Genomic DNA, 50,998 nt, shown 5'->3' on the forward strand with positions numbered 1-50,998 from the left:
GGGGGGGTGGAGCTGAGCGGGGGGGGGCGTAGGGGTGAAGGGTTTGGGGTTCCGGGTGGGGCGGTGGGAGCGGAGGCGGGGCCGGCATAGGGGCTCCCCCGCGGTCCCGGCCGCGGCCGGGACCGCAGGGGCCTCAGACGATCTCGGCGACCTGCTCGGGCGCCGCCTCGCGCGGGCGCTCCGGCGGGCGCCGCAGCCGCGCCACGAGCCGGCACAGCAGGTAGATCGTGAACGACACCGTCGTCACGTAGGGGCTGATGGGGATCGAGGAACCCAGCGCCAGCAGGGTCCCGCCGACCATCGCCACGAGCGCGAAGGCCACCGACAGCAGCGGGACGACGAAGGGGGAGTGGCTCACCCGCACGGCCGCGGCCGCGGGGGTGACGAGCAGCGCCAGCACCAGCAGGGCACCGACGATCTGCACGCTCATCGCCACCGCCAGGCCCAGCACGAGCATGAACACCGGCGACAGCAGCCGCACCGGGACCCCGCGGGCCGCGGCCAGCTCGGGGTCCAGGCTGGCGAACAGCAGCGGCCGCCACAGCACGAGCATCGTGGTGACGACGACGGCGGAGATCACCGCCAGCGACACCAGCTGCGGGTCGTCGACGGCGACGATCTGCCCGGTGAGCAGGCCGAACTTGTTCGCGGCCCGCCCCTGGTACAGCGACAGGAACAGCACCCCGAGGCCGAGGCCGAACGGCATGAGGACGCCGATCGCGGAGTTGTGGTCGCGGGCGCGCGCGCCGAGCACGCCGAACAGCACGGCCGCGAGCACCGAGCCGACCAGGGAACCCGCGACGACGTTCGCGCCCAGCAGCAGCGCGGCCGCCCCGCCCGCGAAGCTCAGCTCGCTCGTGCCGTGCACGGCGAAGGGCAAGTCGCGGGCGACGACGAAGACGCCGACGAGCCCGCCGACCAGGCCCAGCAGCGCCCCGGCGTACAGGGAGTTGTGGACCAGCTCCAGCAGGGCGCCGTAGTCGGAGAAGTCGAAGATGCGGTTCACGAGGCCCTCTCGTGCTGGTGCGCGTGCTGGTGGTCGTCGACGCCGCCGCCGGCCACCAGCAGCCGCCCGCCGGACTCCAGCACCTCCACCGGTGCGCCGTACAGCTCCGAGAGCGTCGCGGAGTTCATCACCTGCTCGGGGGTGCCGATGCGGAAGCGCCCGCCGGCCAGGTAGAGCACCCGGTCGGTGTAGGGCAGCACCGGGTTGACGTCGTGGGTGACGAACAGGACCGCGGCGCCGGTGCGGGTGCGGCACTGGTCGACCAGCGCCGAGACGGCCCCGGCGTGGTGCAGGTCCAGCGACAGCAGCGGCTCGTCGGCCAGCAGCAGCCGCGGTTCGCCCACGATGCTCTGCGCCACCCGCAGCCGCTGCTGCTCCCCGCCGGACAGCCGTCCGACGGGGACGTCGGCGTAGGAGGTGGCGCCGACGGCCTCCAGCACGGCGTCGACCTTCGCCCTCGCCGAGCGCGAGGGCAGCAGCGGCCCCCAGCGGTGCCCGTCCAGGCCCAGGCGCACGAAGTCGCGGGCCCGCAGCGGGGTGCTCGGCTCCAGGCCCTTCTGCTGCGGGACGTAGCCGATGTTCCGGTCCCCGCGCCGGGCGGGCCGGCCGGCGACCTCCACCCGGCCGGCCTGCAGCGGCTGCTGGCCGAGGACCACCCTGAGCAGGCTGGACTTGCCCGCGCCGTTCGCGCCGAGGACGGCGACGAACTCGCCGGGTGCCACGTCGAGGTCCAGGCCGGACCACAGGCGCCGGCTGCCGTAGGCCAGCGAGGCCTCCCGCAGCCGCAGCGCGGGCACCGGCCCGGGGCCGCCCGGGGCCGGCTCGGGGACCGTGCCGGCGCTCACGCGCCCAGCGCCGCCGCGATCGCGTCGACGTTCTCGGTCATCCACGTCGTGTAGTCCTCGCCCTCGGGCAGCGTCTCGGTGACCGGCACCACCGCGATGCCGTTGTCCTGCGCGGCCCGCAGGACCTGCTCGGTCTGCGGGCCCGTGGTCTGCTCGTTGTGGACCAGTGCCCGCACCTGCTTGCCGGTGAACAGGGACAGTGTCTCCTGCAGGACGGCGACGGGGACGTCGCTCTCCTCCTCGATCGCCTCGGAGAACTCCTCCGGGGTCCGGTCCTCGGCGCCGAGCGCGTCGAGCAGGTAGCCGGGGACGGGCTCGGTGACGGCGACCGGCTGGCCCTGCGTGCGCGCGGCCTCCTCCTCGATGCGCTGCTGCAGCCCGTCGAGGGCGCCCTGGAACGTCGCCAGGTTCGCCTCGAACGCGGCGGCGTCGTCGGGGGAGGCCTTCGCGAGCTCGGCCTCGATGCGCTCGGCGAGGGTGCGGACGGTGGCGACGTCGTACCAGACGTGCTCGTTGAGCTCCCCGTCGGCGGGCGCCTGCTTGCCCGAGACCTCCACGGCGTTCAGCACCACGGCCTGCGAGCCGGCCGCGCTGAGCATCTGCTCCATGAAGTCGTCGTAGCCGCCGCCGTTCTCGATGACGAGGTCGGCGCGCGAGAGCTCCAGCTGGGTGCGGGTGCTCGCCTCGTAGCTGTGCGGGTCGGCGGAGGGGTCGCTGATGATCGAGGTGACGCTCGCGGCGTCGCCGGCGATCGCGGAGGCGATCGAGCCGTAGACGTTCGTGGAGGCCACGACGCTGAGCCCGTCGGCGGCCGGGGAGCTCGCCGCCGGCGCGGAGCCGGCGGTGTCCTCCCCGCCGCCGCAGGCGGTCAGGGCGAGGGTGCCGGCGAGGGTGGCGGCGAGGGCGAGCGAGCGGCGGCGCGACGGCATGCGACGTCTTCCTGACGATGGGAACGGTTGTCGATTACTGTAAGGCCGTCCGGTGCCGCCCGACGCTCAGGGCCTGCGGGCGGCGCCGGCGTCCAGCGTCCGCGTGCACGCCGCGATGATCAGCGGCACCGCGAGCATGGCCCCCACCGCCGGCACGGCCGCGCCGGAGTCGTTGACGGCGAAGCCGATGACGAGCAGCACCAGCAGGCAGGTCAGCCCGGCCTCCAGCACCGGGTGCGCCTCGTAGGCGCGTGCCAGCAGCGAGACCCCGAGCACCTTCGGGCGCACCAGCACGAAGGCGATGAAGGCGGCCGCGACCGCCAGCACGAGGCTGAGGATCCAGTTGCTGTAGAGGATCCGCAGGTTCTGCGCCGCCTTGCGCTCGACGACCTGCCAGGCCCCGCCGTCCAGGAGGGTCTGCACGAAGCGGCCCAGGTGCGTCTGGTCGTCCACGGGGCGCAGCCAGTCGGCGACCGAGATCGCGGCCAGCACCAGGAGCGTGGCGACCGCGATGGCGAGCACCCGCCGCCAGGTGATCCGCACCCCCGCCACGAACAGCGCCAGCAGGCCGAAGGCGGGCAGGATCGCGGGCGGGCCGCCGAAGTCGCTGCCGAGCACGCCGTCGACGAACGTCGTCACCAGGCCCAGGACGGCCACCGCGACGACCGCCCAGCGGCGCCGCCCCCCGCGCACCAGGCGGTCGGCCAGCGCCGTGGTGAACAGCAGCGCACCCGTGGCGAACAGCGCGAACTGCTGGTTGCCCAGCCCGTAGAAGCGGCCGGCCACGACCGGCTGCAGGCCGTTGAGGCTGGAGGTGATCAGCCGCGAGCCGGTCGCGCAGTCCACCGCCAGGACCCCGGCCGTCACCAGCCCCACGAAGCCCAGCGGGCCCAGCGCCGCCCGCCGCCACGGGCCCAGCAGCGCCAGGGCCGTGATGAGCGCCACGTACAGGGCCACCGCGCCCGAGACGGCGAGCAGGTGGTCGCCGGTGCTCTCGCCGTGGCGCCACCACGGGATCGTGTTGGCCAGGAACGTCGAGGCGCACACCGCGGCGAAGGCGACCGTGAGCACGCGCAGCCCGCCCAGCACCCGGCGCCGCCCGCGCGAGCCGCCCCACGCCCTGCGCAGCGCGAGCGTGGCCACCGCGTACAGCACCAGCTGCGAGGCGCCCCAGGCGGTGAAGAAGGGCCCGACGAGCGGCTGCACCGCCTGCGCGGCCTGGTCCAGGTCGCGGACCTTGCGCTCGCGCTCGGCGGCGGAGGTGCCCGGGTCGGTGGAGGTGACCGGGGCGCCGACCAGGCCCGGCGTGCCGTGGTCGGAGCCGAGCGCCAGCGCCAGCACGGTCGGGGTCAGGTCGGTCGTCTGCACGATGGCCGTCTGCCGCGTCGAGCGCGATCCCAGGTAGCCGTCGTAGGTGCCGCCGCCGGGCGCCGGGCCCGTGGCGGCGCCGAACTGCAGGTGGGCGGTCCGGCCTGCGTCGGCCAGCGACACGGCCAGCAGCGTCGTCGCGTCCGCGCCGGTGGAGGCCTCGACGGCCCGCTGCACGGCGGCCACCCTCGCGTCGACGGCCGCGACCTGCTCGGCGCGCGAGGCCGCGGGCGCCTCCTCCTGCGCCGGCAGGTCCTCGGGGTCGCGCACGACGCCGGCGTCGACGACGACGACCTGCGCGCCGGACTCCAGGGCGTCCTGCACGTACCCGCCGACGGCCTGCGGGGTGCCGGCCTCGGCGGCGCCGACGTACCCGGGGACGGTGCCGTCCTCGGCCGCCAGCGCGATGCCGGCGCCCGGGCCGATCGCCAGCGCGCGGGTGCCGGCCCCGGCCAGCGCCTGCCCCAGGGTGCCCGGCACGGCGCTGAAGGTGTCCTCCTCGGCGATCGCCCGGTAGCGCGCCAGGTCGGGCTGGACGCCGTCGACGACCTCGGCGACCGGCGCGCAGGCGGCGGCGGCGTGCTCGGCGGAGGTGCCGTCGAAGTCGGTGGCGCGCCGGCCGGCGGACAGGCCCAGCCAGCCGTCGGCGGGGCAGGCGGCGGTGAAGACGCTGCGCACGGCCACGGTGCCGATCGCGCCGCTGCTCATCGACGCCAGCGCCGGGGTGGACCGCTCGGACACGTCCGACCAGCGCACGCCGGAGAAGCCGACGAGGACGAGCGGGGCCCGCCCGGCCGCCACCTCGTCGGCGGCCCTCTCGGTGACCCCGTCGGCGGCGCGTGCGGGAGCGGCTGCGAGCAGCGCCCCCAGCAGCACCGCCGTCGCCGCGATCACCGCCACCAGCGCGGGCAGGGCGTGCGGACGGGAGGTGGCGGAGCGGGGCACCGCTCCAGGCTAGGGCGGGCGGTGGTCGGGACCCGTGCGCCGCTGGGGGAGGATCGGGGAGTGATCGAGGAGGGGACGGCTCGGGTGCCGCGCGCTGCGCCGGCGGGTGCGTGGCGGCTGGCGGGGGTGGTGCTGCTGCTGCTCGCCGTCGCGCCGATCGTGCACCGCTACCTCGTGGCCTACCCCGAGGACCAGTGGCAGGTGGACCTGGAGGTCTACCGCGAGGCCGGCCGCAGCCTGCTGCTGGGCCGGCCGGTGTACGCCTTCGAGACGGAGGTGCCGCAGCTGCTGCCGTTCACCTACCCGACGTTCTCGGCGCTGCTGTCGGTGCCGCTGGCGCTGCTGCCGTGGGGCGCGGCGGGCTGGGTGTGGACCGCGCTGCAGCTGGCGCTGCTGTGGCTGGTGGTCGGGCTGGCCTTCCGGCCGCTGCTGGAGCGCGCCGGTGCCCGCGCCGGGCTGCTGCACGGGATCGTCGCCGCGCTGTGCGTCTGGATCTCCCCGGTCGGCGAGAACATCCGCTTCGGCCAGGTCAACGTCGTCCTCGTCTCGCTGTGCCTGCTGGACCTGGTGCGCGGGCGCGAGGGGGTGCGCATCGGGCGCTGGACCCTGCGCTGGCCGCGGGGCGCCCTCGTCGGCCTGGCGGTGGCGATCAAGCTGACCCCGGGCGTCTTCCTCGTGCACTTCGCGATCACCCGGCAGTGGCGCGAGCTGCGCAACGCCGTCGCCGCGGCGGCGGGGGTGACGGTCGCGACCTTCCTCGTCGCGCCGGAGGCGTCGCTGGAGTTCTGGACCTCCGCGCTGCTGAACTCCGACCGGCTGGGGCCGAACGCGGGCTCGTCCAACCAGTCGCTGCGCGGCTTCGTGCTGCGGCTGTACCTGTCCGAGGGCGCGACGACGCTGGTGTGGGGCCTGCTGGCCGCGCTCGCGGCGGTGGCGGGGTTCGCGCTGGCCCGGGCGCTGCACCGGCGCGGCTCGCTCGTGGGGGAGGTCGCCGCGTGCGGGATGGTCGCGGTGCTCGTCTCGCCCGTCTCCTGGCTGCACCACCTGCTGTGGGGCGTCGTCGTGCTCGGGGCCGTCGTCGGCGACGGGCGGACCCGTCGCCGGCTGGTGGTGGGCGTGGTCGGCCTGCTGCTGCTGTGGGTGGCGTGGCCGTGGTGGGGGGCGAACCTGCTGGCCTCGCGCAGCGTGCCGACGGTGCTGGCCCGCGCGGTGCAGAACGGCGACCTGTGGTGGGCCTGCCTGTCGCTGCTCGCGATGTGGTGGCTGCTCGTCCGGCGCACCGAGAGCCGATCACGGGCCGTGATCAATTCGTCGCTCAGCGTTTAGGGTTCCGTGCCCTGGGGGAAGACGCCATCCAGCGAGAGCGTCACCTGACCCGAGGGGGGACCCGTGAGCGAGACCAGCCGAGCCCTGCGCCCGACCGTCGAGGCGTGGGAGTGGCAGCTGCGGGGTGCGTGCCGCGAGGCCGACCCCGAGCTGTTCTTCCACCCCGAGCTCGAGCGCGGCGCAGCCCGCCAGCACCGCGACGCCGCGGCCCTGGCCATCTGCGCCGAGTGCCCCGTGCTGCGCCAGTGCCGCCAGCACGTGCTCTCGCACCGCGAGAGCTACGGGGTCTGGGGGGGCCTGACCGAGGAGCAGCGCGAGGCCGTCTGGAGCGGGCGCACCGAGCGCCGCAGGCTGCGCCGCGCCGGCTGAGGCGACCGGCCGCCGGGCGGGGCGGGCGCGGGCGCTCGGCTACTGTCTCGACCGTGCTGCGCTACGCGTTCTTCGGTCCCGTCGGCACCTTCTCCGAGGCCGCCCTGCGGACCGTGGTGGGGGACGCGCCCGCCGTGGCGACCTCGAGCGTCGACGCGACGATCGAGGCGGTGCGCAGCGGCGCGGCCGACGTCGGCTGCGTGCCGATCGAGAACTCCGTCGAGGGCGGTGTGCCCGCCACCCTGGACGGGCTGGCCGTCGGCGACCCCCTCGTCGTCGTCGCCGAGGTGGTCATCCCCGTCTCCTTCGTCCTGGCCGTGCGGCCCGGGACGGCGCTGGCCGACGTGCGGCGCGTCAGCACCCACTCCCACGCCCACGCGCAGGTGCGGCGGTGGCTGCACGCCGCGCTGCCCGAGGCCGGCTACGTGCCCGCCACCTCCACCGCCGCCGCCGCGCAGGCCCTGGCCGCCGAGCTCGCCGGCGGTGAGCCCGCCGGCTTCGAGGCCGCCATCTGCGCGCCCTTCGCCGCCGAGCGCTTCGGCCTGGAGGTCCTCGCCGAGCGCATCGAGGACCGCGCCGGCGCCCAGACCCGCTTCGTGCTGCTCTCGCGCCCCGGCCCGGGCGCCGTCCCCGCCCCCACCGGCGACGACAAGACCTCCCTCGTCGTCTTCCTGCGCGAGGAGCGCCCCGGCGCCCTCGTGGAGGCGCTGGAGCAGTTCGTCACCCGCGGCATCAACCTCACCCGCATCGAGTCCCGGCCCTCCGGCGACGCCCTGGGCCGCTACTGCTTCTCCATCGACTGCGACGGCCACGTCGCCGACGCCCGCGTCGGCGAGGCCCTCATGGGGCTGCACCGCGTGTGCGAGCGGGTCCGCTTCGTCGGCAGCTACCCGCGCGCCGACGGCGGGCACGCCGTCACCGGCGACGGCCCGCCCGAGGAGGCGTTCACCGCCGCGCAGGGCTGGCTGGACCGGGTGCGCGCCGGCACCGCCTCCTGACCCGGCCCGCGGCTGCCCGCCCGCCTCAGCCGGCCCCGAGCACCTGCACGGACAGCTCGTGCGGGCCCTCGCGCCCGTCCGCGGCGTAGCCGACGTCGAGCTTGCGCCCGCCCAGCGCGAGCCCGTTGCGCTCGCCCCAGGCCAGGACCTCGCCGAAGCCGTCGCCGATCCGGGAGACCGGCCCCTCGAAGAGCAGCCGCGCCCACCGCCCGGCCGGCAGCAGGGCCAGCGCGCACTCGTCCGGGACGTCGGCCGCGGCCTCCAGCAGGACCCCGACGACCTCCAGGTAGCGCCCGCCGCCCAGGCCCGCGCTGGCCTCCGCGTACCGGCCGCCGGCCGGCGCGGGCAGGTCGCTGCGCGCCAGCAGCCGCCGCCAGGCGGCCGGCACCAGCTCGCCCAGCTCGCCGAAGGCCCCCACGGCCGGTTCACCGGCGACCACCAGCGCCGGCCGCCGCACCAGCTCCACCCGCCCGGGCGCCGGGTCCGTCGCCCCCACCGCTCCCGCCACCTCCCCATCGTGATCTCGCACGGTGCACCGCGCAAGATCACCGGTGAGGGGTGCGGGTCGCGGTGATCGCTCACCCGGTCGGCGCATGCAGCGCGCACCGGCGCGCCCCGACATCTAGAAGGTGTTCAGCCAGCAGCCCCGGCGGCCGCTCGACCCCTGCGACCGCGGCCCCGGCCGGCGCGTCGCCGGGCACCTGCTCACCGGTCTCGCCGGCGCCCTCGTGCCCGTCCTCGCCGGGCGCGCGCTGCTGCGCCCGGCCGCCGCTCCCGGGCCGCCCGCCGCCGCCTCCGAGGCCGACGCCTTCGACGCCGACGCGCTGCGCCTGCACGCCGAGCTGCCCGCCGCCGTCGAGGCCGGCCAGCTGCGCGTGCACTACCAGCCGCTCGTCGCCGCCGGCACCGGCCGCACCGTCGGCGTGGAGGCCCTCGTGCGCTGGCAGCACCCCGAGCGCGGCCTGCTGGGACCCGGCGCGTTCGTCCCGCTCGCCGAGCGCAGCCGGGCCGTCGTCGGGCTCACCCGCTGGGTGCTGCGCACCGCCGCCGCCCAGTGCGCCGCCTGGCGCGCGGCCGGCCACGACATCGGCGTCTCGGTCAACGTCTCGCCCGTCGTGCTCGCCGACCCCTCGCTGCTGGAGGAGGTGCGCCGGGCCATCGCCGACAACGGCCTCGGGCGCAGCGTGCTGACCCTGGAGGTCACCGAGACCGCGCTGCTGGCCGACCCCGAGGGCGCCTCCGCCGTCCTGGCGAGCCTGCGCGCGGCCGGCGCCCGGGTCTCGCTGGACGACTTCGGCACCGGCTACACCTCGCTGACGATGCTGCGCCAGCTCGAGGCCGACGAGCTGAAGATCGACCGCACGTTCGTGGCCGCCGCCCCGCAGGCCCCCGCCGACGCCGCCATCGTGCGCTCGCTGGTCGACCTCGCCCACCGGCTGTCCATGGAGGTCGTCGCCGAGGGCGTCGAGGACGCCCGCACCGGCGACCTCGTCACCAGCCTGGGCGCCGACGTCCTGCAGGGCTACCACTACGCCCGCCCGGTGCCGGCCGAGGAGGTCTTCGCCGCTCCCGCGCCGCTGCCCGGGCCCGGGACCGCCGCCGGCGGGCGCGCACCCCTGCGCGCCCCGCGCCCCGGCGACGAGGCCGAGCGCGCGCGCACCGCCGAGGCCGTCCTGGCCACCGCGAGCAGCGCGCAGGGGCTGCTGCGCCGGGTCACCGCCCTGGCCGCCGCCGTCTGCGGCGCCGAGTTCGCCAGCCTGAACGTCGTCACCGACGAGCACGTCCACCTGCTCGCCGCGCACGGCCACCCGGTGACCCTCGTGCCCCGCGACGGCAGCCCCTGCGCGTGGACGGTCCTGCAGCACGACGTCGTCGTCCTCGAGGACGCCCAGGAGGACCCGCGCTTCGTCGGCGGCGAGGTCGTCGCCGCGGGCGTGCGCCACTACGTCGGCGTGCCCGTCGTCGACGCCCGCGGCCGCACGCTGGCGGTGCTGTGCGCCTACGGCCGCGCACCCCTGGAGCTGACGGAGAGCCGGCGCGAGCAGTTCCGCGCCCTCGCCGGCGTCGTCGCCGACAGCCTCGAGGGCGTCGACGCCGCCGGGCTGCTGGAGCGCGTGCACGCCCTGCTGCAGGCCGTGCCGGAGCTGGAGCGCGCCGGCGGGCGCGGCGACGTCGTGCGGCTGCTCGCCGACGCTGCCCACGACCTGCTGCGCCCCGACCTCACCCTCGTCCTGCGCCCCGGCGCGGCCGCCGCCGGGCGCTGGGAGCTGCTGCACCACGTCGGGCACGCCGAGGAGGGCGCCCTGTCCCCGATCGCCCTCGACGCCGCCGGGCGCAGCGCGCTCGCGCGCGCCGTGGCCACCGAGCGCCCCGTCTGGGTGCCCGACGCGCGCACCAGCTCCGTCGTCGACCCCGCGCTCGCGGCCCGCCTGGGGGCCTCGTCGGTGCTGACGGTGCCCGTCGTCACCGCCGGCGGCGCCCAGTGCGTGCTGTCGGCGGTGTGGCGCGAGAGCCGGCACGAGCTGCACCCGGTGCTGCGCGACGCCGCCACCGCGCTCGCCGCCCGCGCCGCGCGCCGCCTGGGGGCCGACCACGCCCCCGCGGACGTGCCCGAGGACGTGCCCGAGGACGTGCCCGCGGACGTGCCCGCGGACGTGCCCGCCTGAGCCGCCGGCTCAGGTCCCGGGCGGGCGCAGCGGGGGGCAGCGCACCAGCAGCACCCCCGGCTCGACGGTCAGCCGGATGCGGCGGGCCGCGCCGATCGGGTCGCCGTCCAGCTCGACCTGCTGCGGCTCGGCGCAGGTGACCTCGAACGTGCGCCCGCGCAGGTGGCGCACCCGCCGCTGCGCGCGCCGGTCGCGGGTCGCGATGGCCCACGCCACCTCGCCCCAGCCGATCCCGCCGCGCGGGGAGAGCACCACCGCGTCGAGGAAGCCGTCGTCGATGCGCGCGTCCGGCATGAGCACCAGCTGCTTGGTCAGCTTGCCGCAGTTGCCGACGATGACCGCCCGGGTGCGCACCGGCGCCTCCTCCTCGTCGTCGACGCTGACGCGCACCTTGGCCTGCGGCCCCCACAGCGCCCGCGCCCCGGAGACGACGTACGCGCCGTAGCCGATCCGCCGCTTCAGCCGGTCCTCGACCCCGGCCATCATCGCCGCGTCGAAGCCCAGCCCCGCCATGACGAGGAACAGGTAGCTCTCCGGAGCGGCGTCGGAGCCGGTGCGGTCGACCTCCAGCCGGCCCACGTCGACGCGCTGGTCGCCGGCGGAGAACACCAGGTCCAGCGCCGCCGCGAGGTCGGTGTGCGGGATGTCGAGGTTGCGCGCCAGCAGGTTCCCGGTGCCCGCCGGCAGCACCGCCATCGGCACCCCGGTCCCGGTGAGGCCGGCCGCGACGGCCCGCACGGTGCCGTCGCCGCCGGCCGCCACCACGACGTCGGCGCCGTCGGCGACCGCCTGCCGCGCCTGGTCGTCGCCGTGCGAGTCCGGCGTGGTCAGCAGCCACCGCGGGTCCGCCCAGCCGTGGGAGCGGAACACCGCCGCCACGTAGGCCTGCCGGCGGCGCACGGCCTGCTCGTCGAGGTCGTCGAACTTCGTGGGGTTCACCACGATCGCGGCCCGCGGCTGCGGCGTGCGCACCTCCTGCGGCGGCGGTGCGCTCGCCGCGAGGACCTGCTCGGAGCGCAGCGAGCGGACCTCGCGGCGCTCGCGGGCGAGCAGCGTGGAGGCCACGACGAGCAGGACGGCGAGGAGGACGGCGAGCGCACCCGTGCTGAAGAGGTCCTGCGCGCCCATCCGGGCACGCTACCGGGCGCCCCCCGGCGCCCTCCGCCGGCGCGGCGCTCTCGGTTAGGGTCGTCGTGTGATCGACCTGCGACTGCTGAGGGACGACCCGGAGGCCGTGCGCGCCAGCCAGCGGGCCCGCGGCGAGGACGGCGCCGTCGTCGACCGCGTCCTGGACCTGGACACCCGCCGCCGCGCCGCCATCGCCGAGTTCGAGCGGCTGCGCGCGGAGCAGAAGTCCCGCGGCAAGGAGGTCGCCGCCGCCAAGGGCGAGGAGAAGCAGCGGCTGCTCGCCGACGTCAAGGAGCTGTCCGAGCGGGTCAAGGCCGCCGAGGCGGGCTCGACCGCGCTGGCCGCGGAGTTCGAGGCGGCGCTGCGCAGCATCCCCAACGTCGTCGAGGACGGCGTCCCGCCCGGCGGCGAGGACGACTACGTCGTGCTCGAGGAGGTCGGCGCCCACCCGCGGCTGCCCGAGGGCCTGGACGCCTGGCGCGACCACCTGGAGCTGGGCGAGGCGCTGGGCGCCATCGACACCGCCCGCGGCGCGAAGGTGTCGGGCTCGCGCTTCTACTTCCTCACCGGGGTCGGCGCCCGCCTGGAGCTGGCGCTGCTCAACCTGGCGGTCTCCCAGGCCGTCGCGGCGGGCTTCACCCCGATGATCACCCCGACGCTGGTCAAGCCCGAGGTCATGGCGGGCACCGGCTTCCTCGGCGCGCACGCCGCGGAGGTCTACAAGCTGGAGGAGGACGACCTCTACCTCACCGGCACCTCCGAGGTCGCCCTCGCCGGCTACCACGCCGACGAGATCCTGGACCTGTCGGCGGGGCCGCGGCGCTACGCGGGCTGGTCGGCCTGCTACCGCCGCGAGGCCGGCTCGTACGGCAAGGACACCCGCGGCATCATCCGCGTCCACCAGTTCCACAAGGTGGAGATGTTCTCCTTCTGCCGCCCCGAGGACGCCGCGGCCGAGCACCAGCGGCTGCTGGGCTTCGAGAAGGACATGCTCGGCGCGGTCGAGGTCCCGTACCGCGTCATCGACACCGCCGCGGGCGACCTGGGTTCCTCGGCGGCGCGCAAGTTCGACTGCGAGGCGTGGGTGCCCTCCCAGGGCGCCTACCGCGAGCTGACGTCCACCTCGAACTGCACGACCTTCCAGGCCCGCCGGCTGGGCATCCGCGAGCGCCTGGAGGACGGCGCGGGCACCCGCCCGGTCGCCACCCTCAACGGCACGCTGGCGACGACCCGCTGGCTGGTGGCGATCCTGGAGAACCACCAGCAGGCCGACGGCTCGGTGCGGGTGCCGGCGGCGCTGCAGCCGTTCCTGGGCCTGGAGGTCCTGCAGCCGGTCGGCTGAACCCCGCACGCCCACCGGGCCGCCCTGCGCCCCGTTGACTAGGGTGCTGGGGTGAGCGGGGGGCTTGAGGGCGTGCTGGTCGCGCTCGACATCGACGGGACCGTCGTCGACCTGGACGAGGCGCTGTCCGACCGCGTCCGCACGGCGGTGCAGCAGGTGGCGGCGGCGGGGGCGCACGTGGTCGTGGCCACGGGGCGCTCGCTGCACGGGGCGCTGCCGGTGCTGCAGCGCCTGGGCCTGAGCACCGGGTACGCGGTCTGCTCCAACGGCGCGGTGACGGTGCGGCTGGAACCGGACGCCGAGGAGGGCTACGCGGTCGTCTCGCTGCACACCTTCGACCCCTCCGGGGTGGCGGAGGCGCTGCGCGAGCACCTGCCGAGCGGGTTGTTCGCCGTGGAGGTCCTGGGCCGCGGGTTCAAGCTGACGGCGCCCTTCCCGGACGGCGAGCTGACCGGCGAGATCGAGGTCGTGCCCTTCGAGGAGCTGTTCGCCGAGCCGGTGATGCGCGTCGTCGTGCGCAGCCCCGAGCACACCTCCGCCGAGCTCAGCCACCTCGTCGAGCAGGTCGGCCTGCACGGGGTGGCCTACTCGGTGGGCTGGACCGCCTGGCTGGACCTGGCTCCCGACGGGGTGACGAAGGCCAGCGCGCTGGAGGAGGTGCGCGTGCGCCTGGAGGTCGAGCGCTCCGCGACGCTGGCGGTGGGCGACGGCCGCAACGACGTCGAGATGCTGCGGTGGGCCGGGCGCGGGGTGGCCATGGGCAACGCCCCCGCCGAGGTGCAGGCCGTCGCCGACGAGGTCACCGCGAGCGTCGACGACGACGGCCTGGCGCTGGTGCTGGAGGAGCTGCTGGCCCGGCGGACCGCCCGCACCGCCTGAGGTCCCCGGCCCCGCCTCCCCGTCCCCCGCGGTGATCTTGCACGGTGTCACGTGCAAGATCACCGCGGGGGACGGGGGACCGCGGGGATCGCGGGGGGCCGGGGCTCAGAGGCCGAGGGGTGCGGTGATGCGCTCCAGCGGCACGAGGCGGAAGCCGGTGCTGACGCGGTCCTCGTCACCGGGGCGGGTGGACTCGCCGTCGTGGGTGACGAACAGCCCGTGCGGGAACAGCGGACCCAGCGCCGCCGTCGTCACCGCCGAGCCGTCGGAGTGCTGCACGCCGTCGATCCCCTCCGCGGAGTCGGCGACGGTGAACCCGCCCGCGTAGCGCCCGGCGGGCCCGGGACCGCCGAGGGCGTAGACGGCGAAGGTGCTGTCGCCCTGGCTGGAGGCGAACAGCCACCGCCGGTGCCCGTCGCGGGCGATCGCCAGCCCCTCGGCGTCCGCGGTGAGCCGGGTGCCGCCCACGCCCGGGTCCCGCCCGTCGGCGCGGCACGTCTGCGAGGCCTCGTCCCACGTCGCCGGCACGCCGAAGTCGCGCACCCGGTCCAGCAGCCAGCGGCTGCCGGTGTCCCCGGAGACCCGCCAGATCCCCACGTCCTCCTGGGCGACGTACCAGTCGCCGGTGGCTGCGTCGAAGACCGAGCCCTCGGCCTGCGGCTCCTCGCCGGGCTCCTCGCACGGCGTCCAGGTGCCACCGGGCACGGCGAACTCCGTCGGCAGCGCGGCGCGGGTGCGCTCGCGGTAGCCGACCGTGCCGCCCGGACCGGCGACGAGGTCGAGGACGGCGAACTCGGCGGTGTGCCGGCGGGTGGTCAGCACCTGCGCGGACCCGTCGGCGCGCAGCCCGGCGGCCAGGCCGTAGGCGGTGCGCTGCTCGTCGACCTCCGCCTCGTCCGCGCTGAAGACCGGGCCCGCGGCCGGGTCGGTGACCTCCCGCAGGACCGCGTCGCCGGCGGCGGCGCCGCGCGGGTCGATCGCGAAGACCCGCAGCCGGTCGCGGCCGCGGTCGCTGACGACCGCCAGGTCCAGCACGCGGGCGCCGATCCGCGCGCCCTGCACGACGTCGACGTTGTTGTAGCGGCCGGCCTCCTCGGCGCCCTCCGGCGCCGGCGGGGCATCGAGGTGCTGCAGCAGCGAGCCGTCGAGCGCGTGCACGTCGAGGCCGCCGTTCTTCAGCGCCCCCAGGACGACGGACTGCTCCGGCGCCGTCGGCGAGGTCCAGATCGCCGGGTCGTCGGCGTCGGCCTGCCCACCGGCTTCGTCGTCGTGGACGGAGGGGGTGGCGGCGCTCGCCGTGACCGTCGCCCAGCGCGGGGCGGGCTGGGCGGCCGGTGCCGCGGCGCCGGCGGCCGGCGCGAGGGCCAGCAGCAGGGCGACGGCGAGACCGGTGGTGCCGCTGCGCCGCAGCGCCTTCCGCCGGCGGCTCGGGGTGGTGGTCACGGGTGCTCCGTCCGGAGGGGGCGTGTGGTCGCGCCGAGGCTCGCGGAGCCGCGCGACCGGCGGGTGGCCCCCGGGTGATCGCGCGGCGACGCGCGGGTGATCGCCGCACGGGCCACCCCCGCCTCAAGGCGGGCGCGGCCCCTGCCGACGAGACACCCGTGACCGTGCGTGACTGCTTCGCCCCGGCGGGGACCGCGCCCGGGGCAGCGGCGCGCGCGGCCGTGTTCGACGCGATGAGCGACGCGGTCCTGGTCGCCGACCTCGACGCCGTCGTCCTGGACTGCAACGCGGCCGCCGAGCGCCTCTTCGGGCGCCCGCGCGAGGTCCTCGTCGGCTCCCGGCCGGGTGAGGACTCCTCCGGGCGGGTGGACGTGCGCCGCGCCGCGGCCATCCAGGCGGCCGTCCTCTCCCGCGGGACGTGGAGCGGTGACGTGCCCTTCCGCACCGGCGACGGCCGGCGGCGCACGGCGGCCACCACCGTGACCCCCCTGCTGGGCGACGGCGGCGAGGTCGTGGGCACCATCAGCATCCACCGCGACGTCACCGACGAGCGGCGCACGGCCGCGGCCCTGTCCGAGGCGGAGGAGCGCTGGCGGCTGACGCTGGACGGCGCCGCCGGCGGCATCGCGCTCGTGGCGCTCGACGGCACCTACCTGCGGGTCAACGACGCGCTGTGCCGGATCCTCGGCCACCCCGCCGAGCGGCTCACCGCGATGACGTTCCAGGAGCTCACCCACCCCGACGACCTCGCCGACGACCTGGAGGCCCTCGCGGGGCTGGTCACCGGCGAGCTGGAGCGCGACCGGCGCGACAAGCGCTACCTGCACGCCGACGGCAGCACCGTGTGGACCTCGCGGTGGGCATCGCTCGTCAGCGACCCGCACACGCTGGAACCCCTGCACTTCGTCGTGCAGGTGGAGGACATCACCGCCCGCCGGCAGGCCGTCGAGCGGCTCGGCTCCATCATCGCCACCGCCAACGACGCCTTCGTGGCCATCGACGCCCGCGGCCTGGTCACCGAGTGGAACCAGGCGGCCGAGCACCTGTTCGGCTTCTCGCGCGCGGAGAGCGTCGGCGTCCCGCTGACCTCGCTCATCGTGCCTCCGGAGGCCGCCGCGGCGCACCGCGACGGGGTCGCCCGGGTCGGCGCCGGCGGCGCCCCCCACCTGCTCGGCAGCACCGTGCGGCTCACCGCGCGGCACCGCGACGGCCGGCCGCTGCCGGTGGAGCTGACGGTCTGGCGCCCGGGCACGGGCACCGGCGAGTGCTACGCCTTCGTGCGCGACATCGGCGTCCGGCTCGAGCTCGACGGGCTGCTGCAGGCCCGCCACGAGCGCCAGGAGGCGCTCATCGCGGCGCAGCTGGCCATCGCCGCCGTCGAGCTGTCCCCGCAGGAGGTGATGGACGCCATCTGCGCGCACGCCCTCGGGATCGCGGGCGCCGACGGCGCGATGATCGAGGTGCTCGAGGGCACCGAGATGGTCTACCGCGCCGTCGCCGGCACCGCCGCGCCCTTCCGCGGGATGCGCCTGCCGGTCGACGGCAGCATCTCCGGCTCCGCGCTGCGCGAGCAGCGCGCCCTCGTGGCCGCCGACACCTCCACGGACCCGCGCGTCGACCGGGAGGCCTGCCGGCGCACCGGCGCCGCCTCGCTGCTCGTCGTGCCGCTGCGGCACGGCGGGGAGGTGATCGGCGTCCTCAAGGCCGTCTCCGGCGAGCGGGACCGCTTCGGCACCGAGCAGCTGGACGACCTGCACCTGCTCGCCGCGCCCTTCGGGGCCGCCCTCGGCAACGCGCGCACCCTCGAGCGGGTCCACCGGCACGCCTCCACCGACGCGGTGACCGGGCTGGCCAACCGCTCGCACGCGCTGAAGGAGCTGGAGCGGGCCCTGGAGCGCCAGGGGCGGCGGGGTGGGCTCACCGCGGTCGTCTTCTGCGACCTCGACCGGTTCAAGGCCGTCAACGACACCCGCGGCCACGCCGTGGGCGACGAGCTGCTGGCGGCCGTCGCCGAGCGGCTGCGCGGTTCGGTGCGGCTCACCGACACCCCCGCCCGCTTCGGCGGCGACGAGTTCCTCGTCGTCTGCGACGGGCTGGCCGCGCCCGACGACGTCGAGGTCCTGGCCCGGCGGCTGCTGGAGGCCGTGCCCGCCCCGTACCGGCTGCCCTCGCTGCCCGGCGAGGAGGTGGCGGTCGGCGTGAGCGTCGGGGTGTCCGTCGCCCTCGGCCCGTGCCCGGCCGCCGAGCTGCTGCAGGCCGCCGACGAGGCGATGTACGAGGCCAAGCGCGCCGGTGGTGCCGCGTTCCGGGTGCGCCACCTGCCGGCGCGCCCGCCCGCCCCGCCCCCCGCCTGAGGTCGTCCTCCCCGGGGTGCACGCCCGCGGCCGCGGGATCAGCGCCCGGGTGGACGCGGGCGCCGCCCGCCCTCCGGCAGGCTCGCCGTCGTGCACGGTCCCGCCACGACGCCCCCCGCGTCCCGCCCCGCCCGCTCCCGCCCGCTGCCCCCGCCGGTGCCGGCGGCGGGCGCCGGCCTGCTCGTGGGGGCCGCCACCTCCGGGGCGCAGACGCTGCTCGGCGGCACCGCCCTGGCCGGGCTGGCCAACGCCGTGAGCCCGTGGCTGCTGGCGCCGTTCCTCGTGGGCTCGCGGGCGCGCTCACCGCGCTCGGCCGCGCTGGCGGGGGTGGCCGCCTGCACCGCGCAGGTGCTCGGGTACTACCTCGTCGCCGCGCTGCGGGGCTTCGCCGTGAACCCGCCGGTGGTCGGGGTCTGGCTCGTCGCCGGGGTGGCCGGCGGGGTGGTGTTCGGCCTGGCCGGTCGCGGCTGGCGCTCGGCGCGCGGGTGGGGCCGCGGGCTGGGTGCGGCCCTGCTCGTGGCGGTGTGGCTGTGCGAGGCGCTGCGGTACGCGCTGGTGCTGCGCTACCCCGAGGACGCCGTCGTCTTCGCCGTGGTCGCCGCCGCCCTGTGGCTGCTGCTGGGCCGCCGCGGTGCCCAGCACCGCCGCACCCTGGCGTGGCTGCTGCCGTGCGCGCTCGCGGGCGCCGCCGGGCAGCTCGTGCTCGACGCGGTGCTGTGAGGCGGGGCCGCTGCCGGAGGGGGCGTCCTCAGGCGGTGCTCGTGCCGAACAGCAGCCCCAGCCCGTAGGTGACGGCGGCGGCCGCGTACCCGATGGCGAGCTGGCGCAGGCCGCGGCGCAGCGGCGGGCCCCCCGACAGCAGGCCCACCACCGCACCCGTCGCCAGCAGGCTCAGCCCGACGAGCACGACCGCGCTGACGAGGGCGCTCGTGCCGCGCAGGCCGAGCAGGTGCGGCAGCACGGGCACCAGCGCCCCGGAGGCGAAGAAGCAGAAGCTGGAGGCGGCCGCCCCCAGGCCGGTGCCGACGGCCTCGTGCGCGTCGACGTCCCCGCCCACGTCCCCGCGCGCGTCCCCGCCCGAGTTCCCGCCCGGGTTCCCGGCGTCCTCGCCCGCGTCCCCGGCGGCGGGCGCGGCGAGGCGGTGCTCGCGCAGCACCTCCGCGGCGTGGGCCGCGGCGTCGGCCTCGCTCATGCCCCGGGCGCGGTAGACCAGCGTCAGCTCGTTGGCGTCCACGTCCAGGTGCGGCACGGCGCGCCGGGCCTGCGGGTCGGGCGTGGAGGCCTCCAGCAGCTCGCGCTGGGAGCGCACCGAGACGAACTCGCCCGCCCCCATCGACAGCGCCCCCGCGAGCAGGCCGGCCACCCCGGTCAGCAGCACGGTGCGGTTCGAGACGCCGCTGGCGCTGATCCCCAGCACCAGCGACAGGTTGCTGACGAGGCCGTCGTTGGCGCCGAACACCGCCGCGCGGAAGGTCCCCGACAGCCGGTTGCGGCCGCGGGTGGCCAGCCCCCGCACGACCTCGCCGTGGATGCGCTCGTCGGCGGCCATCGCGGCGGTGGCGTCGGCGTCGGTCTCGTACGGCGAGCGGGCCTCGGCGCGCTGGACGAGCGCGAGGACGAACACCGAGCCGAAGTGGCGGGCCAGGAACGCCAGGACCCGGGTGCGCAGGTCCACCCGGCGCGGGCGGCCCACGTCCTCGCCCAGCAGCGCCTCCCAGTGGGCGGCGTGCCGGTCCTCGGCCTCGGCCAGCGCGAGCAGGATCTCCCGCTCCTCGCCGCCGCGGCGGGCGGCCAGGTCGCGGTAGACGGCGGCCTCGGCGCGCTCGTCGGCCAGGTGCTGCCGCCAGCGGCGCAGGTCCGCGCCGCTGGCGGGGCGCTCGCGGGGAGGGACGCTCACCGGGCCATCATCGCGGCCGCCGAGGAGGTCCTGCGGCCGGCGGCGCAGCCGAGCCGACCGGCGCCGCCGGCCCGGGTCACCGGCCTAGGACGACGCGCCGCAGGGCCGGGTCGCGCAGCAGCAGCCCCGCCCACAGCGCCACGCACACGTAGACGCTGAACAGCAGCGAGGAGAACAGCGGCGCGTCCACCCGCAGCTGGCTCGCGAAGACCCCGCCCAGGTAGGCGGTCAGCAGCAGCGCGCCGACGACCCGGGTGGGCCGGGCCACCAGCAGCACGAGGAAGGCGAGCACCACGACCCCGCTGGCCCGGCTCGCCGCCGCGGGGAACCCGGCGTCGGTGAACGTCGCGACCACCTGCGGCGGGGACCACACGTGGATGACGGCGTCCTGGGCGAAGAACAGCACCACCAGGGCGAGCAGGACCGTCCCCGCGCGCCGGGAGGAGCGGTGCGGGGTCGTGGCGGTGCGGCCGGTGACGGCGGTGCGGTCGGTGACGGCGGTCATGGTGGGCTCCCCGGGGTGGGCCGCCCCTGCGGCGGCGCTGACGGGTGGACCGTCGGCGCCGCACGGACTCATCGGTGCCCGCGCCGCAGGCCGCGGCCGGGCCCCGCGGCGCCCGCGAAGCGGCGGGACAGCGCCGCGCACGCGGCCACCAGCTCGGCGGGGCCGACGACCTCGAAGTCCGCGTCGAACGCGCCGACCGCCGCGGCCAGCGCCGGCCACGACCACGAGCCCAGCACGAGCCGGCAGCGCTCCGGCCCGAGGTCCTCGACGACCCCGTCCCCGGCGTGCGGGGCCACGGCGGCGGCGGGCAGGGCCAGCAGCACCTCACCGCGGCACGGCCAGTCGCCGGGACCACCGGCACCCCTGAACAGGCCGGCGACGAAGGCGCCCGCGTCGCCGCCGGGGACCTCGCGCGGGACGAACCGCGGGCCGGTGGGGGAGCGCGGGGTGATCCGGTCGGCGCGGAAGGTGCGCCAGTCCCCGCGGTCGAGGTCCCAGCCGAGCAGGTACCAGCGCCCGTCCCGGAAGAGCACGTGGTGCGGTTGCACCCGGCGCGGTGCGGCGTCCCCGGGAGAGGGTCCGCTCCCCGGCCCGGGGGCGTGGTCGAAGCGCAGCACCTCGCGGGCGCGGACGGCGGCGCCGAGCGCCAGGAGCACCTGCGGGTCGACCGCCGCCGCGGGCCCGGAGCCGGGCGGCAGGGCGGTGACTTCCAGGCCGTCGACGCGGTGGCGCAGGCGGGCGGGCAGCACCTGGCGCACGCCCGCCAGCGCGCGCGCCGCGGCCTCCGCGGTGCCGGTCCCGGTGGCCGCGGCCGTGCGCAGCGCCAGGACGAGCGCCACGGCCTGCTCGTCGTCGAACAGCAGCGGCGGCAGCTGCGCACCGGGGCCGAGCCGGTAGCCGCCCTCCGGCCCCCTGGTGGCGGCGACCGGGTAGCCCAGCTCGCGCAGGCGCTCCACGTCGCGGCGCACGGTCCGCGGGCTGACCCGCAGCCGCTCGGCCAGCAGCGCCCCCGGCCAGTCGCGGCGCGCCTGCAGCAGCGAGAGCAGCGCCAGCAGCCGCGCGGAGGTCGCGTTCACGGGACCGATGCTGCCGCAGGATGCGGACAGTACCTGACCGCATCCTGCGCGAGCGTCGTCCTCGGCCGGACAGCAGCCGGACGACCCCAGCAGGCGAGGAGCCCGTCGTGATCACCACCACCACCCACCTGAACTTCCGCGGTGACGCCCGCGCGGCGCTGGAGCTCTACGGCTCCGTCGTCGGCGGCCGGGTCAGCGTCGTCACCTACGACGACGCGCACGCCGTGCAGGACCCCGCCGACGCGGGCCGCGTCCTGTGGGGCGAGGTCGTGGGCGCGAACGGCTTCCACGTCATGGCCTACGACGTCCCCGTCCGCACGCCCTTCGAGCGGGGCGTGAACTCCACGTTCGTCTCCGTGCGCAGCACCTCCGCCGAGGAGGTCACCGCCTGCTGGGCGGGGCTGGCCGAGGGCGGCCGGGTCGTGCAGGACCTCGCCCCCTCCGGCTGGTCCCCGCTCTACGGGATGCTCGAGGACCGGTTCGGGATCGTCTGGGTCCTCGACGTCGTCCCCGGCGAGCCGCCGGCCCGCTGATCCGCCCGCCGGCGCGCCCGCCGATCCCGCCCCGCCGCGGGGCGGGATCGACGGACGGAGCCCCACCGCGGGTGGGGCAGGATGGCCCCGTGAGCCCGGACCTCCCTGCCACCCTCGACGACGCGGAGCAGGCGGAAGCGCAGTTCGCCCGCGGCTGGCGCCTGGTCGCCACCGACCTCGACGGGACGGTGATCCCGCGCGAGCGCCCGATGAGCCGCCGCACCCTGGACGCGTTCGCGGCCTGCCAGCGCGAGGGCATCCCCGTGGTGCCCGTCACCGGCCGCCCGCCGCGGTGGGTGACGCCGCTGGCCGGCGAGGCGGGGCTGCGCGGGCAGGTGGTCTGCGCGAACGGCGCCGTCGTCTTCGACCTCGACAGCGGGCAGGTCGTGCGCCAGCACAGCATGCCGGTGGAGGTGCTGCGGGAGGTCTCGCAGCGGCTGCGGGCCGCGCTGCCGGGCATCGGGTTCGCGCTGGAGTCGATCGTCGGCTTCCGCCGCGAGGAGGCCTACGCCACCCGCTTCGACGGCGGGCTGGAGCAGCGGGTGGGGGACTTCGAGGACCTGCTCGTGGACGTCCCGCCGGTGGTCAAGATCCTCGCCAAGCGCCCGGGGACGCCCAGCGACGAGATGCTCGCCACGGCCCTGGAGACCGTCGGGGACCTGGTCAACGCCACGCACTCCAACGCCGCGGACTCGCTCATCGAGATCATGCGGCTCGGGGTGAGCAAGGCCTCGACGCTCGCGGAGGTCGCCGCCGAGCGCGGTGCGCCGCAGGAGGCGGTCGTCGCCTTCGGGGACATGCCCAACGACCTGGAGATGCTGCGCTGGGCCGGGCGCTCCTACGCGATGGCCGACGGGCACCCGGACGCGGTCGCGGCCGCGGACGCCACGGCCCCGGCGTGCGACGACGACGGCGTGGCGCAGGTGCTGGAGCGGCTGCTCAGCCACCGTCCGGGCTGACGCCCGGACCGGCGCCGCTCGGGGTGGCGCCGCTCGGGGTGATGCGCCCGACGACGGCCACCCGGACGCCGACGCCGTCCACGGCGTCGGGCAGGTCCGGGTAGTCGTCGCCGTCGACCACGTTGACCTTCACGGCCCAGTCACCGCTGCTGCGGGTCAGGCCGATCCCGTTGACGCGGGGGTCGCCCGCGACGAGCTGGCTGATCTGCGTCTTCGCCGCGCGAGCGGCGGAGGCGTCGGGCCGTGCGCCCGAACCGGGGAAGGGCTCGCTCACACCACCAGTGTCGCACCGAGGCGTTCGAGCACAAGGCCGATCGGGTTGCAGAACGTCAGCCCGCTGCCGTCCGCCCCGCCGCGCTCGCTGCCGGCGAACAGCAGCCCGACGGCCTCGCGGGTGTCCGGGCGGTAGACCAGCGAGCCGGAGTCGCCGCCCGCGGAGAACGCCCCCCGCGCACCGGTGACCTCGACCTGCCCGTCGAAGCTGACGACGCCGACGGGGTACTCCACGGCCACGTCGTCCAGCTCGATGGCGCTGATGCGGCCCTTCGTCCAGCCCGTCGTGCGGCCGACCTTCTCCACGGCGACCTCGTCGTCGGGTTCGGCCCAGCCGGTCAGCCGCCCCACCGGGTAGGTGGGGTCCACGTCCGCCACGTCCGCGACGTCCTCCAGCAGCGCGAGCGCGGCGTCCACGCCGTTGCCGCCGCCGGCCTCCAGGGGGACCGCGCGCGCCAGCCGGCCCACCCGGTCACCGGGGGTGCCGCCGTCGTGGGGGCCGGGCTGGAGCACCGGGTCGTCGAGGGCGGCCTGGTCGGAGGCGGCCAGGACGTGGTTGTTGGACAGCGCGAAGACGCCGTCGGAGCCGGCGACGGTGACGAAGCCGCCCAGGGTGCCGGCCGTGACGTCCCGGTGGGCGATCGAGAGCCCGGGGTGCAGCGGCCGGACCCGCTGCTGCAGCGCCTGCGGCGTCCAGGTCAGCCCCTCGGCGGGCGCGGTGAGCGCCTGGACCCGCCCGACGTCGCGGATGTCGACCTCCGTGCCGGCGCTGGTGCCGGCGAGCTCGCGGGCGCTGGCCAGCAGCGCCTCGCCGCGGCCGCCGGAGTAGCGGACCGCCAGGCCGTAGCGGGGGCCCTGCGGACCCCGCCCGAGCACGCTGATGCCGACGCTGGCCACCCCCGCGGGGGCGGCGACGGCCGCCGCCCGGACCGATCCGGCCAGCAGCCGCGCCTTCAGCTCGCGAGCGTTGTCGATGTGCACGAGAGGTCCCCCTGTCGATCGCCGATCACGGTGCGCTCACTGTGGCACCACGCTCCGACACCCACCCGCTCACCGCGCGCCCCTGCGCGGGGCGGGGGCGCAGGGGGTCAGCGCAGGCCGGCGAGCTGCTCGGCCTTGACGAGGGCCCGCTCCACGGCGGCCAGCTGCTCGGGGTCGGCGGCACCAGCGACGCGCACCATCGCGGCCGCCTCGGCGACCTGCGCGCAGGCCGTCGCGGTGCGGGTGATGCGCCGGTGCACCTCGGGGTGCAGGCCCTCGGGCCCGCGGGGGACGCTCATCGACTCCGAGGGCGCCTCCTGCTGGGCCTGCAGGCAGCGGGCGCGCACGGCGCGGGCGACGAGGTCGACGCGGGGCAGGACCTGTTCGAGGGCCTCGCGCGCCGGGCCGGGCGGGGTGCCGTCGACGACCTGCTCGACGCGGCGCACCGCCCGGTCCACCGAGTGCTCGGCGCGCTGCCAGACGCCCGTCCCCAGCGGGTCGGGCGCCCGGCGCCAGAACGCGAGCCTCAGAGGTACTGCCCCGTGCCGCCGGGCTGCACGCGCGGCATCCCACCCCCGCCGCCGCCGGGGCGGCCGGGCTGCGGGACGCCGCCGGGCAGCGCGCGGCGCATCTCCTGCAGCTGGGCCTGCGCGGCCATCTGCTGGGCGACGAGCGCGGTCTGGATGCCGTGGAAGAGGCCTTCGAGCCAGCCGACGAGCTGGGCCTGCGCGATGCGCAGCTCGCTCTCGGAGGGCGCCGAGCCCTCGGCGAAGGGCAGCGCGATGCGGCGCAGCTCCTCGACGAGCTCGGGGGCCAGGCCGTCCTCCAGCTCCGACAGCGAGCGCTCGTGGATCTCCGCGAGGCGGGTGCGGCCCGCCTCGTCCAGCGGCGAGGAGCGGACCTCCTCCAGCAGCTGCTTGACCATGCTGCCGATCCGCATGACCTTCGCGGGCTGGGAGACCATGTCGGCGGGGCCGGGTTCGCCCTCCTCGGGCGGCTCGGCGATGGCCATGCCCTGCGGGGTCACGACGACGACCCGGGGGTCGGGACCGTCCGCGCTCTCGCGCGGTGCGTCGGGCGGGGTCGGGTCTTCGGGGCCGGAGGCGAAGTCGGGCATGCCCCCATCCTGCCCTCAGCGCCCCGGCCGCACCTCCCGCGGGACGGCGCGGGTGCCGAGCAGCACGGTCAGGCCCGCCACGGCGCCCGCCGCCAGGGCCGCAGCCGGGGTGGAGGCGCCCAGCAGGTAGACCGCGGCCAGCACCGCGGCGCAGGCCGCCGGCACCAGCACGGCCAGCGCCGCGACGGCGCCGCGGCGGCGCGCGCCGCGGGTGGGCAGCCCGAGGACGCAGCACAGGACGATCGAGCAGACGAGCGCGGAGGCCAGCACGTCGCTGACGCGGTGCCAGCCCTCGAGGACGACGAAGGCGCCCATGGCGGTGGCGGCCGCGGCGCCCACGAGGGCCAGCGGGGCGCGCAGCAGGCGCGGGGCGGCCACGCAGGCGCCCAGCGCCAGGCCCAGCACCGCGGAGGTGTGCCCGCTGGGCAGGCTGTTGGCCATCTCGCCGTAGCGCTCGCTGAGGTCGGGGCGCTCCAGCAGCCGCAGCTTGAGCACCTCGGTCATCCCCAGGGAGACGGCGGCGACGGCGGTGCCCGCCAGCGCGCGGCCGGGCCGGCCGCGCAGCAGCCCGAGGGTGCCCACGGCGACGACCCCGAGGACCAGGTGCGGCGGTTCGAGGCGGTCGACCAGGGCCAGGACGCGCCCCAGCAGGCCGCCGACGCCGCCGCGCTCGGCGAGCGCCTGCTCGTGCAGGGCGTTCTCGGCGTCCTGGCCGGCGACCGTGCGCACGCACGCGACGTACAGGACGCCGAGCACCACGAGCTGCCACCAGGCGGCGGCGAACGCCGCGACGGACCAGGTCCGGCGCGAGGCCCGGCCGGCGCGGGCGCCGGACGGGTGCGTCGTTCCGGCGGGTGCGGAGGTAGCCACCCCTCCACTGTGCGGCACGTCCGCGCAGGACGCGTCCGCGCGGGGTGCAGAGGCGGTGAGCTTCTCGTGCGGAGGTCCTGCGGGAGGTCCTGCGGAGGTCCCGCGGGAGGGGCGGCGGGCGGCTCAGCGGGAGGCGCGCTCCAGGGCCGCCTGCTCCTCGTCGGTGAGCTCCAGCTCGAGCGCGGTCAGCAGCGGCGGCAGCTGCCCGGTGGTGCGGGCGCTGGCGATGGGGGCCAGGACGGTCGGCTGGTGGCGCAGCCAGGCCAGCGCCACCGCCGCGACGTCGACGCCGCGGGCGGCGGCGACCTCGTCGAGCGCGGCCAGCACCCGCGGGCCGCGCTCGTCCTCCAGGTACTTGGCCGCGCCCGCCTGCCGCTGGGACTCGGCCAGCTGCCCGGGGCGGTACTTGCCGGTGAGGAAGCCGGAGGCCAGCGCGGAGTAGGGGACCATCGCCAGCCCGTCGGCGGCGACGACGTCGGCGGCGTCGGACTCGTACTCGGAGCGCTCGACGAGGTTGTAGTGGTTCTGCAGCGCCGCGTAGGAGGCCAGCCCCTCGCGCCGGGAGGTCTCCAGCGCCTCCTGCAGGCGGCGGCCGGTGAAGTTGGAGGCCCCGAGGGCGCGCACCTTGCCGGCGGTGACGAGCTCGTCGAAGGCGCCGAGGACCTCGGCCTGCGGGACGGCCTCGTCGTCGGCGTGCGCCCAGTACAGGTCGACGCGGTCGGTCTGCAGCCGCTGCAGGGAGGCGTCGACGGCCGTGCGGATGGTCTGCGGGGCCAGCCCCTCCAGCCCGGGCGCCTTGCCGACCTTGGTGGCGAGCACGACCCGGTCGCGCTTGCCGCTCCTGGCGAACCAGTTGCCGATGATCGTCTCGGAGATGCCGGCGCCGCCCTGCGACCAGGCCGAGTACACGTCGGCGGTGTCGAGGAAGTCGCCGCCGGCGTCGACGAAGGCGTCGAGGACCCGGTGGCTCTCCGCCTCGTCGGAGGTCCAGCCGAAGGTGTTGGTGCCGAGGCAGAGGGGGCGGACGTCGAGCTCCGAGGTGCCGATGCGCGTCATGCGCCCAGGCAAGCACCGGTGGCCGCCGCGCGCACGGCGGCCGCGGGGAAGCGCCGGTGCGGGCGCCGGTGCGGTGGGAACGGGGGGTGCCCACGCTCCCCGAAGGCGCCAACGCCCCCCTCGACGGCGAGGCGGTGCGCGCGCTCGTCAGCGGGCCGGTCGACCTCACCGCGCTCGTCCTCGGCGTCTCCGGCAGCACGATCGGCCTGTACCGGCGCGGGGTGTTCACCCGCGCCGTGGAGCGGGTGGCGACGGTCGCCGCGCAGGTCGACGACGGCGCGGGGATGCAGGCGTGGGCGGTGGGCTCGCACGCCGGTGTTCTGGCGGTCCATCGACCTGGGCCGGGCGGACTACGGGGTCCTGGAGCGGCTGGACACCCTGCCCGGGCGCCCGCACGACGACACCGGCTCCTTCGCCCTCGACGACCTCGACGCGGTCGGCGACGAGGAGCTGTACGAGCGGATCCCCGCGGAGTTCCCCTCGTGGGTGCGCGGCTACCACCCGCCGGGCAGCCCAGCGCTGCAGGGCCTGCGCTGAGGCCCGCTCAGCCGCGGGCGACCTCGCGCAGGCACGCGCACGTGGCGCGGTAGACGTCGACGAGGGCCGCGTCCTCACCGGCCTCGCGGCGCGAGGCCCACTCGTCGAGGGCCGCGCGCAACCCGGCGCTGACGGTCTCGGCCACGACGCGGGTGCGCAGGTCGACCCCGGGGCTGCCGGTGGCGGCGGCGACGCGCTCGAGGAAGCGCCGGGCGTGCTCGGCGTCCATCCGCACGAGCGCACCGCGCAGCGCGGCGTCGGCCATGACCAGGCAGCGCACGCGCAGCATCCGCTCGGCGCAGCCGGGTTCCTCGACGGCGAGCTCGGCGAGGACGTCGGCGACGGCGGCCTCGACGTCGGCGAGCCCGGCCGCCGCGGCGGAGGACTCGACGCGCTGCTCCAGGCGCGCGGCCAGGGCGAGGTCGAAGGCGCGGTTGCCGCCGAGGGCTGCCGCCTCCTTGGTGGGGAAGTAGCGGAAGAAGGTGCGCGGCGAGACGCCGGCGGCCGCGGCGATGTCGTCGACCGTGGTGCCCTCGCAGCCGCGCTCCTCGAACAGCGCGAGGGCGGCGCTCTCGATCTCGGCCTGCGTGGCGAGCCGGCGGCGCTCGCGCAGGTCGGGGACGGTGGTCACGCCCTCAGGATAATCGCTGTCGAGTTGGCAGTCACTGCCACTAAGGTAGTCGCTGCCACCACGTCGAGGAGCTCCACCATGCCCACCAACGAGGACGCGACCCTGCCCGCACCCTCGCCCGTCCCCGCCCCCGAGACCACCGCGAAGACCCCTGCGAAGACCACCGCGAAGACCCCTGCGAAGACCACCGCGAAGACCCCTGCGAAGACCACCGCGGAGACCCCTGCGAAGACCACCGCGGAGGCCGCTGCCGAGGCCACCGCCGCCGCGAGCACGCCCGAGGCCCCGCTCGCGGCCCCGGCCGGCGTCCCGCCCGCCGCCCCGGCCGCGCACGACCGGCTCGCGCCCGGCGACGCCACCGTCATCGGCCTGCTGCTCGTCTCCGCCTTCGTCGTCATCCTCAACGAGACGATCATGGGCGTGGCGCTGCCGCGCCTCATGGCCGACCTCGGCATCACCGCGGCCACCGGTCAGTGGCTCACGACCGGGTTCATGCTCACCATGGCCGTGGTCATCCCCGCCACCGGTTTCATCATGACCCGCTTCCGGCTGCGGCAGGTCTTCGCCGCGGCGATGGGCCTGTTCAGCCTCGGCACCGCCGTCGCCGCGGCCGCGCCCGGCTTCGAGGTCCTGCTGCTCGGGCGCATCGTCCAGGCCGGCGGCACCGCCGTGATGATGCCGCTGCTCATGACCACCGCCATGACGCTCGTCCCGCCGGCCGCCCGCGGGCGCACGATGGGCACGATCTCGATCGTCATCTCCGTCGCCCCGGCGATCGGCCCGACGCTGTCGGGGCTCATCCTGTCCGCGCTCAGCTGGCGGTGGATGTTCATCCTCGTCCTGCCGATCGCCCTGCTGGCCCTGGGCCTGGGGCTGTGGAAGGTGCGCGACGTCACCACCCCGCGCGAGGCGCGCCTGGACGTGCCCTCGCTGGCGCTGTCGGCGGTCGGCTTCGGCGGCCTCATCTACGGCCTCGCCAGCACCGGCGAGGCCGCGGGCGGGCACGCGCCGGTGGCGCCGTGGATCCCCGTGGCCGTCGGCGTCCTGGCCCTCGCGGCCTTCGTGGCGCGCCAGTCGCGGCTGCAGCGCGGTTCCACCCACGGCCCGCTGATGGACCTGCGGGTGTTCGCCGACCGCTCGTTCACGATCTCCTCGCTGGTGCTCGTCATCAGCTTCATGGGGCTGTTCGGCACCCTCATCGTGCTGCCGATCTTCCTGCAGACCGTCCTGCGGCTGGGCTCCCTGGAGACCGGCCTGCTGCTGCTGCCGGGCGGGGCGCTCATGGGTGTCCTGTCGCCGGTGGTGGGCCGGCTGTTCGACCGCTACGGCCCGCGCCCGCTCGTCGTGCCCGGCGCCGTCGTCGTCAGCGCCGGCCTGTGGCTGCTGGCGACGCTGCACCCGGGCACCCCGGCCGGGATGGTCGTCCTCGCCCACGGCCTGGTCAGCCTGGGGCTGGCGTTCATGTTCACGCCGCTGTTCACCTCGGCGCTGGGCTCGCTGCGCGCGGAGCTGTACGCGCACGGCAGCGCCGTCGTCGGCACCGTGCAGCAGCTCGCCGGGGCGGCCGGCACCGCGCTGTTCGTCACGGTGCTCTCGACGACCTCGGCGGACCGGCTGGCCGAGGGCGCGAGCGCGCTCGACGCGGTCGCCGACGGCGTGCGCAGCGCGTTCGTGTGGGGCGGGGTCATCTCGCTCGTCGCGCTGGCCGCCTCCCTGCTCGTGCGGCGGCCGCCGCTGGTCCTGGGTCCGCGCACCCCCGTGCACTGAACCCCCACCCGCACCGCGGACGGCCGGTCCCCTCGGGGGCCGGCCGTTCGTGTTTCCTGCACTTGACGCAAGAAGTGCACTGAGTGCACGATTGATGGGTGACGACGTCCCCGACCCTGCGCGACCGCCGTCGGCAGGAGACCACCGCCCTCATCACCGCCGCCGCCCTCGACCTCGCGGTCGAGCTCGGCTGGGACGCGGTGACGGCCGACGCGATCGCCGCCCGCGCCGGGGTCTCCCGGCGCACGTTCTTCAACTACTTCGCCACCAAGGACGAGGCCCTCCTGCACGGCGCGATGAGCTGGGACGAGGAGCTGCTGGAGACCTTCCGCACCTCCTCCGGCCCGCTGCTGGCCGCCCTGGAGCAGCTCGTCCTCGCCCAGACCGCCGGGCACGACCACGACCGCGACCGCGCCGTCCAGGTCTTCCGCCTCGTCGAGGCCTCCCCGGAGCTGCTGCCCCGGCTGCTGGCCGAGATCGCCCGGCACGAGGACGTCCTGGCCGCGGCCATCGCCCAGCGCGAGGGCGTGGACCCGCTGACGGCCGCCGTCCACGCCGGTGTCGTCGGCACCGTGCTGCGCATCGGCGGTCAGCGCTGGCTCGCGGGGGACGCCCCGGACCCGGTGACCTCCCTGCGCGCGGCCTGGGCCGCGCTGCGCCACCTCGCCTGAAACCCGCCCGACCCCGCCCGCCCCCGCTCGAACCCCTCCGGAACCCCCGGACCACCCGCCCGCACCGCAGGAGCTCCCGCATGCCCACCCCCGGCGCGCCCACCGCCGCGCTCCAGAAGCCCCGCATCGGCTGGATCTTCACCAGCCTGCTGCTCGTCATGCTGCTGGCCTCGCTGGACCAGACGATCGTGGGCACCGCGCTGCCCACGATCGTCGGCGAGCTCGACGGCCTGGAGCACATGAGCTGGACGATCACCGCCTACACGCTGGCGCTGACGATCGCCATGCCCGTCTACGGCAAGCTCGGCGACCTCGTCGGGCGCAAGCGGCTGTTCCTCGTCGCGATCTCGCTGTTCCTGCTCGGCTCGGCGCTGTGCGGGTTCGCGCAGGGCATGGTCGAGCTCGTCCTCTTCCGCGGGCTGCAGGGCCTCGGCGGCGCAGGTCTGATGATCATGTCCCAGACGATCATCGCCGACGTCGTCCCCGCCAAGGACCGCGCCAGGTTCATGGCCCCCATGGGCGCCGTCTTCGGCGTCTCCGCCGTCGCCGGCCCGCTCATCGGCGGCTGGCTCACCGACTCCGTCGACTGGCGCTGGGTGTTCTGGATCAACCTGCCGCTGGGGGCGGTGGCCCTGGCCGTCGCGGCGCTGACGATCCACCTGCCGCAGCGGCGCAACACCGCGCGCATCGACTACGCCGGCATGGTGACGCTCGCGCTGGCCCTGACCGGCACCGTCCTCGTCGCCAGCTGGGGTGGCACCCGGTACGCCTGGGGTTCGGCCACGATCCTCGCCCTGAGCGCCGCCTCGCTCGTGCTCGCCGTCGTCTTCGTGCTCGTCGAGCGCCGCGCCGCCGAGCCGGTGATCCCGATGCGGCTGTTCCGCAACCGCACGTTCGTCGTCACCACGCTGCTCGGCCTCGTCGTCGGCGCCGGGATGATGGGCGCGCTGGCCTACCTGCCGACGTACCTGCAGATGTCCTACGGCGTCGACGCCACCGAGTCCGGCCTGCTGCTGCTGCCGATGGTCGGCGCGCTGCTCGTCACGAGCATCGGCTCCGGCGCCGTGGTCACCAGGACCGGCCGCTACAAGGCGCTGCCGGTCGTCGGCACCGTCGTCGCCGCCGCCGCCATGCTCGGCATGTCGACGATGGACCCCGGCACCCCGCTGTGGCTGCTGTGCGTCTACGTCGGCGTCCTCGGCGCGGGCCTGGGCCTGTTCATGCAGATCATCGTGCTGGCCGTCCAGAACGCCGTGGACCCCCGCGAGATCGGCACCGCGACCAGTTCCAACAACCTCTTCCGCGAGCTGGGCGTCACCATCGGCGTCGCGGTGCTCGGCACGGTCTTCGCCGGCCGGCTCACCGACCGCCTCGGCGCCGCCCTGCCCGGCGGCGCCGTCGCCGGCGGGCACGGCACGTCCTCGCTGACGCCGGAACTCGTGCGCTCGCTGCCGGCCGACGTCGCCGGCGGCGTCGTCGACGCCTACGCGGACTCGCTGACGCCGATCTTCCTGTGGCTGGTCCCGATGTTCCTCGTCGGCACCGTCATCGCGCTCTTCCTGCCCGAGGTGCCGTTGGCCAGCACCACGCCGATGAGCGAGGCCGAGGCCGACGCCACCCAGCACGAGGCGACCGGGGAGACCGGGGACGCCGGGGGAGCCGCGCAGACCGGTTCCGGCCAGGTCCCCGCCCAGGGGCAGCACCGCACCGCCGGGCCGCTGCCGCCCGCCCCCACCCGCGACTGACCCCGCGGGGACCCCGCCCCGGTTCCCCGGTTCAGAGCAGGCGGCGGGCGGCGGCCCAGCGGGTGAGCTCGCCGCGGTTGGACAGCTGCAGCTTGCGGAGCACCGCGGAGACGTGGGTCTCCACGGTCTTCACCGAGATGAACAGCTCCTTGGCGACCTCCTTGTAGGCGTAGCCGCGGGCGATGAGCCGCATCACCTCCCGCTCGCGCGCCGACAGCCGGTCCAGCTCGTCGTCGGCGGCGGCCACCTCGCCGCCGACCGCCCCGAAGGCGTCGAGGACGAAACCCGCCAGCCGCGGGGAGAACACCGCGTCGCCCTCGGCGACCCGGCGCACCGCGGCGGCCAGCTCCTCGCCGCCGATCGTCTTCGTCACGTACCCGCGCGCACCGCGCCGGATGACGGCGATGACGTCGTCGGCGGCGTCGGAGACCGACAGCGCCAGGAACCGCACCGGCGGGTCCGCGCCCAGCAGCGGGGCGCACTGCGCGAGCACCTGCGCCCCGCCGGAACCGGCGCCCGGCGCGGGGTTCTCGCCCTCGCCGGCCGGCAGGTGCACGTCGAGCAGCACCACGTCGGGGCGCACCCGCTGCACCGCGGCGACCGCGGAGGCCACGTCGGCGGCCTCGCCGACGACCTCGAGGTCGTCGGCCGAGGACAGCTCCGCCTTCACCCCGGAGCGGACCATCCGGTGGTCGTCGACGATGAGGACGCGGATCACGCCGCACCCCCCGGCAGCCGCAGCGCGACCTCGGTGCCGCCGTCGGCGGGCCGGCGCACGGTGGCCGAGCCCCCGGCGCGCTGCATGCGCCCGAGGATCGACTCGCGCACCCCCAGCCGGTCGTGCGGGACGGCGTCCAGGTCGAAACCCGGGCCGCGGTCGCGCACGAACACCTCCAGGTCCCCGCCGACCGCCTCCGCGTACAGCGAGACCGTGCCGCCGGCGTGCCGGCCCGCGTTGAGCAGCGCCTCCCGCGCCGCCTGCGCGAGCGCCGCACCGGGCTTGTCCAGCGGGCGGGAGTCCAGGTCGCCGACGAGGACGACCTCGACGGTGGCGCCGCTGGCGTCCTCCACCTCGGCGGCCGCGGTGCGCAGCGCGGCGCCCAGCGTCCCGGCCGCGGTGCCGTGGTCGCCGTACAGCCAGCGGCGCAGGTCGCGCTCCTGCATGCGGGCCAGCCGGGCCACCTCGCCGGCGTCGGCGGAACGCTTCTGGATGAGCGCCAGCGTCTGCAGCACCGAGTCGTGCACGTGCGCGGCCAGCTCGGCGCGCTCCTGCTCGCGGGCCAGCGCCGCGCGCTCGGCGCCCAGGTCCTGCCACAACCGGATCGCCCACGGCGCCAGCACGATCCCCACGCCGGCCAGCACCGCCAGCCCCGCCAGCGACGACTGCCAGAACCCCGTGACGTCCCCGCCGACGGCCAGGAACAGCACGACGCCGACGACGACGAGGGAGACGCCCGCGCCGACGCGGGCCGCCGCGCCGCGACCGCCGCCGGTCTCCTCCAGCAGCCGCCGCCGGCGGGTGGCGTCCAGCTGGCTCCAGGCCAGCACCAGCCCCGCGCCGACGACGAGCAGCGGCACCGCCAGCCGGGAGGAGCCGTCGAGCCAGTGCGCCGCCGGGACCAGCCCGACCCCGACGACGAGCGCGACCCCCACGAGCGCGTCGCGGTGGGCCAGCACCCACGCCGACGGGTCCGAGCGCACCGTCCCGTCCGCCGGGCGGCCCTCCTCGGGCACGAGGAACCACCACACCACGTACAGGGCCACGCCCAGACCGGCGAGCAGCGCGGCGGCGACGAGCACCGTGCGGACCCGCTGCACCGGGATGCCGGTGTGCGCGGCCAGCCCGGCCGCGACCCCGCCCAGGCGCCGGCCCCGCACGGGCCGCACCAGCGCGGGCCGTGCGGCGGCGGGCGGGGGAAGCGTGGCGGTCGGCGTGCTCACGCCGTCGATCGTGGCACGCGCGGGCCGCGCCCGGGTCCTCCCGAGGGCGGAGCCGGGGTCGTCCGGGCGGGGTTTCAGGGTTCGCTCAGGGGAAGCCCCGATGCCCCGGGGGCGCGCCGGCGAGCAGGCTCGGGGCATGACCTCGAACACCTCCTCCAGCACCTCCGGCACCTCCTCCGACGGCTTCGGCACCTCGACCTCCGACGGTGGCGGCTACGCGGTCCAGCCGCCCACCACCTCCGCCGAGCGCTTCTTCGCCGCGGTGCGCCGCTGGGGCGCCGTGCGCGGCCAGGAACGCTGGGTCGGCGGCGTGGCGGGCGCCATCGCCGCCCGCCACGGCCTCAAGCCGCTGGCCGTGCGCGTCGGCTTCATCGCCCTGGCGCTGTTCGGCGGCGTCGGCATCGCCCTCTACGGCGTGCTGTGGGCGCTGCTGCCCGACGTGACCGGCCGCATCGAGGCGCAGGCCGCGCAGCGCGGCGACGTCTCCGCGGTGCTCGTCGCCAGCGTCTGCCTCGTCGTCATCGACCTGCTGCTGGGCCACGGGCTGCTGGGCCTCAGCTGGGTCTTCTGACCCCTTCCCCCACCGACCACCCCGACGGGAGAGTCGAGCCGTGAGCACGAGCACCCCACCCCCACCCCCACCGGACGCGCCGCCGGCGCCCGCGCCGGACGCCCCGGAGCAGAGCGGGGCGAAGGTGTTCACCGCGATCCGCTCGCTCGGCGTCGTGCGCGGCGAGGACCGCTGGTTCGCCGGCGTCTGCGGCGGCGTCGCCCAGCGCCTGGGCGTCGACCCCCTGCTCGTGCGCGGCGCCCTCATCGCCCTCACCGTCGTCGGCGGGCTCGGCCTGGCGGTCTACGGGACCTGCTGGGCGCTGCTGCCGGACGGGCGCGCCGAGCGCCGCGGGCGCATCGAGGCCGAGGCCGCCGTCCGCGGCGACGTCTCGGGCGCGCTGGGACTGGCGGTCGCGCTCGTCGTCGCCGACCTCGTGCTCTCCCGCGGCGTCGTCGTCGTCGGCCCCTGGGACCCGGGCGGCGGTCCCGGCTGGGGGCTGCTCGTCACCTCCCTGTTCGCCGCCCTCGTGTGGTGGCTGCTGCACGACCACCCCGCGCTCGTGGACCGCTGCGCGCGGCCCGCTGCCGACGCCGCGACCGGGACCGCGCCGCAGACCGCGCCGCAGACCCAGGCCCCCGCCGCGTCCGACGCCGCGACCACCCGCATCTCGCTCGTCAAGGAACCCCCCGCGCCGGTCCCCGCCCCGCAGGCCCCGCAGGTGCCGGTGGCGGCGGCGGTGCCCGCCGCTCCCGCGGCCGGTTTCGGCTCCCCGGCCGAGCGCCGCGCCGCCGCCCGCGAGCGGGCGCGGCTGGCCGCCGAGCGCGCGCGGGCGCGCCGCCGCCCGGGCTCGCCGCTGCTGACGACCGCCGTGCTGGGCCTGGCGCTGCTGGCCGCCGGGGCCGTCGTCGCGGTGGGCCTGCTGACCACCGCCGAGCTGGACGTGCTGCCGCTGGCGCTGGCCGCGGCCGTGGCCGTCATGGGCCTCGGCGCGGTGCTGGCCGGGGTGCGCGGCCGGCGCACCGCCCTCGTCGGGCTGGCCTGGCCGCCGGCGCTGCTCGCCCTGGCCGCCGCGGTCGTGCCGCCGGCGAGCGGGTGGACCTGGCAGGTGGACCGCACCTGGCAGCCCGCCGCGGGCGGCGGCGCCAGTTCCGTCGTCGGCTGGTTGCGCGTCGACCCGGCCGACCTCGGCGCGGGGGAGCCCGCGACCGCCACGATCGCCGCCGGGCGCCTGGACGTCCTCGTCCCCGAGGAGGCGACGGTGCTGCTGGACGTGCAGGTCCTCGCCGGCACGGTGCGCTGGGAGGGTTCCGCGCAGGTCGTCGAGCTGGTCGCCGACGGCGAGGGCGGGGTGCGCGGGCGGGCCGGCGCCGGCGGGACGCGCGACGGCGACGTGCCGGGGTCGCGCATCGACGGCGGCCTCGACCGCACCCGCGTCTTCGCGGTCGGCCCGGACGCCGCCGCGCTGGCCGAGGACGTGGAGGTCCGCGGCGGGGACCTGGAGGACTGGACGGTCCCCGCGGGGACACCGGAACTGCGAGCGGTCGCCTGGACCGGTGAGGTCCGCGTCGGCGCCGCCGGTGGAACGCTCCTGGAGGCGTCGTGAACGAGCAGCGGTGGGACGAGCAGCGGCGGGACGAGCAGCGGCGGGACGAGCAGCGGCGGGACGAGCAGCGGTGGGACGAGCAGCGGTGGGACGAGCAGCGCGTCGAGCGGGAGGTCGCGCGGCGGCTCGAGCAGGAGCTCGGGCAGCGGCTCGGGCAGCGGCCGGGGCAGGGGCCGGAGCGGGCTCCGGAGCCGGTGCGGGTGCACGGCCCCGACCTCGCCGCCGTCGTCGGCGGCCTGGTCCTGCTGGCCCTCGCGGTGGCCGTCGGGGCGCACGAGCTGCTGGGGCGCAGCTGGGACTGGAAGTGGTACGCGGCCGGGGTGCTCGTCGCCGCCGGGCTGGCGGCCGCGGCGGGGGCGGCGCTGGCGGGGCTGCGACAGCGGGCCGCCTCCGCGGGGCGCCGGTAGCGTCGTGCCCGTGGACCTCGATCGCGGCGTGTCGGTGGAGCAGGACTGGGGTCGCCTGGAGGACGGCACCCCCGTCGGGCGCTGGACCCTGGACGACGGGACGGTGCGCGTCGGGCTCGTCGAGCACGGCGCGCGCGTGCAGTCGGCGCTGGTGCCCGGCCGCGACGGCGAGCGCGCCGACGTCGTCCTCGGCTTCGCCGACCTGGCCCCGTACGCGGCCAAGGGGCGCTCCTTCGGCGCCAGCGTCGGGCGGTTCGCCAACCGCATCGGCGGGGGCCGCTTCACCCTCGACGGGCAGGCGTACGCGGTCCCCGTCACCGACCGCGGCAACGCGATGCACGGGGGCCTGCGCCCGTTCTCGGAGCTGCTGTGGAGCGCGCACCCGGTCGAGGGGCGCTGCGGCGTCCGGTTCTCGCTGCTGAGCCCCGACGGGGACAACGGCTTCCCCGGGGCGCTGTCGGTGCACGTCACCTACGTCCTGCACGAGGGCGCGCTGACCGTGGAGTCGCTGGCCACCACGGACGCGCCGACGGTGCTGAACCTCACCAACCACTCCTACTTCAACCTCGCCGGCGACGGCTCCGGCACGATCGACGCGCACCTGGTGCAGGTGCTCGCCGACCGGTTCCTGCCCGTCGACGGCACGGGCCTGCCGACGGGGGAGCTGCGTCCCGTGGAGGGCACCCCCTTCGACCTGCGCGAGCCGGTGGCCGTCGGCCACCGGGTCGAGGCCGACGACGAGCAGCTGGTGCGCGGCAAGGGGTTCGACCACTGCTACGTGCTCTCCGACGCACCCGGCGGCACCCGCGAGCAGAGCCTGGCCGCGCGGGTGGAGGAACCCGTCTCCGGCCGCGTGCTGGAGGTGTGGACCGACCAGCCGGGCCTGCAGCTCTTCACCGGCGGCTCGCTGGCCGGCACGCTCGTCGGCAAGGCCGGCGCCGCCTACGGGCCGCGCGCGGGCCTGGCGCTGGAGGCGCAGGGCCTGCCCGACGCCCCCAACCACCCGGAGTTCCCCAGCACGGTGCTGCGCCCGGGCGAGGAGTTCCGCAGCGTCACGGAGTTCCGGTTCCGGACCGCCGGCTGACCAGGGCCGCCGCCAGCGCGGTCGTCGCCGGGACGGTGAGCGCGAGCGCCGCCCCGCCGACGGCGGTGCGCACGAGCTCGGTGGCGATCGCGGAACCGGTCACCAGCTGCCCCAGCGGCTGGGAGTACAGCCGGACCAGCAGCAGCGTCGGCAGCGCGGCGCCGGCGTAGGCGAAGGCGACGGTGTAGACGGTCGAGGCCAGGTGGTCGCGCCCGACGCGCATGCCGGCCGCGAACAGCGTGCGGAACCCGGCGGACGGGTCCGCGGCGCGCAGCTCCCACACGGCCGCGGCCTGGGTGATCGTCACGTCGTTGAGCAGCCCCAGCGCGGCCACGAGCGTCCCGGCCAGGACGACCCCGCGCAGGTCGATCGCCCCGGTGAGCACGGTGACGGTGTAGGAGCTCTCGTCGTCCAGGCCCTGCAGGTGCGCGGCGTCCACGGCGAGCACGGCGACCGCGGCCGTCAGCAGCAGCCCCGCCACCGTCCCCAGGAACGCGACGGTGGTGCGGGCGGAGATGCCGTGGGTCAGGTAGAGCACGACACCCATGACGGCCGTCGCCGAGCTGAGGCCCACGACGACGGCGTCCTCCTGCGCCAGCAGCGCCGGCAGCACGTGGTACGCGATGGCGGCGCCGCCGAGCCCGAGGCCCACGAGGGCGGCCAGGCCGCGGCGGCGCCCCACCGCGATCGTGAGCAGCACGAAGACGGCCACGGCGACCGCCAGCGGCACCCGCCGGTCGACGTCCTCCCACGCGTACGTGGCCGCGCCGCCGCCCTCGCCCGGGTAGCGGGTGAGGACCACCCGGTCCCCGCGCGCCAGGCCGCCGTGGACGACCGCGGCCGGCACCGGCACGGTCGTGGAGCCGCCGTCGTCGAGGGCGATCGTCGCGTCCGGGCACTCGAGGGTCTGCGGCAGCGTGCCGTCGGGCAGCCGCTCCTCGGCGATCTCGCCGCGGCAGGTGCGCATCGTGGTGGAGCTGACCTCCCCGCGCACCGACTGCGCGCCGACGTAGCCGGTGTCGGCGCTGGGGACCTCGCGGGGCCAGGTCGCGACGATGCCGGCGGCCGCGGTGAGCAGGACCGCGACGACGACGACGAGCAGCGTGCGGCGCACGCGCGCGGGGAGCGGGGCGGGCGGCGGGTCGCCGGGGCCGGGGTGCCCGTGGGAGTGGGGGTGCACCCGCCCAGTCCAGCAGGCCCCCGCTCCGGTGGGCCCGGTGACGTGTGGTGGGCGGGCCGGGCGGGTACGGGGCGGCCATGAGCGACCTGCAGGACCTGCACCGGCGGCTGCACGCCGTCCAGGACGGCTACCAGGGCGACGAGGAGCGCCCCCTCGGCGGCTTCCTCACCCTCATGGGGGTCTACGCCGGCGCCGTCGGCGGGGCGGGGCTGCTGGCCCGCGCGCGCGGGAGGTCGCTGCCGGAGCGCTGGAGCGCCGGGGACGTCGCCCTGCTGGCGGTGGCCACCCACAAGGCCACGCGCATCCTGGCCAAGGACGCCGTCGCCTCCCCCTTCCGCGCGCCTGTCACCCGCTTCGTCGGCAACGCCGGGGAGGGGGAGGTGATGGAGGAGGTGCGCGGCAGCGGGCTGCGCCACTCGGTGGGGGAGCTGGTGACCTGCCCGTTCTGCCTGGCGGTGTGGGTCTCCACCGGCTTCGTCGCCGGCGGCGTGCTCGCGCCGCGGCTGACCCGCAGCGTGGCCGCGATGCTCACCGCGGTCTTCGGCTCCGACGTGCTGCACCTGCTCTACGACAGCGCCAAGCACCTGCCCGAGCGCGCCCAGCAGGGCTGAGCCCCGACTCGCCGCCCGGCGCCGGTGCTGCCAGGGTCGGGGCATGGGTCGGGCAGCGCACCGGGGAGTCGCCGTCGTCACGGGTGGATCGGCGGGGTTGGGGCGCGCGGTCGTGCGCGAGCTCGCCGGCCGCGGCTGGGACGTGGCGGTGCTCGCCCGCGGTGCCGACGGGCTCGCCGGGGCGGTCGCCGACGTGGAGGCCGCGGGCCGGCGCGCGCTCGCGCTGCCGTGCGACGTGGGCGACGCCGAGGCCGTCGACTCCGCCGCCTCCCGCGTGGAGGCGACGCTGGGGCCGATCGAGCTGTGGGTGAACAACGCGATGGCCAGCGTCTTCGCGCCGTTCTGGGAGGTCTCCCCGGCCGACTACGACCGCGCCACCCGCACCACCTACTACGGCTACGTCAACGGCACCCGGGCCGCGCTGGCCCGGATGCGCCCGCGCGACCGCGGCGCGGTGATCCAGGTCGGCTCGGCGCTGGCCTTCCGCGGCATCCCGCTGCAGGCGGCGTACTGCGGGGCCAAGCACGCCATCCAGGGGTTCACCGAGAGCGTGGTCACCGACCTGCTGCACGAGGGCAGCGCGGTGACGGTCTCGCTGGTCCACATGCCCGGCATGAACACCACGCAGTTCGGCTGGGTGCGCTCGAACCTGCCCCGGCACCCGCAGCCGGTGGCGCCGATCTACCAGCCGGAGGCGTGCGCGGCCGTCGTGGCCGACGTCGCCGAGCGCCCGCGCCGGCAGACGTGGGTGGGGGAGTCCACGATCGGCACGATCCTGGGCAACCGGATCGCGGCGCCGCTGCTGGACCGCTACCTGGCCAGGACGGGCGTGTCCGGGCAGCAGTCCGACGCGCCCCGCTCGGAGATGGTGGGCGACTACCTGGACGAGCCCGTGCCCGGCGACCACGGCGCGCACGGCCCCTTCGACGATCAGGCGCACGCGGGCAGCCCGCAGATCTGGGCGCTGCGCCACCGGCGGCAGCTGGGCGCCGGTGCGCTGGGGCTCGGCGCGCTCCTCGCCGCCGGGTTGCTGCGCCGCCGCTGACCCGGCGCCGGCGGCCTCAGCGCCCGCAGCGCGGGGAGCGCCGGCGCCCCCGCACGACACCGGTGGCCACGGCCACGGACGCGGCGACGCAGAGCACCTGCACGAGGACGTGGCCCGCGCCGCCCGCGAGCACGGAGGCCGCGGCGAGCAGGCAGACCACGAGCACCCGGCCGTCCTCGCTGGGGCGGGCGGTGCGGGTGGGGCGCTTCGCGGTCACGGGGGACCTCCCTGCTCGGTGCGGCCGGTCCGTCCGGCCCGCTGCTCCCAGCCTGCGGCCGCCCGCGGCCGGGGACCCGTGCGCGGGCGCACGCGTCCGGCCGTGTCCCGCACGGGCGGGGCATGACGAACCTCACGGCCCGCGGGCGCCGGGGGATCAGCGCTGCAGCACCGGCAGCGTCACGTCCAGGTCGTAGAGGCGGGTGGTCTGCGTCGGGCGCTCGTTGTCGTCGCTGACGAGCAGCAGCCGCAGGTGGCGCTCGCCCTGCGCCGACAGCACCGCCATCCCCTCGACGTTGTCCAGCAGCGGGTTCAGCTGCGGCTGCTCGGCGACCGCGCCCGCCGACGGGCAGGTGACGAGGTCGGCCAGCAGCGTCTTGGGCACCACCAGCTCCTGGGTGCTCTCCTCGTCGACCGTCTCCACGCCGCTGGTGTCGGGCGCGCCCACCGGGTCGACGACGTACAGGCGGACGGTGTTGCCGACCTGGTCGATGAACTCGCGCTCCAGCACGAGCAGGCGCCCGTCGGGGGTCGCGGTGATCTCCGGCACGCCCAGGCCCGGGTCGGTGCGGTGGGCGAACTGCGGGCCGGGTGCGAAGGGTGCGCCCGGGTCCGCGCGGTGCCAGCTCTGCACGCGCACGACGCCGTCCGCGTCGCCGGTCAGCTCCTGCTCGTCGGCGGCGAACAGCGTCAGCCCGTCCGCGGACAGGGTCAGCCCCTCCAGCGAGAGGTTGCCCCGGGCGCGCCCGGCGGGGGCGAGCTGCAGGTCGGCCGGGACCTCCAGCTGCCCCAGCAGCGTGCCGCCGCGGTCGTAGTGCAGGACGGCGGGGCCGACCTCGGAGGAGATCCACAGGGTGCCGTCGCGGTCGACGACCAGGCCCTCGCTGTCCAGCTCGGCGCCGTCGGCGTCGCGCAGCGCGACGACCCCGGTCGGGGTGCGGGTGGCGCCGTCGAGGGTGAACAGCGCCGAGCGGTCCGACAGCGCCAGCAGCTCCCCCTCGGCGGTCGGGGCCAGCGCGGACAGCCCGGCCACCGGCGAGCCGCCGAAGACCGTCTCGTCGAGGTGGTCGGAGGAGCCGCTGAGCGCCACGGCGGCCGAGCAGCGGCCGGGGGTGGAGCCGTGGCCGTCGGCGGCCTGCGCCGGCAGGGCGGTGCCCGCGGTGGCGCTCAGGACGGCGGCCAGGGCGAGGGAGGCGGTGGTGGAACGGCGGGGGGTGATCACGGGCGGTGACGCTAGGGGCGCCCGGGGACCGGGGGGCGAACCGCGGGCGACGGCCCGGCGAAGCTCGGCTCGCGCCGCGGGTCGGCGTGCCCCACGGTGGGGGACGTGCCGGAGGGGGACAGCGTCTACCGCGTGGCGCGCCGGCTCGACGCGCGGTTGCGCGGCGCCCGCGTCGAGCGCAGCGACCTGCGGGTGCCGCGGTACGCCACCGCCGACCTCGCCGGTGCGGTGGTGCTGGGCACCGCCAGCCGCGGCAAGCACCTGCTGACCCGCTTCGCCGTCGGCGACAGCGCGCTGCCCGAGCCCACGACGCTGCACACCCACCTGCGCATGGACGGCGAGTGGACGGTGCTGGCTCCGGGCAGGCAGCTGCCGCGCCGGCTCGAACCCGACGTGCGGGTGCGGCTGGCCACCGACGGGGGCACGGCGCTGGCGCTGCGGATGCCGGTCGTGGAGCTGCTGCCCACCGCGCAGGAGCACACCGTCGTGGGGCACCTGGGCCCGGACCTGCTCTCCGAGGAGCTCCCGGTGGACGCCGTCGTCGCCGAGGCGGTCCGCCGCCTGGGCCGGCAGCCCGAGCGCCCGCTGAAGGCCGCGCTGCTGGACCAGCGCAACCTCGCCGGCATCGGCAACCTGTGGGCCGACGAGCTGTGCTTCCTGCGCGGGTGCTCGCCGTGGACGCCGGTGGGCGAGGTCGACCTGGAGCGCACCGTGCGCCTGGCGGTGAAGGCGCTGCGCTTCTCCGTCAGCCCGCACGGCGCGCCGCAGGTCACCACCGGCGACGTGCGGCCCGGCCGGCAGCACTGGGTGTCCGGGCGGGCCGGGGAACCCTGCCGCCGCTGCGGCACCCGGATCGAGGTGCTGCCGGAGGTGCCGGGGGACCCCGAGCGCAGGCGCACCTGGTGGTGCCCCTCCTGCCAGCCGGGGCTCCAGCCGCCGGCCGCCGCCTGACCCGGGCCCCGCGCCGGCGGGTGAACGGCGGGTTTCCCCGCTGGAGCACCGGCCAGGCGGGGGTGAACACTCGGTGACCGTTGCCCGGGAGGGCGCTCGCGGCCGCGGCACGACCCGGTGGCCGACCTACTGTTCCAGGTGTCCAGTTCGTGCGTGACCTGGCGGTGGGCCGCTGCGACGGTGCGCCCCGGGTCAGCGGTGGCCGCCGGCGGAGCAGTGCCCGGCGGCCGCGACCCCTCCCGGAGGACTGACCGGTGCCGGACCGCCCGCTCGTCATCGCCCACCGCGGCTACTCCGCCGCCGCCCCGGAGAACACCCTCGCCGCCTTCGAGGCCGCGCTGCGCGCCGGCGCGGACCTGCTCGAGCTCGACGTCCGCCTCGACGCGGACGGCGAGGCGGTCGTCCTGCACGACGCCAGCCTGGAGCGCACCACCGACGCCCCCGGCACGGTCGAGGGCCTGGGCGGCGAGCTGCTGCGCACCGTCGACGCGGGGTCGTGGTTCGCGCCCGCCTTCAGCGGGCAGCGGGTGCCGACGCTGGCCGAGGTGGCGCAGACGGCCGGCCGCTTCCCGGGCGCCGGCCTGCTCGTGGAGTTCAAGGGCGTCTGGTCGCCGGCCGCCGCGGCGGACGCGGTGGCCGCGCTGCGCGCGGCGGGCGTCGCCGGGCGCAGCGTCGTGCAGAGCTTCGAGGAGGAGACGGTGGCGGCGCTGCGCGACGTCGCCCCGGACGTGCGCCGCGCGCTGCTCGTGCTGCACCCGGACCCGGCCACCTCGCTGGCCGACGTCCTGCAGGACCCGCTGACGGGCATGTCCTCGGTGCCGGGGGTGGCGGCCGAGCAGGCCCGCCGGGCCGTCGCCGACCTCGGCGTCGTGGCGGTCAACCCCCACGTGGCGTGCCTGGTGGCCAGCCCCCACGTGGTCGCCGAGTACCACGCGGCGGGGGTGCGCACGTGGCCCTACACGGTGGACGAGCCGCACCTGTGGGACGACCTGCTGCGCCACGGGGTCGACGGGCTCATCACCAACGACCCCGGCCGGCTGCGCGGGTTCCTCGACGCCCGGGCGGTCCGGGCGGCGCAGGACGCCCCGCCCGAGGACCGCGCCGAGCTCACCCGCGCGGCCACCCTCCAGGGCCGCGCCACCCCGCGCCTGGTGCCCACCCCGCGCCGGCTCGGCCTGGCCTCGGCCTGAGCGGGCGGCCCGGCGGGGTCAGCTCGCGCTGAGCGGGGTGGGCTCGCCGAACTCCAGCCGCCCGTCCTCGCCGAGCCGGGCGCGGACCACCTGGCGGTAGCCCTCGGCCACGAGCGCGTCGAACAGCGGCTGCATCCGCTTGGCGGCCTTGACCAGCGCGACCCGGTGCCCGGCGGCGACCAGTTCCTGCTGCTTGCGCAGCAGCTCCCCCGCCGGGGCGCCGGCCGGGTGGACGAGGGCGACCGCCCCCGCGCCGGGGTCGGGCACGACGACCTCGTCGATGATCCGCTCGAACCCGATGGAGAACCCGCACGCCGGCAGCTCGCGCCCGCTGAAGCGTCCGACCATGGTGTCGTAGCGGCCGCCGCCGGCGATCGAGGAGGAGCTGCCCGGCATCGACATCTCGAAGATCGGGCCGGTGTAGTAGCCCATGCCGCGCACCAGGGTCACGTCGAAGCGCACGTCGAGGTCGGGGGCGGAGACCGCGAGGGCGTCGGCGATCCCGCGCAGCCGGGCCACGACCTCGGCGGGCACCGCCTCCGGCAGCGCCGCCTCCAGCACGCCGGGGGTGCGCACGTCGGTCAGCGGCAGCAGCGCGGTCAGCCGCTCCTCCAGCGCGGTCACCGCGTCCTCGGCGAACTCCTTGGCGCGCAGCTCGGCCAGCACGCCGTCCAGGCCCACCTTGTCGGCCTTGTCGACGGTGATGAGGACGCTGCCGTGGTCGGCCTCGGCGAACCCGCAGCCGGTGAGCAGGCCCGTCAGCACGCCGCGGTCGTTGATCCGCAGCGTCGTGCCGCTCAGCCCGAGGCGGGTCAGCGCGGTGTGGGTGGCGGTGACCAGCTCCACCTCGGCCAGCGTGCCGGGTTCGCCGACGATGTCGATGTCGCACTGCACGAACTGGCGGTAGCGGCCCTTCTGCGGGCGCTCGGCGCGCCAGACCGGCCCGATCTGCAGCGCCTTGAACGGCATCCGCAGCGCCGCGGAGTTCGAGGCGACGTAGCGGCTCAGCGGGACCGTGAGGTCGAAGCGCAGCCCGAGGTCGGCGGCGTCCGCGGGGGTCAGCGGCTGCGCCGGGTCCAGGCCGCGGCGCAGCACCTTGAAGAGCATCTTCTCGTTCTCGCCGCCCTGGCCGGACTCCAGCCGGGACAGCTCCTCCAGCGCGGGCGTCTCGACCTCGTCGAAGCCGAAGGAGCGGTAGACCTCGCGGATGACGTGCAGGGCGTGCTCCCGGCGGGCCTTCTCGACGGGCAGGATGTCACGCATGCCCCGTGCGGGGACCACCTTCGACGCCATGGGCCCATCGTAGGGGCCCCCGCACGGCCGGCTCAGCGGGCGACGAGCGCCTCCAGCGTCGCGCGCGCGCCCCGCTCGTGCAGCGAGGCGAGCGTGGCGGTGTACTCGGCCACGAAGCGCTCGTCGTCGACGAGGTCGCCGAAGAGGGTGCGGTCGGCGATGAACGCGGTCGGCTCCGTGCGGTTGCGCTGCGCGGCGGCGACGACGCGCTCGGCGAGGCGGTCGGCGACGGAGATCGGCTCGCCCTGCTCGTCGACGCCCTCGGCGTAGCGCGCCCAGCTGGCGACGACGGCGGCCCCGCGGAAGAACTCCCCGCCGCTCGCCAGCTGGTGGCGCACCACCGGCAGCAGCCACTTGGGGATGCGGTCGGAGCTCTCGTTGCACAGCCGGGCCACGGTGTCGCGCACCTCGCCGTTGGAGAAGCGCACGATGAGCTCGTCGCAGTAGGCCTCCAGGTCCATCCCCGGCACGGGCGGGACGCTGGGGACGCCCTCGCGGGCCATGTAGCCGCGCAGGAACCGCTCGAACAGCGGGTCCTGGACGACCTCGTGGACCAGCCGGTACCCGGCCAGGTACCCGAAGTAGCACAGCGCCTGGTGGCTGGCGTTGAGCAGCCGCAGCTTCATGAGCTCGTACGGTTCGACGTCGTCGACGAGCTGCACGCCGACGTCCTCCAGCGGCGGCCGGCCCAGCGGGAAGTCGTCCTGCACGACCCACTGGGTGAACGGCTCGCAGACCACCGGCCAGGCGTCCTCGACCCCGAAGCGCTCGCGCACCTCGGCCCGGTCCTCGTCGGTGGTGCCCGGGGTGATGCGGTCCACCATGGTGTTCGGGAAGGCCACGTGCGTGTCGACCCAGGCGCCGAGCTCGGCGTCCTTGGCGGTGGCGAAGGCGACGAAGGCGTGCCGGGCGAGGTCGCCGTTGCCGGGGAGGTTGTCGCAGGACATGAGGGTGAACGGGGTCACGCCCCGCTCCCGGCGCCGGCGCAGCGCCTCGACGACCAGGCCGAAGGCGGTCCGCGGCACGGCGCCCTCGGCGAGGTCGGCGGCGACGCCGTGCTCGTCGAGGAGGAACTCGTGCGTCACCGCGTCGATGTTGTAGCCGCCCTCGGTGATGGTGAGGGAGACGATGCGGATGCGCGGGTCGGCCATCGCCTCGACCGCGGCGTCGGGGTCCTCCGGGGCGAGCAGGAAGTCCAGGATCGAGCCGACGACGCGGGGTTCGCGGGTGCCGTCGGGGTGCTTGAGGACGAGCGTGTAGAGGCCGTCCTGGGCGTCCATGACCTCCTTCATGCGCGCGTCGTGCGGCAGGACGCCGATCCCGCGGATGCCCCAGTCCAGCGCCTTCCCGTCCTCCATGAGGCGGTCCAGGTACATCGCCTGGTGCGCGCGGTGGAACCCGCCGACGCCGAGGTGCACGATGCCCGGCGTCACCTGCGAGCGGTCGTAGGTGGGGACCGGCACCCGCTCGCCGACGGCGGCCAGGGTGGCGGAGCGGAGCGGGACGGTGGTCGTCGTGGAGGTCACGGGCGGGGCTCCCGGGGTTTCGAGGCCGTGGGTGGGGTGGGGCAGTCCTGCGGGTCGGCCGGCGGTCACTTCACCGCACCCATCGACAGGCCCTGCACCAGCTTGTCCTGGGCGGCGAAGCCGGCGACGAGGACGGGCAGCGAGACGACGGTGGCCGCCGCGCACAGCTGGGCCAGGAACAGCCCCTGGCTGGTGACGAAGCCGGTGAGGAAGACGGGAGCCGTCCCCGCGACGGTCGCGGTGAGGGTGCGGGCCAGCAGCAGCTCGTTCCAGCTGAAGATGAAGCAGATGAGCGCGGTCGCGGCGATGCCGGGCATGGCGACCGGCGCGACGATCGTCCGCAGCGTGCGCAGCAGTCCCGCACCGTCGATCGAGGCGGCCTCGAGCATGTCCACGGGGACCTCGGACAGGAACGACTGCATCATCCACACCGCGATCGGCAGGTTCATCGAGGTGTACAGCAGGATGAGGAGCCAGATGTTGTCGACGAGGCCGGTGTTGATGGCGAACAGGTACAGCGGCAGCAGCGCGGCCACGACGGGCAGGAACTTCGTCGACAGGAAGAAGAACATGACGTCGGACCACTTGCGCACCGGCCGGATGGACAGCGCGTAGGCGGCGGGGATGGCCAGGCACAGCACGACCGCGGTGGAGACGAGCGAGGCCCACAGCGAGTTCAGCAGCGGCACGCCCGGGTTCGCGTCGAGGAACGAGCGGTAGCCGTCGAGGGTCAGCCCGGCCGCCAGCGCGGGCGGGTTGGTGGCGGCGTCGGTCTCCGAGTGCAGGGACGTCAGGACCATCCACAGCACGGGGGCCACGAACAGCAGGCCGACGATCCAGGCGAGCAGCCCCCACAGCGGGCTGGAGCGCTTCATCTCCCGGCGCCGGCGTTCGCGGCGCGACGTCGGGACGTTGGTGCCCGGCACGGTGGCGGTGGCGGTGCTCATCGGCCGACCTCCTGCTTGAACATGGACGAGACGGTGCGCAGGGCGAAGGTCGCCACGACGATCGTGCCGATGACGACGACGACGCCCATGGCCGAGGCCAGCCCGTAGTCCTGGGCGGAGAAGAACGCCTGGTAGATCGTGTACGGCAGGTTCGCGGTGCCCTGGGCGCCGGAGGTGATGGTGAACACGGCGTCGAAGTTCTGGACGATGTAGATCGCGCCCAGCAGGCCGCCGAGCTCCAGGTACTGGCGCAGGTGCGGCAGCGTCAGGTACCGGAAGATCCCGAACGCGCTGGCCCCGTCCATGCGGGCGGCCTCCTCGGCGTCGGCCGGCTTGGACTGCAGGCCGGCCAGCAGGATCAGCATCATGAACGGCGTCCACTGCCAGATGAGGGACGCCATGATCGAGACGAGCGGCATCTGGCTCAGCCAGTCCGGTTGCGGCGGGCTGTCGCTGCCGAACAGGCTCCAGATCCAGGTCAGCGCGCCGTTGAACAGGCCGTAGTTCGGGTTCAGCAGGGCGTGCTTCCACAGCAGCGCGGCGGCGATCGGGACCACGAGGAACGGCGCGATCATCATGGTGCGGACCAGGCCGCGGCCCATGAACTTCCGGTCCAGCAGCAGCGCGATGAGCATGCCCAGGACGAGGCTGACCCCGACGACGACGACGGTGAGCAGGATCGTCACCCAGACCGAGGCCCGCAGCGAGGGGTCGCTGAACACCCGCGCGTAGTTCCCGAAGCCGGCGAAACCGCGGTCCTCGGGGTGGAAGGCGTTCCAGTCCATGAAGGAGATGACGATCGTCGCCACGAACGGCAGCTGCGTCACGACGATCGTGAAGATCAGGGCGGGCAGGAGCGGTGCCCGGCGCGCCCAGTCGGCGGCCCGGCGGGCGCCGCCCGAGGCGTTGGGGACGTTGGGACCCACCGCGGGCGTGTGACCCCGCGTGGTGGCTGTGCTGCTCATGTCAGACCTCCGGCGGGTCAGCTCTGGTAGCGCTCGGTGACCTGGGTGGTCGCCAGGTCCTGGCCGGTGTCGAGGGCCTCCTCGACGGTGGTGCTGCCGGCGATGGCCGCGCTGACCCCCTGGGAGGTCAGCGTGCCGAGGTTGGCGAACTCCGGGATGGCGACGAACTGGATGCCGGGCGCGGGTCGCGGCTGGACGCCCGGGTCGTCGGGCCGGGCGGCGAGGATGGACTGCTGCGTCGGTTCCCAGAACGGTCCGGCGCTGCTGCGGTACTCGCTGTTCTCGTAGGTCGACGTGCGCTTGCCGGAGGGGACGCTGGCCCAGCCGACCTCGTTGCCGACCAGCTCCTCGTACTCCTTGCCCGAGGCCCAGGAGATGAACCGCCACGCGGCCTCCCGCTTGGCCGAGGCGGTCTGGATGGCCCAGCTCCAGGCGAACAGCCAGCCGGAGGACTCGGTCTCCTTCACCGGGGCCGGCGCGTAGCCCATCCTCCCCGCGACGGGGGAGTCCTCGGCGTCGAGCGAACCCGCGGCCGACGTCGCGTCGTACCACATGGCGGCCTGGCCCTGGGTGAGCGCGTTGAGGCACTCGGCGAAGCCGGCCTGCGCGCTGCCCAGCGGGGCGTGCGCGCGCACGAGGTCGACGTAGAAGTTCGTGGCCTCCACGAACTCGGGGGCGTTGACCCTCGACGTCCAGTCCTCCTCGAACCAGGTGCCGCCGAAGGTGTTGACGACCGTGGTGAGCGGGGCGAAGACCTGCCCCCAGCCGGGCTGGCCGCGCAGCGCGATGCCCCGCATCCCCGGTGCGCCGGGCACCTTGCGGTCGATGCGGGCGGCGATGTCGGCGACCTCCTCCCAGGTGGGCTGGGCGCTCAGCTCGATGCCCAGCTGCTCGAAGACGTCCGCGCGGTACATGAGGAAGGACGACTCGCCGTAGAACGGCTCGGCGTAGATCCGGCCGTCGTCGCCGGTCAGGGCCGTCGACATCGACGGCAGGATGTCGGCCTGGTCGAAGTCGGGGTCGGCGTCGAAGAACTCGTCCAGCGGCAGGATCCAGCCGAGCTGGGAGTAGAACGGCGTCTCGTAGTTGGAGATGGACGCCACGTCGTAGGTGCCGGCCTGGCTGGAGAACTCCTGGGCGATCTTGTCGCGCACGTCGTTCTCGGGCAGGACGGTGTAGTTCACCCGGATCCCCGTGGGCCGGGTGAAGTGCTCCTCGGTCAGGGCCTGCAGGTCGATCATCTGCGGGTTGTTGACCATGAGGACGTCGATGCTGTCCGAACCCCCGCCGGGAGAGGTCCCCGCTCCCGCGCACCCGCCCAGCAGGGCGGTCCCGCCGAGACCGGCCGCGCCGGCCAGGACCGAGCGCCGGCTCGGGCCGCGGGGGGTCCACAGCTCCTGCGGCGGGTGGGGGGAGCCGCTGCGGCGCCCGTCGAGCCTGGTCAAGGTGACCTCCCGAGTCGTCGTCGACTGCGCGCTCATCTGAGCGGCGTGCTCTCAGCTGTGCAATACTCACGGCTGGCGGAGGGCTTGTCAATCGGGCCGCCCCGTCCACGGGACGAGCCGAGGAGGGCTGTGATGGCGAGGACGCCGTTGCGCGGCGGGACGGCCGCCTCCACGAGCGCCCTGGCGCTCGCCGCCGACGCCGCCCGCCGCTTCTACGTCGAGGGCCTGACCAAGGTCGAGATCGCCCGGCAGCTGGGGGTCAGCCGCTTCAAGGTCGCGCGACTGCTCGCCGACGCCCAGGACGCCGGGCTGGTCCAGATCCGCGTCGCCGTGCCCAGCTCGCTGGACGGCGACCTCGCCGAGGCCCTGCGCGCCCGCTTCGGCGTGCGCGCCGCCTACGTCGTCAAGCCCGAGGTGGACACCGTCCCCGGTCAGCGCCGCGCGGTCGCCCGCTTCACCGCCGGCCTGCTGGAGGAGAGCGTCGTGGGGGGGGGGGGGGGGGGGGGGGGGGGGGGGGGGGGGGGGGGGGGGGGGGGGGGGGGGGGGGGGGGGGGGGGGGGGGGGGGGGGGGGGGGGGGGGGGGGGGGGGGGGGGGGGGGGGGG

49 protein-coding genes and 2 pseudogenes are annotated in these 50,998 nt (G+C 76.5%); 24 read left to right on the plus strand and 27 right to left on the minus strand.

Annotated elements, in window-relative coordinates:
- Positions 1-133: 133 nt before the first annotated feature.
- The 4 genes from ACRYM2_RS09130 to ACRYM2_RS09145 all read right to left on the minus strand — a co-directional run bounded on the left by ACRYM2_RS09130 (position 134) and on the right by ACRYM2_RS09145 (position 5,093).
- Positions 134-1,006: a metal ABC transporter permease gene (locus ACRYM2_RS09130; RefSeq protein WP_432521619.1), complete on the minus strand. Its 873-nt coding sequence runs from the start codon at positions 1,004-1,006 to the stop codon at positions 134-136.
- Positions 1,003-1,851, minus strand: a complete 849-nt coding sequence (locus tag ACRYM2_RS09135) for a metal ABC transporter ATP-binding protein (protein WP_432521621.1) — start codon at positions 1,849-1,851, stop codon at positions 1,003-1,005. The genes ACRYM2_RS09130 and ACRYM2_RS09135 overlap by 4 nt, the downstream gene beginning before the upstream one ends.
- The gene (locus tag ACRYM2_RS09140) at positions 1,848-2,780 is read right to left on the minus strand and encodes a metal ABC transporter solute-binding protein, Zn/Mn family (RefSeq protein ID WP_432521622.1); all 933 of its coding nucleotides are present in this window, start codon (positions 2,778-2,780) and stop codon (positions 1,848-1,850) included. Before ACRYM2_RS09140 ends, ACRYM2_RS09135 begins: the two co-directional genes overlap by 4 nt.
- 66 nt (positions 2,781-2,846) lie before the next feature.
- A complete protein-coding gene (locus ACRYM2_RS09145; protein WP_432521623.1) occupies positions 2,847-5,093 on the minus strand; it encodes a hypothetical protein in 2,247 nt (748 codons plus the stop codon).
- Positions 5,094-5,153: 60 nt separating this feature from the next.
- Between ACRYM2_RS09145 and ACRYM2_RS09150 the strand changes: the two genes are divergently transcribed.
- From ACRYM2_RS09150 to pheA, 3 genes are all read left to right on the plus strand, one after another.
- Positions 5,154-6,419 (plus strand): glycosyltransferase 87 family protein, encoded by a 1,266-nt coding sequence (locus tag ACRYM2_RS09150; protein WP_432521625.1) that lies wholly within the window; start codon positions 5,154-5,156, stop codon positions 6,417-6,419.
- A 63-nt stretch (positions 6,420-6,482) separates the two neighbouring features.
- Positions 6,483-6,788 carry a WhiB family transcriptional regulator gene (locus ACRYM2_RS09155; RefSeq protein ID WP_432521626.1) on the plus strand — a complete coding sequence of 102 codons (306 nt, stop codon included), beginning with the start codon at positions 6,483-6,485 and terminating at the stop codon, positions 6,786-6,788.
- A 53-nt stretch (positions 6,789-6,841) separates the two neighbouring features.
- Positions 6,842-7,786 (plus strand): prephenate dehydratase, encoded by a 945-nt coding sequence (pheA, locus tag ACRYM2_RS09160; protein WP_432521627.1) that lies wholly within the window; start codon positions 6,842-6,844, stop codon positions 7,784-7,786.
- A 25-nt stretch (positions 7,787-7,811) separates the two neighbouring features.
- On the opposite strand, the gene ACRYM2_RS09165 is transcribed toward pheA, so the two are convergent.
- On the minus strand, positions 7,812-8,294 hold the full coding sequence (locus ACRYM2_RS09165) for a GyrI-like domain-containing protein (RefSeq protein WP_432521628.1): 483 nt from the start codon (positions 8,292-8,294) through the stop codon (positions 7,812-7,814).
- A 121-nt stretch (positions 8,295-8,415) separates the two neighbouring features.
- Here ACRYM2_RS09165 and ACRYM2_RS09170 point away from each other — a divergent pair, with 121 nt between their 5' ends.
- Positions 8,416-10,452 (plus strand): EAL domain-containing protein, encoded by a 2,037-nt coding sequence (locus ACRYM2_RS09170; RefSeq protein ID WP_432521630.1) that lies wholly within the window; start codon positions 8,416-8,418, stop codon positions 10,450-10,452.
- 9 nt (positions 10,453-10,461) lie between these two features.
- Here the strand turns inward: ACRYM2_RS09170 and ACRYM2_RS09175 are convergent, their stop codons facing one another.
- Entirely contained in the window at positions 10,462-11,580 is a 1,119-nt protein-coding gene (locus ACRYM2_RS09175) for a diacylglycerol/lipid kinase family protein (RefSeq protein WP_432521632.1), read from the minus strand.
- A 67-nt stretch (positions 11,581-11,647) separates the two neighbouring features.
- On the opposite strand from ACRYM2_RS09175, the gene serS reads away from it, so the two are divergent.
- Together serS and ACRYM2_RS09185 are read left to right on the plus strand one after the other, a co-directional pair.
- On the plus strand, positions 11,648-12,922 hold the full coding sequence (serS, locus tag ACRYM2_RS09180; RefSeq protein WP_432521634.1) for a serine--tRNA ligase: 1,275 nt from the start codon (positions 11,648-11,650) through the stop codon (positions 12,920-12,922).
- 51 nt (positions 12,923-12,973) lie between these two features.
- On the plus strand, positions 12,974-13,801 hold the full coding sequence (locus tag ACRYM2_RS09185) for an HAD family hydrolase (RefSeq protein ID WP_432521636.1): 828 nt from the start codon (positions 12,974-12,976) through the stop codon (positions 13,799-13,801).
- Between the two features lie 105 nt (positions 13,802-13,906).
- Here ACRYM2_RS09185 and ACRYM2_RS09190 read toward each other — a convergent pair whose 3' ends face one another.
- Positions 13,907-15,244, minus strand: a complete 1,338-nt coding sequence (locus tag ACRYM2_RS09190) for a phytase (protein WP_432521638.1) — start codon at positions 15,242-15,244, stop codon at positions 13,907-13,909.
- Positions 15,245-15,402: 158 nt separating this feature from the next.
- Between ACRYM2_RS09190 and ACRYM2_RS09195 the strand changes: the two genes are divergently transcribed.
- Positions 15,403-17,598: a PAS domain S-box protein gene (locus tag ACRYM2_RS09195; protein WP_432521640.1), complete on the plus strand. Its 2,196-nt coding sequence runs from the start codon at positions 15,403-15,405 to the stop codon at positions 17,596-17,598.
- Between the two features lie 90 nt (positions 17,599-17,688).
- On the plus strand, positions 17,689-18,318 hold the full coding sequence (locus ACRYM2_RS09200) for a DUF6518 family protein (protein WP_432521642.1): 630 nt from the start codon (positions 17,689-17,691) through the stop codon (positions 18,316-18,318).
- A 28-nt stretch (positions 18,319-18,346) separates the two neighbouring features.
- Here the strand turns inward: ACRYM2_RS09200 and ACRYM2_RS09205 are convergent, their stop codons facing one another.
- From ACRYM2_RS09205 to ACRYM2_RS09215, 3 genes are all read right to left on the minus strand, one after another.
- Positions 18,347-19,495, minus strand: a complete 1,149-nt coding sequence (locus ACRYM2_RS09205) for a VIT1/CCC1 transporter family protein (protein ID WP_432521644.1) — start codon at positions 19,493-19,495, stop codon at positions 18,347-18,349.
- Positions 19,496-19,571: 76 nt separating this feature from the next.
- Positions 19,572-20,000, minus strand: a complete 429-nt coding sequence (locus ACRYM2_RS09210) for a DoxX family protein (RefSeq protein WP_432521646.1) — start codon at positions 19,998-20,000, stop codon at positions 19,572-19,574.
- Between the two features lie 68 nt (positions 20,001-20,068).
- Positions 20,069-21,076, minus strand: a complete 1,008-nt coding sequence (locus tag ACRYM2_RS09215; RefSeq protein WP_432521648.1) for a helix-turn-helix transcriptional regulator — start codon at positions 21,074-21,076, stop codon at positions 20,069-20,071.
- Between the two features lie 107 nt (positions 21,077-21,183).
- Here ACRYM2_RS09215 and ACRYM2_RS09220 point away from each other — a divergent pair, with 107 nt between their 5' ends.
- The gene (locus tag ACRYM2_RS09220) at positions 21,184-21,609 is read left to right on the plus strand and encodes a VOC family protein (protein ID WP_432521650.1); all 426 of its coding nucleotides are present in this window, start codon (positions 21,184-21,186) and stop codon (positions 21,607-21,609) included.
- Positions 21,610-21,698: 89 nt separating this feature from the next.
- Complete coding sequence (locus tag ACRYM2_RS09225) at positions 21,699-22,568, plus strand: HAD family hydrolase (RefSeq protein ID WP_432521652.1); 870 nt, start codon at positions 21,699-21,701, stop codon at positions 22,566-22,568.
- Here ACRYM2_RS09225 and ACRYM2_RS09230 read toward each other — a convergent pair.
- The 6 genes from ACRYM2_RS09230 to ACRYM2_RS09255 form a co-directional block, all read right to left on the minus strand.
- Positions 22,549-22,842 carry a hypothetical protein gene (locus tag ACRYM2_RS09230; protein WP_432521654.1) on the minus strand — a complete coding sequence of 98 codons (294 nt, stop codon included), beginning with the start codon at positions 22,840-22,842 and terminating at the stop codon, positions 22,549-22,551. The two genes, ACRYM2_RS09225 and ACRYM2_RS09230, sit on opposite strands and share 20 nt — an antisense overlap.
- Positions 22,839-23,822: a chymotrypsin family serine protease gene (locus ACRYM2_RS09235; RefSeq protein ID WP_432521656.1), complete on the minus strand. Its 984-nt coding sequence runs from the start codon at positions 23,820-23,822 to the stop codon at positions 22,839-22,841. Before ACRYM2_RS09235 ends, ACRYM2_RS09230 begins: the two co-directional genes overlap by 4 nt.
- 107 nt (positions 23,823-23,929) lie before the next feature.
- Positions 23,930-24,268 carry a hypothetical protein gene (locus tag ACRYM2_RS09240; protein WP_432521658.1) on the minus strand — a complete coding sequence of 113 codons (339 nt, stop codon included), beginning with the start codon at positions 24,266-24,268 and terminating at the stop codon, positions 23,930-23,932.
- Between the two features lie 80 nt (positions 24,269-24,348).
- Entirely contained in the window at positions 24,349-24,939 is a 591-nt protein-coding gene (locus ACRYM2_RS09245; protein WP_432521660.1) for a bacterial proteasome activator family protein, read from the minus strand.
- Positions 24,940-24,954: 15 nt separating this feature from the next.
- Positions 24,955-25,809, minus strand: coding sequence for a phosphatase PAP2 family protein (locus tag ACRYM2_RS09250; protein ID WP_432521662.1), 855 nt, complete (start codon positions 25,807-25,809; stop codon positions 24,955-24,957).
- Between the two features lie 123 nt (positions 25,810-25,932).
- Complete coding sequence (locus tag ACRYM2_RS09255) at positions 25,933-26,865, minus strand: aldo/keto reductase (protein WP_432521664.1); 933 nt, start codon at positions 26,863-26,865, stop codon at positions 25,933-25,935.
- A 134-nt stretch (positions 26,866-26,999) separates the two neighbouring features.
- Here ACRYM2_RS09255 and ACRYM2_RS09260 point away from each other — a divergent pair.
- Both ACRYM2_RS09260 and ACRYM2_RS09265 read left to right on the plus strand, forming a co-directional pair.
- A pseudogene (locus tag ACRYM2_RS09260) lies at positions 27,000-27,156 on the plus strand (VWA domain-containing protein); the annotation flags it as partial.
- Positions 27,157-27,180: 24 nt separating this feature from the next.
- Positions 27,181-27,402: a VWA domain-containing protein gene (locus ACRYM2_RS09265; RefSeq protein WP_432521666.1), complete on the plus strand. Its 222-nt coding sequence runs from the start codon at positions 27,181-27,183 to the stop codon at positions 27,400-27,402.
- A 7-nt stretch (positions 27,403-27,409) separates the two neighbouring features.
- Here the strand turns inward: ACRYM2_RS09265 and ACRYM2_RS09270 are convergent, their stop codons facing one another.
- Positions 27,410-28,033, minus strand: a complete 624-nt coding sequence (locus ACRYM2_RS09270; RefSeq protein WP_432521668.1) for a TetR family transcriptional regulator — start codon at positions 28,031-28,033, stop codon at positions 27,410-27,412.
- A 78-nt stretch (positions 28,034-28,111) separates the two neighbouring features.
- Here ACRYM2_RS09270 and ACRYM2_RS09275 point away from each other — a divergent pair, with 78 nt between their 5' ends.
- The 3 genes from ACRYM2_RS09275 (at position 28,112) to ACRYM2_RS09285 (ending at position 32,216) form a co-directional block, all read left to right on the plus strand.
- Entirely contained in the window at positions 28,112-29,800 is a 1,689-nt protein-coding gene (locus tag ACRYM2_RS09275) for an MDR family MFS transporter (RefSeq protein WP_432521669.1), read from the plus strand.
- Positions 29,801-29,898: 98 nt separating this feature from the next.
- Positions 29,899-30,471 carry a TetR/AcrR family transcriptional regulator gene (locus ACRYM2_RS09280; RefSeq protein WP_432521671.1) on the plus strand — a complete coding sequence of 191 codons (573 nt, stop codon included), beginning with the start codon at positions 29,899-29,901 and terminating at the stop codon, positions 30,469-30,471.
- 80 nt (positions 30,472-30,551) lie between these two features.
- Entirely contained in the window at positions 30,552-32,216 is a 1,665-nt protein-coding gene (locus ACRYM2_RS09285; protein WP_432521673.1) for an MDR family MFS transporter, read from the plus strand.
- Positions 32,217-32,247: 31 nt separating this feature from the next.
- Here ACRYM2_RS09285 and ACRYM2_RS09290 read toward each other — a convergent pair whose 3' ends face one another.
- Entirely contained in the window at positions 32,248-32,934 is a 687-nt protein-coding gene (locus ACRYM2_RS09290; RefSeq protein WP_432521676.1) for a LuxR C-terminal-related transcriptional regulator, read from the minus strand.
- Positions 32,931-34,157, minus strand: a complete 1,227-nt coding sequence (locus ACRYM2_RS09295) for a PspC domain-containing protein (RefSeq protein ID WP_432521677.1) — start codon at positions 34,155-34,157, stop codon at positions 32,931-32,933. The genes ACRYM2_RS09290 and ACRYM2_RS09295 overlap by 4 nt, the downstream gene beginning before the upstream one ends.
- A gap of 136 nt (positions 34,158-34,293) precedes the next feature.
- Between ACRYM2_RS09295 and ACRYM2_RS09300 the strand changes: the two genes are divergently transcribed.
- Genes ACRYM2_RS09300 through ACRYM2_RS09315 form a run of 4 tightly spaced genes read left to right on the plus strand, consistent with a single transcriptional unit; the run spans position 34,294 to position 37,804 of the window.
- Positions 34,294-34,728 (plus strand): PspC domain-containing protein, encoded by a 435-nt coding sequence (locus ACRYM2_RS09300; RefSeq protein ID WP_432521679.1) that lies wholly within the window; start codon positions 34,294-34,296, stop codon positions 34,726-34,728.
- Positions 34,729-34,768: 40 nt separating this feature from the next.
- Positions 34,769-36,313, plus strand: a complete 1,545-nt coding sequence (locus tag ACRYM2_RS09305; RefSeq protein ID WP_432521681.1) for a PspC domain-containing protein — start codon at positions 34,769-34,771, stop codon at positions 36,311-36,313.
- Positions 36,310-36,720 carry a hypothetical protein gene (locus tag ACRYM2_RS09310; RefSeq protein WP_432521683.1) on the plus strand — a complete coding sequence of 137 codons (411 nt, stop codon included), beginning with the start codon at positions 36,310-36,312 and terminating at the stop codon, positions 36,718-36,720. The genes ACRYM2_RS09305 and ACRYM2_RS09310 overlap by 4 nt, the downstream gene beginning before the upstream one ends.
- A 10-nt stretch (positions 36,721-36,730) precedes the next feature.
- A complete protein-coding gene (locus tag ACRYM2_RS09315; protein WP_432521685.1) occupies positions 36,731-37,804 on the plus strand; it encodes an aldose epimerase family protein in 1,074 nt (357 codons plus the stop codon).
- On the opposite strand, the gene ACRYM2_RS09320 is transcribed toward ACRYM2_RS09315, so the two are convergent.
- On the minus strand, positions 37,773-38,984 hold the full coding sequence (locus tag ACRYM2_RS09320; protein WP_432521686.1) for a YibE/F family protein: 1,212 nt from the start codon (positions 38,982-38,984) through the stop codon (positions 37,773-37,775). The two genes, ACRYM2_RS09315 and ACRYM2_RS09320, sit on opposite strands and share 32 nt — an antisense overlap.
- Positions 38,985-39,070: 86 nt before the next feature.
- Between ACRYM2_RS09320 and ACRYM2_RS09325 the strand changes: the two genes are divergently transcribed.
- Both ACRYM2_RS09325 and ACRYM2_RS09330 read left to right on the plus strand, forming a co-directional pair.
- On the plus strand, positions 39,071-39,595 hold the full coding sequence (locus ACRYM2_RS09325) for a DUF1360 domain-containing protein (protein ID WP_432521698.1): 525 nt from the start codon (positions 39,071-39,073) through the stop codon (positions 39,593-39,595).
- Positions 39,596-39,638: 43 nt separating this feature from the next.
- The gene (locus ACRYM2_RS09330) at positions 39,639-40,640 is read left to right on the plus strand and encodes an SDR family oxidoreductase (protein ID WP_432521688.1); all 1,002 of its coding nucleotides are present in this window, start codon (positions 39,639-39,641) and stop codon (positions 40,638-40,640) included.
- Between the two features lie 16 nt (positions 40,641-40,656).
- On the opposite strand, the gene ACRYM2_RS09335 is transcribed toward ACRYM2_RS09330, so the two are convergent.
- Both ACRYM2_RS09335 and ACRYM2_RS09340 read right to left on the minus strand, forming a co-directional pair.
- Complete coding sequence (locus ACRYM2_RS09335; RefSeq protein ID WP_432521689.1) at positions 40,657-40,857, minus strand: hypothetical protein; 201 nt, start codon at positions 40,855-40,857, stop codon at positions 40,657-40,659.
- 156 nt (positions 40,858-41,013) lie between these two features.
- A complete protein-coding gene (locus ACRYM2_RS09340) occupies positions 41,014-42,078 on the minus strand; it encodes an esterase-like activity of phytase family protein (RefSeq protein ID WP_432521690.1) in 1,065 nt (354 codons plus the stop codon).
- 105 nt (positions 42,079-42,183) lie between these two features.
- Between ACRYM2_RS09340 and ACRYM2_RS09345 the strand changes: the two genes are divergently transcribed.
- Positions 42,184-43,029: a DNA-formamidopyrimidine glycosylase family protein gene (locus ACRYM2_RS09345; protein WP_432521691.1), complete on the plus strand. Its 846-nt coding sequence runs from the start codon at positions 42,184-42,186 to the stop codon at positions 43,027-43,029.
- Between the two features lie 254 nt (positions 43,030-43,283).
- Complete coding sequence (locus ACRYM2_RS09350) at positions 43,284-44,219, plus strand: glycerophosphodiester phosphodiesterase (RefSeq protein WP_432521692.1); 936 nt, start codon at positions 43,284-43,286, stop codon at positions 44,217-44,219.
- 18 nt (positions 44,220-44,237) lie between these two features.
- Here ACRYM2_RS09350 and hisS read toward each other — a convergent pair whose 3' ends face one another.
- The 5 genes from hisS to ACRYM2_RS09375 form a co-directional block, all read right to left on the minus strand.
- A complete protein-coding gene (gene hisS / locus ACRYM2_RS09355) occupies positions 44,238-45,512 on the minus strand; it encodes a histidine--tRNA ligase (protein WP_432521693.1) in 1,275 nt (424 codons plus the stop codon).
- Between the two features lie 32 nt (positions 45,513-45,544).
- On the minus strand, positions 45,545-47,038 hold the full coding sequence (locus ACRYM2_RS09360; protein ID WP_432521694.1) for a mannitol dehydrogenase family protein: 1,494 nt from the start codon (positions 47,036-47,038) through the stop codon (positions 45,545-45,547).
- A 65-nt stretch (positions 47,039-47,103) separates the two neighbouring features.
- Positions 47,104-47,985: a carbohydrate ABC transporter permease gene (locus ACRYM2_RS09365; protein ID WP_432521695.1), complete on the minus strand. Its 882-nt coding sequence runs from the start codon at positions 47,983-47,985 to the stop codon at positions 47,104-47,106.
- On the minus strand, positions 47,982-48,950 hold the full coding sequence (locus ACRYM2_RS09370) for a carbohydrate ABC transporter permease (protein WP_432521696.1): 969 nt from the start codon (positions 48,948-48,950) through the stop codon (positions 47,982-47,984). Before ACRYM2_RS09370 ends, ACRYM2_RS09365 begins: the two co-directional genes overlap by 4 nt.
- Positions 48,951-48,967: 17 nt before the next feature.
- The gene (locus tag ACRYM2_RS09375) at positions 48,968-50,431 is read right to left on the minus strand and encodes an ABC transporter substrate-binding protein (RefSeq protein WP_432521697.1); all 1,464 of its coding nucleotides are present in this window, start codon (positions 50,429-50,431) and stop codon (positions 48,968-48,970) included.
- A 96-nt stretch (positions 50,432-50,527) separates the two neighbouring features.
- On the opposite strand from ACRYM2_RS09375, the pseudogene ACRYM2_RS09380 reads away from it, so the two are divergent.
- Positions 50,528-50,998: pseudogene (locus ACRYM2_RS09380) on the plus strand (hypothetical protein); the annotation flags it as partial.

It is taken from the genome of Kineococcus aridisoli, from assembly GCF_050871885.1.
Classification (GTDB): Bacteria; Actinomycetota; Actinomycetes; order Actinomycetales; family Kineococcaceae; genus Kineococcus.

Coding starts and splice junctions, on each gene's coding strand:
- ACRYM2_RS09370 (WP_432521696.1), bottom strand. CDS start 48,950: ATGAGCAGCACAGCCACCACGCGGGGTCACACGCCCGCGGTGGGTCCC.
- ACRYM2_RS09365 (WP_432521695.1), bottom strand. CDS start 47,985: ATGAGCACCGCCACCGCCACCGTGCCGGGCACCAACGTCCCGACGTCG.
- ACRYM2_RS09245 (WP_432521660.1), bottom strand. CDS start 24,939: ATGCCCGACTTCGCCTCCGGCCCCGAAGACCCGACCCCGCCCGACGCA.
- ACRYM2_RS09210 (WP_432521646.1), bottom strand. CDS start 20,000: ATGACCGCCGTCACCGACCGCACCGCCGTCACCGGCCGCACCGCCACG.
- ACRYM2_RS09285 (WP_432521673.1), top strand. CDS start 30,552: ATGCCCACCCCCGGCGCGCCCACCGCCGCGCTCCAGAAGCCCCGCATC.
- ACRYM2_RS09175 (WP_432521632.1), bottom strand. CDS start 11,580: ATGGGCGCGCAGGACCTCTTCAGCACGGGTGCGCTCGCCGTCCTCCTC.
- ACRYM2_RS09375 (WP_432521697.1), bottom strand. CDS start 50,431: ATGAGCGCGCAGTCGACGACGACTCGGGAGGTCACCTTGACCAGGCTC.
- ACRYM2_RS09300 (WP_432521679.1), top strand. CDS start 34,294: ATGACCTCGAACACCTCCTCCAGCACCTCCGGCACCTCCTCCGACGGC.
- hisS (WP_432521693.1), bottom strand. CDS start 45,512: ATGGCGTCGAAGGTGGTCCCCGCACGGGGCATGCGTGACATCCTGCCC.
- ACRYM2_RS09255 (WP_432521664.1), bottom strand. CDS start 26,865: ATGACGCGCATCGGCACCTCGGAGCTCGACGTCCGCCCCCTCTGCCTC.
- ACRYM2_RS09330 (WP_432521688.1), top strand. CDS start 39,639: ATGGGTCGGGCAGCGCACCGGGGAGTCGCCGTCGTCACGGGTGGATCG.
- ACRYM2_RS09275 (WP_432521669.1), top strand. CDS start 28,112: ATGCCCACCAACGAGGACGCGACCCTGCCCGCACCCTCGCCCGTCCCC.
- ACRYM2_RS09140 (WP_432521622.1), bottom strand. CDS start 2,780: ATGCCGTCGCGCCGCCGCTCGCTCGCCCTCGCCGCCACCCTCGCCGGC.